Below are 57,671 nucleotides of genomic sequence, written 5' to 3' on the forward strand. Positions count from 1 at the left end.
AACCGGGAGTGTATTCAGGAACCATCGATTTCACGATGGGAGGCGATTGGTTCCTACTCGTCACAGCATTAGTCGGCGACCGGACGTTGGTTGAGCAAACCATTGACGTCCCCGGAGTGAGCGTCGAGTGAACTCGCAAATGAGTGATCAACGATCAACAAACTCGTTGTCGCCGGCTTTGTCGGTATCGAATGCGCGATCCGGTCGCCGCCGACAGGGGTTCGATCTCCTTTCGCTACCGCTGTTGGGCCGATTTTTGCGATGGCATCGATCGCGGTTGGTGCTGCAGATTCCCGTCCTGTTGATCAGTCTGCTGATGATCGCTCATGCGTTTTTCGGGCCCCAGCTGGCCCCCAAAAATCTTGCCGCCCTGTTGACGTGGGTGCACTTTCGTGGACTGGTGGTCCTGGTGATTCTGTTCGCGGGCAATTTCTTTTGCATGGCCTGTCCATTCATGCTGCCCCGCGAATTGGCTCGCAAGCTGCACGCCCCGCGTCTCCGTTGGCCGAAAGCGATGAGCAGTAAGTGGCCGGCGATCGCGCTGTTTGTTTTGGTCCTATTTCTTTACGAATGGTGCGATTTGTTTTCCAGCCCTTGGTGGACCGGCGTCTTGATCGTGATGTACATGATCAGCGCGTTGGTCATTGATGCTTTGTTTCAACGCGCGTCGTTTTGCAAGTTTGTTTGTCCGATCGGGCAATTCAATTTCTTGAGCTCGACGCTTTCACCCCTCGAAGTCACGGTCCGCGACCGAGGTGTGTGTGATCGATGCGAAACCAAGGACTGCATCCGCGGTCGATCAAGTGCGACGTCGTCGAACGCCGATTCGGCGGCGTTTGAACCGAGCACGTTGTCTAGTTCGCTTCCTGTCGTTCAACGGGGCTGCGAGTTAGCGTTGTTCCAGCCGCGAAAGGTTGGCAACCTGGACTGCACCTTTTGCCTGGACTGTGTGTACGCCTGCCCGGAAGACAACGTCGGCATCTTCTCCCGGATGCCGGGTGAAGAGTTGTGCATGACCGGACCTCGATCGGGACTCGGCATGCCGGAACGTCGCGGTGATTTTTCGGCGCTGGCGATCGTGTTTACTTTCGGTGCTCTGCTGAACGCTTTTGCGATGATCAGTCCGGTTTATGCGTTGGAAGCGTCGATCGCGAAGGCGACCGGTTTGACGGTGGAGTGGCCGATCTTGGGGACGATCTTTGTGCTGTTCTTGGTGGTCGAACCGGCGGTTTTGCTGCTCGGTGCGGCGGCAGTCACGCGTCGAATGGCGAACACGGCCGAATCCCTGCCGACGATTGTACAACGCTACGCGCCCTCGTTGCTGCCGATCGGATTCGGCGTCTGGCTAGCGCACTATGCGTTTCATTTCTTGACGGGCGTGCTGACGGTGATCCCTGTGACGCAGCATGCCGTTCGACAAGCGACGGGAGCCGATTGGTTGGGCCACCCGCAGTGGCAGCTCGGTGGGCTTCCCGAGTCAGTCGTCTACGCGATCGAAATCGGGTTCCTTGCGTTGGGGCTGCTCGGGTCGCTAATCGTCGCATCGGCGATCGGGCGTCGAGCGCCGAACACGGGGACTGAAACCCGGACGAGTTGGATCACGGCTCCGTGGGCCGTCTTGCATGTTGCGTTGTTTCTGTCGGCCGTCTGGATCATGAATCAGCCGATGGACATGCGTGGCACATTTTTGGGAGGTTAAGATGCACCACCACCTACGTTTCGCGTTGCTCGCCACGATGCTCTGGGGCTTGTCCTCGGTTGGCATTGAGGGCGCGGCGTGGGCGCACGAAGGACCGCCATTCCCGGTTTTGGTCGACGAGCCCGTTGCGAATCAAAAGGTATCGGTTTGGGCCGATCCCGATATCGGCGAGGCACGATTCTTTATTGTTGTCGAAACCCGCGACGGCAGACGTCCCTTGAGGATTCCCGACGTTGCGTTGTGGACGGAGCCGACGAGCGGACGGCTGGATCGGGCATCCTACCCGGCTGCCGAGCAGTCGTTGCGCCACAGCATGCAATTTTTTTCGGAGCCGTACTTTGATCAGCGCGATTTCTGGAATGTCGGTATCCAAATCACCGGTCCGGGCGGCTCGATCGAAGAAATCGTGGTGCAAGTGGAGTCCACTCCGCCTGGCTTTGGAGCCTGGGATTTAGCCATCTATCTGTTTCCCTTCGTGCTGATTGGCGGTGTCTGGACCTATGCGATGGCGAGGCGGATTCGCCAATACCGAGAGTTTCAGAGCGGACAACCCGATGGTCGCGTCGAGGCCGGCGAGGGTTCACACCACGATCATCATCAAGAATTTGCGGTGATGGAAGCACAACAATGACCAGAATTGAACCGAGACACAAAAACATTTGGATCTGGAGCCTGGCGATCTTGGCAATCGCCGTGGCTGCGTTTTTCGTCGTCAGGCGGAGGCCTTCGGATCCCGATCAAGCCGACGAACCGATCGTCGCCGATGCACAAACGGCGACCGGTTTCTATGTCAGTCTTGCAGCACTCGACGTCGAAGAAAATGAACGCGCCGCCGGCGTTCTTGATCGGCTGGTCAAGGAACAGCCGAACGAGCCTGCGTTGTGGGCCAATCTTGCCGTTGCAAAGCTCCGCCTGAACGATCTCGGGGCCGCCGAGCAAGCACTGAATGCTGCGCTGGCCCAATTGCCCCGATCACGTGAGTTGTTGCTGCTGAAAGCCCAGCTACTCAAATCTACGGGGCAAATCCCTGAAGCGATTGAAACACTGCGCACCGTTCATGCTGACTGGCCAGAGAACATTCAAGTTGCATTCGAGCTGAGCACATTGCTCGATCAGCCCAACACCGACGCTGCCGACCAAGAGCGGCTCGAATTGCTTTCGAAGATCCTTCGTCAGAATCCGGAAAACCTGCGAGTCCGATGTGAATGCGCCCGTTTGGCGGCAACCGTCTCGGATAAGGAACGGCTGGATCGTGTGATCGGCAGCTTTGACTCATTGGGCCAAGAATGGACTCCGCTGCAGCGTTCTCAATTGGATCAAGCGTCAAAGGCGGCAAGCGATGGAGACTACCGCCAAGCCGCGGTCGCACTGACCTTTTTCGAGAACGTGGTCAAGCCCTTGCCGCTTTACCAGCAAAGCCTTGACGAGTTGGGCATTCTTTCGGTCACCGCCGTGGGAACTCCGGTCCGATCGTTGCTCGCGTTGTCGATGCCGCCGTCTGGAGCATCGCCATCGGATCGAGCACTTCGTTTCACTTCAACAGAAATTTTTGGAAAAGCAGCGCGGCACGATTTCACATGGGCTGTGAAGCAGCCGGGTGAGCGATGCTCAACCCTTTTGTCGCTTACCGGCGATACGCTTCACATCCAGGAGTCGGCCGCGCTGCCCTTTCCAGGATACACCCCTGACAACGCTCGGGCGTCGCTCGCCTGGGCCGATCTGAACTATGACTTTCAAAACGATGTCATTCTTGTCGGTCAACAGGGCTGTCGGATTTTCCTGTCGCAACCGACCGGAGAGTACACCGCATTGGAAACCGACCTGGAGCTTTTTGAACGACCTTGGACGGGGGTGTGGTGCACCGACATCGAAGCCGACGGAGACTTGGATTTACTGCTCAGTGACGGCGACGCCGAAGTTCGGTGTGCGATCAACAACGGTGAGAATCAATTCCAACCGTTCGACACCATTCCGTCGGTTCAAGGCGTGATCGCGGTCAAGGAAATCGACGCTGATCTCGATGGCGACGTTGATCTGATACATCTTGATCGTCAAGGCCACGTGGCGGTGTGGATGAATGCTCGGGGAGGAAAGTTTGATCTGGAAGCGCTTGATTCGATCGGCGCGTGCATCGCGATTGCCGTTACCGATCTGAACGCCAACGGCCGATACGAGATCTTGTGTTTCACTCGCGAGGGGGAGATCGTCTCGTGCGAGTTTGACGGCCAAGAATGGGGCATCGAACGCAACCTACAGTCAGACCTCAGTCTTGAAACGGAACGCGACGCCGCGGTATCCCGCTCGGCCGGCTTTCTCGCAGCAGCAGACTTGGACAACAACGGCGCGATCGATGTCGTCGCAAGCGCCGCCGGTCAGACCCAAGTTTGGCTACACGATATCGGCGGCGACTGGTTTCCACTCCCAGCTGCCCCGAAAACCCAGGTGACGTCGGTTATCGACATAAATTGTGATGGGTTGCTTGATTTGGTCGGACAGACCGATGCCGGCACGATGATCTGGAAAAATGAAAGCCGCGCGGGTTATCGATGGCACAGCATACAACCGAAAGCGACACGGGCCGACGGCGATAAACGAATCAATCCGTTCGGCATCGGCGGTAGGATTGAAATCCGTGCCGGAAACACAGTCCAATCGCAGATGATCGATTCGACTCGCATCCACTTCGGACTCGGCAAGCACTCGCAAATTGATGTCGCTCGGATTGTTTGGCCCAACGGCACCAACCAAGCAGAATTCGAGTTGTCTGAAAACTCGTCTTCCGTCGCCGTGCAACGATTAAAGGGATCATGCCCCTGGGTATTCACTTACGACGGCAGTGGGTTTCGTTTCATCAAAGACTTTCTCTGGCGGTCCCCACTGGGGCTGAAAATCAATGCCCAAGACACCGCCGGTATCACGCAGACCGAAGACCGCATCAAAATCGGGGGCGACGCGCTTGCCGAGCGCAACGGCGAATACGAAATTCGCATCACCGCGGAATTGTGGGAAACTCACTTCTTTGACCATGTGTCCTTGCTGGCCATCGACCACCAACGCGACACCGAAATCTATGTGGACGAAAGTTTTGTTCCTCAAAAGGCGCCTCGTGACCAGATCCTGGTCGGTTCGGCACCACAGAGATTGCTGCAACTGACCGACTCCAATGGAGACCGCGTCGATGAAGTGCTACGTGAAAACGACGGCAATTATGCCGACCACTTTCCGCTCGGCCCCTATCAAGGACTGACGACGGAACATTGGATCGAATTCAGTTTTCCTCGCGATGCACTCAACGGCGGCGAAATCCTGTTGGTCGGGCACGGATGGATCTATCCCACCGACAGTTCCCTGAACGTTGCCATTTCGCAAAACGCATCGTTAAGGCCGCATGGTTTGGTTTTGGAGCAGTTGATGGCCGACGGAAGCTGGAAACGTCTTCGCGACGACCTCGGTTTTCCGGCGGGAAAGCACAAGGACATGATCATCGTGCTCGACAGTCGATCATTGTCATCGGAAAGCCGTTATCGTTTAAGGACGAACATGGAAGTCTACTGGGATTCCTTGCGTTGGTCGTCCCGGTTGACTGATCAAGACGTCACGCAGTCCCAACTTGCCCTGACGGATTCGCAATTGCTCGGCCGCGGATTTTCGAAGCTGGAACCGTTCGATCGCCGCCGCCCGGACACGCCGATCTATGAAGTCGGATCTCGTGCACCGCAGTGGTTGGATCTGGAAGGCTACTACACACGGTATGGCGACGTGGCGGAATTGCTGCAGCACGTCGATGACCGCTACGTCATCATGAACGCCGGTGATGAGCTCGTGCTCCGCTTTTCGGCCGCGTCTTCGTCGCCGCTCGCCACGGCCGACAGGGCGGATGGCAAGCGAGACTTCGTGTTGGTCGGGGACGGTTGGGTCAAGGATGGAGACTTCAACACGAGCTATTCTCGAACCGTGCGTCCCCTGCCGAGCCACTCGTCCATCGCGGACGTCGCTCCGGAATACAGCCGTCCTTTGCCACCGCTGACGGCTGACCCGGTCTATCTCAAGCACGAAGCCGACTGGCAGGTGTTTCATACCCGCTACGTCACGCCAGACGCGTTTCAACGAAAGCTGATGCCACATCATCAAAGATTTTCCCCATCCTCTGTTCCGTAACCGCCCATGATTCGTTCAATCATTGCAATTTGCTTTGCCGGTCTGTTGTTTGGTCCGGCCGCGTACTTTCGTTGGTCGTCGGGCAACTTGAAAACCGGAGGTCGTGAATTGATTTCGACCGACACACGGCTGCAACGATATGGATTCTCTCTCCACGAGGTCGCCCAAGACGTCGGCGTCGATTTTGTCCATCAACCTCCGAAAGTCGACCGGCGGCTCAGCCACATTGAATCTCAGATCTCAGCGATGGGGGCGAGCGTCTCGGTCGTCGATGTCGATCAAGATGGCTGGCAAGATTTCTACCTCACGTCCAGCGCTCCGGGGGCACAGAATCATTTTTACCGCAACCGAGGCGATGGCAGCTTCGAAGAGATCGCAGAACAACTCGGACTGGCAAATTTGAATGGAGAGGGTGTGGGCGCCTGCATGGGATCCGTCTGGGCAGACTTTGACAATGACGGATTTGACGACGTGCTGGTCTATCGCTGGGGGCGCCAAGAGTTGCTCAAGAACCACGAGGGAAAACGGTTCGAATCGCTCGGAGATTCTGCCGGGCTGCCCGCCTGGGCCAACGTCGGCACCGCGACGTGGCTGGACTTTGACCGCGACGGACGCGTCGACCTGTTCCTGGCCGGCTATTGGCCGGACGACGTCAGGCTGAACGAGTTGGTTGACACGCGGATCATGCCCGAGAGTTTCGAATATGCCGACAATGGTGGCCACAACTGGATGCTGCGAAATGCCGGCGGCGGGCAATTCGTGGACGTCACCGAAGAAGTCGGCGTCGACAGCACTCGTTGGACGCTGGCGGTCGTGGCAGCTGACTTCGACGACGACTCCTTTGTCGATCTTTTCCTGGCCAACGACTACGGCGTGTCAGAGCTTTTTCGGAACGAAGACGGAAAACGCTTTGTCGAGGTCGGCAAGGAGTCTGGAATCGGGTTCGCGCCCAAGAGCGGGATGAACGCATCTGTCGGTGACGTCCTCAATCAAGGCCGGCTTTCGATCTATGAATCGAATATCTCCGAAGAAGGTGTGCTGCTGCAGGGCAATAACTTGTGGTTCCCATCGGACGACCAGTCGATTCGTTTCCAGAACCTGGCCTCGGTGATGGGAGTGGAACTAGGGGGCTGGAGTTTTGGAGCGCAATTCGGGGATCTAAACAACGACGGTTTCACTGACCTTTACGTGACCAACGGCTACGTGTCGGGCGAACAAGGGACGAGCTACTGGTATGACTTTTCTCAAATCACCGGCGGGCATCAGCAAATCATTTCCGATGCGACCAATTGGCCGGACATGCGGCAGCGGAGTCTGGCCGGCTACCAATCGACGCGTCTCTGGGTCAACGACGGTTCGGGCAGCTTCCGAGACGTCGCGCAGTGGGTGGGCGTGACCGACCGGTACGACGGCCGCGCGATCGCATTGGCGGATTTCCGCAATCGCGGCGTCCTGGACGTCGTCGTTGCGAACCAGCGGGGGCCAGCGTTGGTGTACCAAAACACGGTCGATCCGTCACGACATTGGATTGCGTTCGACCTGGAAGGAACCGAGAGCAATCGCAGTGCGATCGGTGCGCGTGTCCGCGTGTTTTGGAACGGGCAGCAGCAGCTGCAAGAAATAGTCGCTGCGAGTGGCTATTCCTCGCAAAACCAGGGCCGGCTGCATTTCGGACTCGGAGCCGCGTCCGACGTTGAGCGCGTCGTCATTCGATGGCCCAGTGGAAAGGAACAAGAGATCATTGCCCCTGCGGTTGATCAACTCCATACGATTCGAGAGGTACAATGAGTGATTCTCAATCACTGCAATCGTCATCCAATGTTGCCTCGATCGGTGACGCCGTTGGAGCTGACTCCGCATCCGATGGGGCGCAGATTCCGTCGGGCGGCACATGGCGTAGGTGGCTGACCCTGGAAAATCGGTTTCTGGCACCGTTATTGATCACCAGCATCCTGCTGGTGGGGCAGTTGACTTTTGGTATTCTTGAGAGCTGGTCGAGAACCTTGATCGCCATCGGGATTGCGATCGCCAGTGAGCTTGTGTTGGGAAAACTTGTGGTCGGGAAGTTTCCGCACTTGGCAAGCGCTTACATCTCTGGGATCAGCGTCGGTATTTTGATCCGATCGCCATTCATTTGGCCCTACGCCATGTGCTCGGGACTGTCGATCATGTCGAAATACGTCTTGCGGATTCACGACCGACACCTTTGGAACCCGTCCAATTTCGGTGTCAGCGCGATGCTGTTCTTGTATCCGACGGCGGTGGCCAGTCTTAGCATCCAATGGGGCAACACCTTGTGGCCGATGCTGGTGGTCTGGGTCCTTGGGTCGATGATCATCAGCCGTCTGAAACGGTTTCACATCTGTCTGACGTATGTCATCTCATTCATCGCGTTTGCAGGGGCGCGGAGTTGGCTGACGGGAAGTCCGTTCTTGGCAAACGTGTCACCACTGACCGGACCGATGTACCAGCTGTTTGTCTTCTTTATGATCACCGACCCGAAAACGACGGTTCGTCCCAAATGGGGGCAGTGCGTCGTCGCATGCTTGATCGCAGCGGTCGAGATGTTTCTGCGGTTGGCAGAATTCATTCATGCACCGTATTACGCGTTGTTCCTGGTCGGTCCCTTGGCGTTGGCCATCGAAATGCGTTGGACACGCCACCGTTGCGGACAGGCGAAAGACGCCGAGCCGTTGTTAAACTATGACAAAAATGCAGTCGATTCCTCCCTGGCAAGGGAAATTGGGCCAGCAGAAACGACTTGAGTTTGCGCCGAGCGGTCGACTGTGACGACATGTACCGACAAGGGTTGAGCAAAACGTTGTTCAGAAACAAGTTTTGCACATTGAGGCGTACCGATGCATTTCGCTCGAGCCGGAGGCCATGGATTGGCTCTCCTGGTGGCGTTTGCCGCTATTTCTAACACGGCGGCCTATGACGGCAGTGCCGTTTCCACTCTCCAACAGGCGGTCGTTGTCGACGCGACACCGCCCGAATTTGATGGGCTGCCCCGGCACGCCGCGACGGAGCCGGCCCCCGTCGCTCCGGCGTCTTGTCGATGCCAACACAACGTCACGGGGACATGCCTGGATTGGTCCAAGTATCCCGAAACCGTTCGTCCGATGCCTCGGCCGGGAATCTTTTCAATTCCGCCGAGTGGTTGCGGCTACTATTCCGCATTTGATGCGTTGACCGGTCGATGCCGTTCGGGCAAACCGCCGTCGGGGTATGCACCGTTCGCCATCAATGCGTGGCCCTTCTTCGACGCCGACTGGAGGTATGTCGAGAAAGTCCCCGACGCCCAACGCTCAATCGTCGAGCGGATGAAGCGAATCCATTTGACCGACAGGCTGTTGCTCAGCACGGGAGGCGAGTTTTGGCTCCGTTACTCCAATGAGACCAACAGTCGTCTGTCGGGAATGAAGAACGATTACTTGCTCAGCCATGTCCGGCAATACCTGGATGTTTGGTACGGTGACATGCTTCGTGTGTACGGCGAATACGTCTGGGCGGACAGTTTTGGAGAAGAACTGGCGCCTGTCCCGCCGGACGTTGATCGCGGCGACCTTTTGGATCTATTCGTTGATATTCGCCTCGGAGATCTGGCAGGCAAACCGGTCTACTTGCGCGGGGGCCGTCAGGAATTACTGTTCGGTTCACAGCGACTGGTCACTCCCCTGCCGTGGGCGAACAAGCGTCACTCCTTCGACGGTTTTCGGGTGTTCCGCCAAGGGGAATCATTCGATGTCGACGCGTTTTGGACCCACTACGTGCCACCGCAAGCGAGTGAGTTTGATTCGGCCGATGACAATCAGACGTTTGCCGGGCTATGGCTGACTCACCGGCCACAGAAAGGTGAGTCGCGCGACCTGTACTACCTGTTCTACGACAATGAAAACGCGGCAATGCCGTTGGGCATCCGCAGAGCCCCTTTCCAAACCCACACGTTTGGCACACGTTGGGCAGGGAGTCGCGATGGATTCTTATGGGATGCAGAAGCGGCGTTGCAAACTGGACAACAAGGCGATCGAGACTTGATGGCCGGGATGGGAACGCTCGGCTTGGGAAAACATTGGGGCAAGGCATTTTGGTCACCCTCGTTTTGGCTTTATTACGACTACGCCAGCGGAGACAACGATCCGGCATCGGGGACGTCAAACACGTTCAACCAGCAGTTTCCGTTTGGGCACTACTATCTGGGCTGGATGGATCTGGTCGGCCGTCAAAACATCCACGATATCAACGCACACCTTTACCTCTATCCGTCAAAATGGACGACGGTCTGGCTCCAGTATCATCACTTCTACTTGGCCGAAGACCGCGACGCGCTGTACAACGCCGGTGGTGTCCCGTATCGCCGTGACCCGACCGGATCGGCCGGCAACAACGTCGGTGATGAAATCGATCTGGTTATCAATTTCCACCTCACCAGATACTCCGATCTTCTCGTCAGCTATAACAAGCTGTTTGGCGGACGCTTCCTAGAGGAAACTGCCGGGCCCAACCAAGCCTCGGACGCCGAAAGTCTGTATCTGATTTTTCAGCAAAGGTGGTAAGCGACTGCTGCAGCAACCCACCGTTCCACTTTGACTGCCGCGGGCGCATCGCTTAAGAGGCGCCCGCTGATCGCGGGTGTAACTCAGTTGGTAGAGTGACAGCTTCCCAAGCTGTTTGTCGCCGGTTCGAATCCGGTCACCCGCTTTGGTGCGGCTTGTCCTCTCGGGCATGCTAGATCACAAAGTGACTGCGTTCGGCGTCGGCCGCGCGAAGCAGTTCTTGGAGTTTTCGCATGTCGAGCGTGTAGTTGCTGATGCGGTCAAGAATCTCCAACTTTTCGGTGTTGTGGCAAACTTCGGCAGCTTCTCTACAGGGCTCCATGGAATTAACCGGATCGGTTCCGGGAGCGATGTAAACACCGCACCAGCCGGCGAGATCGCGGCATAGATCGTCACGTTGATCTTTTAGTTCCAAATACCTCTGTTCCAACTTCTCGCGAGTATCGCCCGCGATTTGGGAATCGGGTGACATGGCTCTGCTCCTCGAATGCCTGTCGAGAGTGGATCTTCTCGCGTTCAATGAAGGGGCAATTTTCGTGCCAAAGGCGGCAACGCCGTGATCAGGCTGTCCGGCTTCAGGAAAAGCAGGCAACGGCGAATTCTTTTGGCGAGTGCCGTGCATCGACGCACAGTTTTCCGCACCCGCCACGGTCTCGGTGTGCAACCGAACGCCGCTGCTGGTGGTTTGATTTCTTCATCGTGTGATCCCAACATCGCGATCGAGATGGCCGAAAAAGAGCGGGCGGAAAAATGGGAGAGCCGGGAAACGACGGCGACAAGAAGATGCAACGCTCGAAGCAACGTGAGCGGGGTCACTGCGTCGGCCGAAGCCGCATTGAAAATCCTGTTCCCCCTTAAGACCGCCTTTTCGTTGGTCGAACTTAGTGGAGGCTGTAATAGTTGAAATTGTCCTTGCCGACGGCATGGTAACCGGTTCGCCGTTGAATCCTGCCCGCGACCAAATTTCCGTCGATGGTATTGAGACGCGGTGTGAAGGCGCTGTTCGGATCCACTTGCTCGATTAAAAAATGGTGCTGCTGCGTGGCCACGGTGCCGATATCAGCAAGCTGAATGTTCTGCACGAACTGTGGACTCCAGCTGTTCAAAGCAATGGGGCCTCGCGGGGCACCAACGCCCAAATCCCAGCGGATCGACCGCAGACCCGCTTGGTGGTAGCAATAGACGCAGAATATACCGCACCAGCTCTTCTTCTTGCCAGAAAGGTAGGGTTGAGGGCTCCACGCTTTGCTGATCGGATCTTTGAAATCATCATCGGTAAGCGCCACATCTGCCGCGTCTTTGAACATTTTCTGGACCAGATCAAGTCCTTTCGGCCGGCCATCGATCGTTTGCAAAAAGTCGACTTTGCCGACAAGCTTGCCCGCTTCCTCAATGACACGTTTGCGGAAAGCTGCTTTGTCGAGTGTTGTGACCGGAGGAATGCCCAGGATATTTCCCAGCTGCGCGAGCAACTCCGCCCATGTCTGGGGGCCAACAATGCCGTCGATCCCCAAGTGGTGTTGGCCTTGAAACTCTCGGGTTCTGGACTCTGATTTTGCGCCAAAGATTCCATCGGTTACCAATGGCGGCAATGCGGAACGTGCCTGATTCAACATCTGCTGGATCTGTACCACGTCCTCTCCTCGACTTCCGAAGCGAACGATTCGGGCCAATGTCTCATTCATGGTTTCGTTACGTCCAACGAGTGAATTGGGAGACGGATACCGTCAATGCTCTGCCACGCAATTATAAGGCCAAACGAGATTGCCACGCGGAACCGTGTCCACTTGGCACAAAGCCACCTGCTTTGGCGGCAAGCGGGGTGTCTTTCGTTAGCGGAACGGCGCGAGCGGGCTGTCGGTTTTGTGAGCCGCGACGCGTAAGCGGCCGGGCACGGCGACGTTGCCCGAGGCCTGACGGCCAGCCGCTCACCATTCACTCAGCAGAACCCGACTCAATCGACAGCCCGCGTGCCGTCCGGTCTCACCCTAACTTTGCACGCAGGCGAGGGTTTGTTCGGCGATTTCGAATTCTTCGTCGGTGCTGACGACCAGGACTTTCACACGGCTGTCGGATGTTTGGATTTCGCAAATCGGTGGCTCGACCGCGGTGTTCAGAACGGGGTCGATGGCGATGCCGAGCGTTTCCAAGTCGCTGCAGCTGCGGGCCCGGATCTGGGGTGAATGCTCGCCGATACCGGCGGTGAAGGCGACGGCGTCCAATCGCCCCAGCACCGCATGGTACGCCCCCAAATACTTTTTGATTCGATAGACGAACATCTCCACCGCCAAGGCCGCGGCCTGATCACCGTTCGATTCCATCGACAACACTTCTCGCATGTCGTTGGCCCCGCACAGTCCCTTGAGACCGCTCTGCATGTTCAACACTCCGTCCATCTGATCCACACTCATCCCGGATTCCTTCCCCATGTGAATCAGAATCGCGGGATCAAGATCGCCGCAGCGGGTCCCCATCACCAAGCCTTCCAACGGGGTCAAGCCCATCGAGGTGTCCACGCTGACGCCGCCCCGAATCGCCGTCGCGCTCGCCCCGTTCCCCAGATGGAACACGATCGTGTTCAGTTCGGCCAAGGGACGCCCGAGATGGCGAGCGACCTGCTTGGCAACGTAGGCGTGGGAGGTACCGTGAAAGCCATAGCGGCGCATGCCATATCGCTGGTACCAAGTTTGTGGGACGGCATAGCGATACGCATGAGGCGGCAACGTCTGGTGGTAGGCGGTGTCAAACACGGCGACTTGGGGGACCTCCGGAAATGCCGATCGCGCGACCTCCATTCCGATCAGGTTGGCGGGATGGTGCAGCGGCGCGAGCGGCACCAGTTCTTCCATCGTCCGAATCAAGTGGTCGTCGATCAACGTCGGACCGGAGAACGTTTCTCCGCCGTGCACGGCTCGATGACCGATACCGACCAGGTACTGACCGCCGGCAAAGCTTGCGTTTTCTGACAGCGCACGTCGAATCAGGTCCATGCCCTGGCGGTGATCGGGAACCGAAACTTCGATTGAGCGAGACTGGGACGGGGACTTTGGCGTCGACGCCGGTAACGTTTGTTTCAGGCGGCTCTCGCCTTCGCCGATCCGTTCGACGAGCCCGGATTCGAGCGCGCCAGCGGCATCCATGTCAAATAGCTCGTACTTGATCGACGAGCTGCCGGAATTGAGGACCAGGATTTGTTTCACGATTCCGCTCCGTTGCGCTGTGCCTGGATCGCCGTGATCGCGACGGTGTTGACGATGTCGGTGACGGTGCAGCCGCGGCTCAGGTCATTGACGGGTTTTTTCAGCCCTTGCATTACCGGGCCGATCGCCACGGCGTCGGCGGATCGTTGCACGGCTTTGTAGGTGTTGTTGCCTGTGTTCAGATCGGGAAAGATGAAGACCGTCGCGCGGCCGGCGATTTGGCTGTCGGGAAGTTTGGTTTTGGCAACGCCGGGATCGATCGCCGCGTCGTACTGAATGGGACCTTCGATCAATAAATCTGGTCGGGCCTGGCGGACCAGCGCGGTCGCCTGTTTGACCCGCTCGACCTCTTCGCCGCTGCCCGATTGGCCGGTCGAATAGGACAGCATGGCGATGATCGGATCAATACCGAATGCTTTTGCGGTGCCGGCGGAACTGATCGCGATGTCTGCCAGTTGTGCGGGATTCGGTCTCGGGTTGATCGCGCAGTCGCCGTAGACGAGGACGCGATCCTTCAAGCACATTAGAAACACGCTCGAGACGATCGAGCATCCCGGTTTGGTTCGAATCACTTGTAGAGCCGGACGTATGGTGTGGGCGGTCGTGTGTGCCGCACCGGAAACCATTCCGTCGGCGATGCCCTCGTACACCATCATGGTGCCAAAATAGCTGACATCCTGGACCGTATCGTGGGCCTGATCCTCGGTGACTCCCTTGTGTTGACGCAGTTGGAAGAATCGTTGTGCGAACGATTCCCGGTAGGGATTGTCAGTGGGATCGATGATCTCGACGCCGGCCAGGTCGATTCCCGATTCGTCCGCCAGCGTGCGGATCTTGAGCGGATCGCCGAGCAAGACGATCTCAGCGACGTCACGTCGACGCAAAATCTCGGTGGCCCTCAGAATTCGCTCGTCTTCTCCCTCGGGCAACACAATCCGTTGGCGGCGGCGTTTCGCCTGTTCGATCAATTCGTATTCGAACATCGCCGGTGTGACGACGGTCGAGCGTGCGACGTCGATCCGCTCGACCAAGGCTTCGGGATCGATCGATGATTCGAAGACACCCAAGGCGGCTTGGATTTTTCGTTCGTTGTCGGGGGTGATGGCTCCGTCGACGGACATCACGTTTCTGACCGTTTCGTAGGTATCGGTCTCGACGGCAAAGGTCGGAATCAATGGGCGGCGAATGCCCTCGATCAATCGGGTCACGCTTTCGGGAGGACGCATGCCACCGGTCAGCACAATCCCGGAGATTTTGGGGTAGTTGTCCGACGCGACCGTGGCCAGACATCCCAGCAGAATGTCACTGCGATCACCGGGAGTGATCACCAGCTTGCTTTCCTGGACCCGCTCCAGAAAATTGGGCAACTGCATGGCCGCAACCGAGATCGTCAGGATCTCCCGATTCAGATCCATTTCGCCGTCACGAATCGGGACCGCCCCGAGCGCCTCGGCGACCGCGCCGACCGTGGGCGCTTCCAACGTCGGTTCGTCGGCGACAAAAAAGACCGGGTCGTCATAGAGCCAACTCTTTTGCACCTCGCGTCGTACCGCTTCGATGTTGTCGGTTGCGACGCGATTGACGAAATTTGCTGTGACCGTGCAGCCTTCGTCGACCATCGCAATTCTGGTCGAATGCACGGCGCTGCGAACGCTTTCGGGTGACTTGTTTCGTCCCGACAGCACGTTGACGACGGGGGTCCCGAGATGCGTGGCGATCTGCGCGCTCAGGTCGAACTCGAACGCCGATGCGACATCTTCAAAATCGGTGCCCTCACAGAGAACAAAGTCGGACCTCGCTTCAATCGCCTTGTACCTCTCCAAGATGATTCGTAGCAGCACCGACAGTCCTTTCTCGGTCGCGATCGCTTGTGCGTCATCCGAGGTGAACGCATAACTTTCTTCGTAGTCTTGCTTCAGAGAGTACCGGTTGAGCAGCAGCTCGGTATCGTTGTCGCGTTTACCGTTGCCGCGAATGATCGGGCGAAAGAAGCCCAGACGCTCGACGCGTCGTGACAGCACTTCCATGATGCCGAGCACCACGAGGGACTTGCCGCTGTCGGGTTCACCTGCGGCAATGTAAAGGTTTTTGGCCATTGAACTCGATCCGGATGCGTCGATTACGGTCGCTGATGCAATGGTTTTACAGCGTCACCGTCGACAGCAACATCGGGTGTGACCGATTCTTGTTCAGTCACACCCCGGGATGATCTCCAGGACGATCTCCGCAGCGCGGCCGGCGACCACCTTCGGACGCGCGAAGGTGGCGGCGTGGATTCCCGCGTCGGCGTCGCCAAAGAGGACTAGAGATCGACCCAGGTCGAACCGTTGGCCGAACTGTTGACCGCGGCTTGAACAAAGTTCATCCCGTTGAGCCCGTCTTGCACGTTGGCGTACTTGCTGCCGTCACAGCTGAAGGGCTGGCCATCGTTGTAGGCTCGCACATCTTGTTCGAAGCAACGATGCAGGCGTGCATAGGCATCGTGGAAGGCTTCCGGGTGACCGGCCGGGATGTTGGGCTCGGCCATCAGCTCCTCCGGCAAATCGCCGAGGAATCCGTCGTTGGCGGAAACCGCACCGCGGAAATACGTGCGGTCCGGCTGATCGGGCAACAAAATTTTCAGCTGTTCGGGGAACTCCTGGTCCCAGATCAACGTGCCCTTGGTGCCGTTGACTTCGATGCCCAGGTCGTTCTTGTGGCCGATGGCGATCTGCGACGCGCGGACGAGCGCCTTGCCGCCGTTGGACAGTTCGCAGTAGGTCGTGAAGTGATCGTCCAGTAGACGCCCACCGACGAAGGTGACCAGGTTGGCCTGGACCTTGGTGACATCAAGTCCGGTGACGTACCGCAGTTGCATCAGTGCGTGCGTTCCGATGTCGCCGCCACAGCAGCTGATCCCGGACTTTTTCGGATCGACGCGCCACTCGGCCTGGGCGACGCCCGCATCTTCGGTTCGCCCGGCCAGCCAGCCCTGCAAGTAACGTGAATCGGCCCAACGGACCTCGCCCAGTAAACCGCTGGTGACGATGAAGCGGGCGAACCGGCTGGTCCAGTGACCGAGATAGGTGTGTGCGACGCCGAAGGGGATTTTGGCTTCTTCCACCGCATCGACCAACTGCCGAGCTTCGTCGAGATTGAGCGTCAGCGGTTTCTCGCAAAACACGGGAATCCCCGCGCGGACGCATTTGATCGACGGGTCGAAGTGAACATGGTTGGGTGTGACCACGACCACATAATCGACGCGTTCGCCGATCGGTTTTTTGGATTCCACCTCGATCATTTCGTCATAGTTGGTGTATCCCGTGATCGGGTAGTCCCAGTTGGCCGCTTCCTCCAAGGCCACTTTGGGGTCGGGATGCAGTGCCGCGGCGACCACGCGCCGGGTGCCGTCAAAATGAATCGCGCGTTGATGCGGTTGGACGATGAATGCACCACCGCCACCGCCGATCAAACCAACATTGAGGGGTCGTTGACTCATAAGATTCGCTGCCGTGTTTCGATTAGAAAGGAGTCTTGTTCGTTGCCCACCGATCTTGGGGGATGCTAAGTATAGGGCGTGGCGCCAACGGTCAACAAGCCACCGAAGCGGTCACTATTTTTCACCCGCGAGCGCTTCGGCGATATTGACCAGGTGGTCGCGGACGCGTCGGTAGGCAGCCACCATGCGGTTGTACGAGACCAATGAGCGGACTTCGAGCTGTTCTTCCGGCGGTTTGGAAATCACCCCCTTGTACAGCGACTTGGCATGCTTGGTGATCGACTCGCCGTGCGGAAGTGCTTCCACGGCCCCGCCGGCGTGGCCGAGTTGCTCGTAATAGTTGCTGACAAGACTCAGGTAGTCGGACACCATCGTGTGCAACTCCATCAGTTCCTGTTGCTGAGCGTCGGGCAATCGCAATTCGTGTCGTTCGAGGTGGCGATGCGCTTTGACCACCGTTGCGATGCAGTCGCTGATCGATTCGTACTCGTCGACCAGTCGCAGCTGCCGACGGGATTCGGCGACCACATCATGGGGAACATTGCCGACCAACAAGTTGGACATGAAGGTGACGATTTCGTTCTGCATGACATCGAGTTCTTCCTCCATGTCTAGGATTTGTTTTCGTAATTGCTTGCCCGGGCCGTCGGTCTCATGCAGTTCCTTCAACCACGCCATCATCTGCTTGCAGGCGTTGACCATGCGGAGGACTTCGACACGGGATTGCTCGACAGCGACGACCGGGGATTCGAGCATGCGAATGTCGAGATTGGTCAGATGCTCTTCCTCGTCCGACGGCCTCCTGCGATCGGGAATGACCCGTTTCAGTGCCGTCGCGATGTATCCGGCCAGCGGTAGAAACACAATCGTGTTGGTCACGTTAAAGCCGGTGTGTGCCATCGCAATCGCGGCTGTGATTTCAGCGCTTGAGATCACCCCCAGCGTCATGTCCGCGTTGGTGTCGCCCGCGACGACATAGCGAACCAGCATCAGGTAAAAGTGGAACACGGCGGTGATCCAGGCGACGCCCAACACGTTGAAAACGATATGGAAATAGGCCGCCCGTTTGGCGTTGGTGTTGGATCCGAAAGACGCCAACCATGCGGTGATGGTCGTGCCGATGTTCTCACCCAGCACCAGCGCCGCCGCGGTATCAAAATCGATCACGCCGATCTGAGCCAGGCCGATCGTGATACCCAACGTGGCCGAAGACGATTGCACGATGAAGGTCAGCACACAGCCGACCAGGGCGCACTTCAATACGCCCAGGTAGGTGCCGGCATCAAAGGCCTTGAACCAAGCCTCGAACTCGGGCAATTCTTTGACGATCGCGAAACCGTCTTTCATCAGCTCCAGTCCCAGGAACACGAGCCCCAGGCCCATCACGGCCAAGGCACAGTATCGCAGCCGATCTCGCTTGGAAAACAGGTAGAAGAACGCCGCGGCGCCGGCCAACGGAAGGCCGTATTTTCCGATTTTTAAAACCAGGATCCAGCCGGTGATCGTGGTCCCGATGTTGGCCCCCATGATCACGCCGACCGCTTGGGTCAGCGTCATGAAACCACTGTTGACGAACCCCACGACCATCACCGTCGTGATCGAACTGGATTGCACCAGCATCGTGACCAAAACCCCGACCCCGGTCGCCATCAGGCGATTGTCCGTGACGATGCTGATCATCCGCCGCAGCCCGTTGCCCGCGATCGCCTGCAGCCCCTCGGAGAGGTTTTTCATCCCCAACAGAAACAGCCCCAGGCCACCGAGCACCGTGAGAATCAACTTCCAGTAATCGGGTTCCCACAGCTCGACGTAGAACTTGGTGTCGACGGTTTTTCCCGAAGCACTCGTCGCCCGCAACAGGACCTCGCGCTTCTTGGCCGTTTTTCGTTGCCAATTCAATTGAAGCCGGTGTCCGTCGACCACCGCCTCCGCGACATCTTTTTTGCTCCGCAGCACTTCGATTTCGAACGGCTCGTCGCCGATCTCGGTTTCGGCAAAAATTTTTGATAAATCGATCAGCGTGGCGGGGGATCCGAGAAACGCTTTCTGGTCCGGAATCAGCTTGATCGTCAATCCGTTTGAGTCCCCCGGAATCCCAGTCGCCGGGGCGTCCGAGACGTTCTCCGATGGAGTGTCCGTCTGCGGGGCGGCGACAACTGTGCCGGCGAATTGGCCGAACAGGAGTGTGGAAACGAGCAACGCAAGACCAAGGCCCCCCCTCCAACCACGGTAAACCGATCGCAAGCGGGCTGTCGATTTAGTCGATGTTCCGAAATCAATGCCATGATGACAGCCCGACGCGTGAGCGAGGGGCGCCGCGTGGCCCCTTGCTAACGCGTGCGGGCTTAAATCGACAGCCCGCAAGCGTCCCGGACGGCATTGACGCACCGAATCAAGAGGCAGGGGCCGACCGAAGCTATTTCTGGGGTTGCGCGTCACTGTCATGCTTTGTTGTGGTCGAAGGCCGATGAACCGGTGTGGTGTCGACGAGGTGGTGCCGATCAGCCCGTGCGTATTCGCCCATCCGTCTGCCGGCGCGAGTGTCCGAACTGTCCAGTGGCCAAATTGGGGCGAAGCTTGTGTTAAGCTTTGGGGAAATTCACGTGAATCTTAATCTCTTATCGGACCGCCGTGTTGTTGGCTGAAGTCACATCCGACTCGTTGCAGATCGGGCCTCTTTTGATGGGATTGCTCGGCGGATTGGCATTGTTCCTGTTCGGGCTGGAGCAGATGTCCGAATCGCTGAAGTTGATCGCCGGGGACGACTTGAAGAAGCTTTTGGCGAAGCTGACGACCAATCGTTTCACCGCGGCGTTGGCCGGTTCGATCGTGACGGCCATCGTGCAGTCGTCTTCGGTGACAACCGTGCTGGTCGTCGGCTTCATCTCGGCCGGTCTGATGAACTTGACGCAATCGATCGGCATCATCATGGGAGCCAACATCGGTACCACGTTCACCGCCCAGTTGATCGCGTTCAAGATCACCCACTACTCCCTGCTGTTGGTTGCGATCGGTTTTTTTACGTTATTCGGCACGAAGAACGACACCGTCCGTCACTACGGCCACTTGATCATGGGGTTTGGGCTGATTTTCTTCGGGATGCAGCTGATGAATGACGGCACCGCACCGCTGCGTTCCTACACCCCGTTCGTCGACATGATGCACCGGATGGACAATCCGCTCTGGGCGATCCTGCTGGCCGCGGTCTTCACGGCACTGGTGCAAAGTTCGGCGGCGACGACAGGATTGGTGATCACGTTGGCCGAGCAAGGATTTATCTCGTTGGAAGCCGGCATCGCGCTGATTTTCGGCGCCAATATCGGCACGTGCGTCACGGCGGGACTGGCCTCGATCGGAAAACCGCGTGAAGCGGTGCGTGCCGCCGCCGTCCATGTGCTCTTTAACGTCGCCGGCGTCGCGATCTGGTTCGCGTTTATCCCCCAACTGTCCCAGATCGTCACGTGGATCTCACCGGCAAGCCCAGAACTGACCGGTCTGGCACGCGTCGCCGCCGAGACGCCGCGTCAGATCGCGAATGCGCATACGGTGTTCAATGTCGCCAACACGGTCCTGTTGATCGGGTTGACGACTCCGCTGGCGTGGCTTGTCACGCGTCTGGTGCCCGAGAGCCTGGTCTCCAAAGTCGAGCCGGATCACCCCAAATACCTGGACCCGATTTTGTTGCAGACGCCGTCCCTGGCGATGGACCTTGTTCGCATGGAACTGGGCCGATTGGGTGCCGCGGCGTTGCACATGATGCGTGGCGCATTGGAAACCGTCATCCATGGGTCACGCCAAGAAATCGATGCACTTGAGGAACTCGACGATCACGTCGATGCGCTGCACGGAGCCATCGTGACTTATTTGGGGCGACTTTCACAGGAGCAATTGACGGACCGCCAATCGGAGCAGTTGCACGACTACCTGGCGGTGGCGAATTACCTGGAAAGCATCGGCGACATGATCGAATCGAACCTGATCCAGGCGGGGCGCGAACGAATCGCGAACCATTTGACCATCAGCGAAGAGACCGAAGCGGTGCTGAAGGCGTTGAACATCGAGGTGATCCGGGCAACCGAACGGGCGATCCGATCGGTCGTCTCCGGCGACGTCGAGATCGCGCGAGAAGTCTCCGCTGCGAAACCGACCATCAACGCTCTCTCCGACCAGGCCGAGCGCCATCTTTCGTCCCGTCTGGTGGCCAAGGCTCCGAATCGACTGGCCATTTATCGACTCGAATCGGAGATCATGGAATACGTCAAACGGATGTATTACTTTGCCAAACGGATCGCCAAAATCACCATGGCCGACCAGGCGGAAGTCGTTGTCCAGGAACAGCCGGAAGCTGATCAACGGGACGACGTGGCAGTTCGTGATCAGGACCGTGTGGTGTAACCGCTGCGTCACTGTCCGACCGGGTCCGACAAACCGATGTCGATCGGTTCGGCCTGGTTTTCGAAGGCCTGGTCCCACGGGATTTCGAAGCATTCACAGGCGTTGGTCGAGCTTTGTAACTGCCGTACGTGGTCTGGTTTCTGGTGTTTGAAATGATCGATCTGTTTGGCGCGCGCGTCCAGTTCGGCTCGCAAGGGTTCGATCCCAAAGGGAACCGGGTCCGTCGGCGTTTGATTGATTTGTCTTTGTAGGATTTGATTGACGCAGTGCTCGCGAGCGGTTCCGATGCTTTGGTCGAGGATGATTTGTGGCGTGATGAAGACCAGCAATTCGCTTTCACGCGTGGTGGCCGAACGGTGCCGAAATAGTTTTCCGATGTAGGGGATCTTGCCAAATCCGGGGATGGAGCTGCGTTCTGCAATCCGGGTGCGTTGCCGCAGACCGCCCAACACGATCGTTTGATTGTTGGCCACTCGAACGGTGGTTGTCGTCTCGCGTCGGTCGATGATCGGTGCGTTGTCCGGTTCGCTGAATCCGGTCAACAAGCTGAAACGCGGATTGACGACCAATGCGATCGTGTCATCGTCGGCAATGTGCGGGACCACGTTCAACGTCACGCCGGCCTCGCGGAATTCCGTCGTGCCGATGGTGCCTCCCTCCAGCCCTTGCGTCAATTGTTGATAGGGCACCTCGGTGACAATTTGAATTTCCGCCTTCTCGTGATTCATCACGACGACGTTCGGATCGGCCAGCAACCGAGAATCGCCGGCGGTGTCGAGCGCTTGAATGATCGATTGGATGTTCATGTAGCGATTGAGGCTGGTCAGGGTGACCACGCCGTTTGCGCCCGTGGCCAGCGGCGACGTGACGGCATTGACCGCAATCGATTGCGCTGCGGTGCCGGTCGCGGCGGAGATGGACGCACTGTTGACGCCGGAATTCCAGTTCACCCCCAGCCGCTCCAGGTCATCGGTGCTGCAGTCATAGATCAAAGCCCAGATCCTGACCTGTGGGCGCGGCTGATCCAACTCGGCCAGCGCCAACGCGATCCGCTGGACATTGGCAGCCTTGTCGGCGACCACGACTTTGTTTTCAAGCACGACCGCCGTCGCTTGTCCACTCTCGCTCAACAGCGGTGTGATCGCTTCGGTCAAAATATCCGACGAAACGTATTGAGTTTGAAAGACGCGGACGATGTCGCTGTCCGGGGAAGTCGATTTACCATCGATCACCCGCTGCTGAGCGTTCGCCGAACGCTGCTCCTGGCGATATCTCGCGGCCGCGGTCTCCAACGATTCCAGGTGCCTTCGCACGGTGTCGATGCGTTCGGGATAGTCGATCACGACGACCGAGTTGCTCGATTCGACACCATGGGCTCGGCCCTCGGGCGAAAGCATCGATTCGATGGACGACAAGACGTCGCCGGGAGTGCAGTGCACCAAGCCGATGACCTGGGTTTGAAAAAGGGGCAATTGGTCGCCAAGACTCGCCAGCGGTACGATCGCCAGACTGCCGCCGACGACGCGGTAGCCATACCCTCGCGTGATCAGCAGAGAATCCAAGATGTCATAAACGGCCGTGTCAGCGAACGACGCATTGACCGTTCCGGTGACCTCATTGCCAACGACAATGTTCAGCCCACTGACATCGCGAACGGCAAACAGGGCTTCCAGCAACGTGGCGTCGCGGAGGTCCAAACTGAAACGCTTGGACAGCTTGTTCTGGATCTCTGCCGAGACCTCCTTCTTGACCGACAGATCGGTCTGTGCGGAAGCCCCACCGATCAAGCACAGCGTTAGCGCAAAGACAACCGTCGACGCCAATGGCCATCGCGATGCCTTGATCCGCCTTCGTTTGACTTGAACACGCGTGGTGTGGGGATCCAAAATACCTCTCCGTGGAATGGGCCGGTCTGGCGCGAAAACACCGATCGGCGCGTCTGAGCATCCGTGCCCACCTGCTCAATCGAACGTCTCGGCAAGGTTGAACAAAGAAATCTCAACGTCCAAGATCAAATGTCCGTCATTGCCCTCACGCTGCAAGGTCATGTTTGACGGTACGGCAAAACGGTCCAGTCGGGTCAGCGCGATTGTGAGCTTTGTAAGCTCTGCGAGACTTCCTCCGACGGACAACGTCAGTGTCCGCGTCTCCAGCATAAAGTTCGTTTCTTCGGCGTCACGTGAGCCGTCTTCATCGAAGGGATTGTCGTTGACATGCCAGGGGCGAATCACGGGGTGGCTCATCGTCAAACGCCTCACGCGACAGCCCATCTGTTGGGCCAGTTTCGTCACTCGCTCGCGGACTTGTGCGGCCGCGTCGCCGTCCATCATCTGGTTGCTAGCATTCGGCTTCGATTCGACTTCTTTGAGTTTGGCACGCAGCAGATCCAGGTTGGACAACGAGTATGAGATCTCGCGGAGTTCGGTGTTGTACCGCGCCACCTCGGTTCGGCTTCCGGTGTAGTAATCCCATGCGGGAATCACCAACAGCAAGCCTAGCACGACGGCGGTCGCCCACACGATGGTGCCGCGGCGCGGATGATCGAGAAACGCTTGGACGAATGGGTTACCCACGATCAAGTCCTCCGGCGGTGGTCGATGCAACTCGGCTGGACGATTTCGGTTGCTGCTTCGGCTGGACGATCGCCGAGACTTGGAATCGATATTGGGCGCCCACGCTATTTCGAGTCGCGCTGGTGGACTCGAGCGCCACGTGCAAAAACATCCCGGTCTGTTTCAGTCGATCGATATAGGTATAGACGGCTTCACCGGAGTAGCTGGCGCCGCTGATTCGGACCGTCTCATCATTTTCGATCCGTACGGATTCCAACCACGATCCCTGGGGAAGGCTTCGTCCGGCTGTCAGGAACACATCGGCCCAATCGCGAGTCGGAATCCCGGCGGCCAGGGCGTCGACCTGTTCGGCTCGCTGCATCCGCCGCTGCAGGGTCAAGCGAATCCGGTTTCCCTGAGCGTTTTGCAGCGTCAGCGTTTCGATTTGCGCCTCGGTGCGGTGCGCCAAGCGGCGGGTGTGTTGGCCGATCAGAAACAGCGCCAGGGCGATCGATGCGGCCAGCGTGATCGGCCAGGTGTACTGGATCAGTGGAACCCATTGCACCCGACGTCCGGTGCGTAAAGTGGACACCAAATCGTTGGTTTCTTCGGCAAACCTTGCGTCATTGTTCAGCCGTGCCAGTCCGATCGCCGCGATCGTGCCGGAGTCTTCCGAGAGTTCGCCTTGCACCTGAAACCCTTCGCACAACTCTTCCATCGGAAAACGTTGGCGCCCCAGGATCGAAGGTTCATCGAGACTTTGATCCAGTGATTCGTGGTCGGAATGTGTTTGGGTAACAAACAATGTCGACAAGTCGGCCGACGCGGTGGGCAATTGAGCATGGATATAACGCCGCAAACACTTCAAGTGTCGCTGGACGATCGATCCATGGGTCACCGACGCCTCTGGAATCGCCGGACGGTAATCCAACAACAGCCGGCCTTGGTAGGAGATGCCAAGGTCAACGCGGCCCAACTCTTCGACCATAAACAAGACCGGCACTTGGCTGTCTTTTTCATAGGCGTGCAGGATTCGGCACAGGACCAACATGCTGTGTTCCAGATGGGCCAAACGCATCCCGGCCGACTGAACCGCCGCGGCGATCGCGTCGACCATTTGCCGAATCGCGATGGTGACGCAGACACGTTTCCGTTTGGCGTCGATGCGATGGGTGCTCTGGCAGCTGACCTTGCTGCCCAAACCCATCCCGATATAGCGCTGAGTCCGGTGCGTCAGTTCGCGAATTTCGTTGTCGACTTCTTCGTTGTCCCCGGCGACCACGCGGGTCACGCAGGGGTTGCCGCCCAGTCCGACCGTGACGGCTTGTCCGCCGAGGTTGTATTTGGACGCCAGTTCGTTGAGTGCATCGGTGAGTGTGCTGTCACTCCAATCACCCTGTCGCGGTCCACTGTCCGCGGGAAACGCGATTCGCTCGACGATCAGCTTCGATTCGCCGCCCGACTTTTCGACGACTGCGATCGCGATGCCCGACGGTGAGACATCCATGCCGACGGTTCGGCTGACACCTTTTCGCCGATCGCGACGGACACGCCGTCGCGGGGACTGGCGCCGTTCAAGCGTCGCGGGTTCGCGATCGGCGGCCTTCAATAAATCGGTTTGCAGTGTGCTTGCCATGGTCGCGTGTTTATCCTCCCTGTTTGACGGTGACGTGAAGTGTTCGCGTGAAGTTCCCCACGGTCCCGGTGGACAACAGATCGACGGTACCGTCCGCACCATCGGCGACGGTCACCCGATAGGTCCATCCGCTTCCGGCCGGAAACTCGGTACCCGGAATCCCGCCCCGCCACGAGATGTCTTTTTCCAGCTGCGCGAATGCGTCATTCAGTCCCGCCTCGGCCAGGTAGCGAGCTTCATCCCACTGGCGTGTGTTCCGCAGTGCCATGTAACGCATCATTTCGGCATCCAGTGTCGCCACCGCCAACGTGCTGACCAGCGTCATCACAAAGATCGCCAGCAACAACGCGGCACCGCGTCGAACGGGAATCGGTCGTGGGAAGGTCGTTGCGTTCATTGACTGACCCGTTGTCGGTTTACCATGATCGGATCCACACCTTGCAACGCGTGGTCCGTTGTGCCACGGCAGATCTGGGCAAGGTCACTGTCGCAGAAACCTGTATGACATGAATAGCGTCGGGGTCATTGGTCGCGGTCACACCATCGGCGTCGAAGCCCGAAAAACTCAGGTCGTCAATTTGTTGAGCGAGCATCGACTCCGACGGATTCGAAAAATCGCGAAACGTCACCACGCCCACCTGTCCGCTGCGATTGGGGTACCACTGCCAGGTCGCGGTCCGGTCGTCCGGCATTTTCAACGTGATGGCGTTGCCGTCGGGCGAGATCGATTCGACACCGACGGCTTCACGTGCCGCGCGAACAAAGTGCCGTGAGGTGGCGTGCATCTGCTGCAACACCGCATACTCGCTATCGATGGTTTCCCAGGATTGGCGGGCGGTACGCATCACCAGCGACAACCCGGTCATCACCCCGGCCAACATGCTGCCGGCAATGACCAGTTCCAACATGCTGACACCGCAGCGTCGCCGGTGAGCAATCGATAAGAACGGTTTTCTACGGATCACTGAACTCGCTCTGGTAGGCGACAAGTTTTGCAATTTTGGTTGCCAGTCTGACGCGCTGCTCGTCTGCGTCGAGCGTGGCGTCGGCATCTTGGTCGTGCCAGACCGTGACATCGATCGTCGCCAGCTCGCCGGGCCGTCCGCCGGCCGCGATCGCATCGGATTTCGAGACTTGGAACCACACGCCGGCCTGTCCGATGCTGCCGAAATTGCCGCGATGGGAATTCAGTTCCCAGTTCGCAGCCGTGTACGCCAACTCCTCTTCCAACTTGCTGGTGCACAAGGCCAGACGCGTTTCGGCCCGCTCCAGGTCTTCCGTGTTGGCGATCCGTGTGCGCGTCAACTTTAGCGCCGGAACCAACGCAATCGTGATGACGATCGTTGCGGCAATCAGCTCGAGCATGGTTTGTCCAGACCGCGGGTTGCTTCTGTTCATGGCGAACCCTCTTGCGTTCGGATCATCCGCGTCAACGGTTCCACTTGGACGGCGAACGAACGATTGGGACCCCGCAGTTGGGCCACAAACGGTTGCGAGCCGACGCCCTCAAAGTCGAACCAAATTTCGCTTGCAGTGGCGGACACGCGGACCCGTTCGGCGACGGGGTGGGGCCCTTCGACGGTCACCCGAGAACCGTCTTGACGCCGCCCGATGACCGCCCAACTGGTCGCGGCCGCCGCGGGGCCTTGCATCACAACGCCGTGCGGATCTCCCGTGCGAATCGCCGCGCGCTGTGCGTGTAGCATTGCCAAGGACAGCAACCTTGCTTCCGATCTCGCTCCCGTGTCGCCGAAGGTGTCACGCCCGAATCGCATCAATGCCGCGGTCGCGAACACTCCCAGCAGTGTGACGACAACCAGCAACTCGATCAGGCTGAGGCCACTTCGTAGACGTCGATGTGTCAACACGGAATCATTCTTGCGCTCGAATGCTACTTGATCACACGGTGCGTTGTTGCATCGAGCTGATACGATGAATTGTCCACCGGGTTTTGCGGGATTCCCTCGGGGAAATACTGAATGTCCGCGGCAATGTCCGACAGGTTCAACTGCGGGTAGCTTCCTTTTTCAAAGTACCAGCGTTCAACCGCAGCATTGATCTCGGCGATGTTTTGCTTATTCACTTCTTGTTGTGCGGCAAGTTTAGAGCTGGAGATACGTGGCACAACGACGGCAGCGATCACCGCGAGGATTGTGACGACGGCCAACAGTTCCAGAAGCGAAAAACCGGATCGTTTGACGTTTCTTGCTCGTTGCATGATGTGCCCTACTTTCGAGGCTATCGGGGGGATCAAATGGCGAATTGAATCGATCGAGTCAATTTCGGCGGGTGTGAAGTTCATCGCTTTGACGGAACTTCGTTGCTCAAAGGTAGGTCAAGGCATCCCGTCGGTTCCCTCCTTTGGCTCAGTGATGATGCCCGTTTACCCTCCCGGTTGATTCATCGATCGTGTATCGCGTTGAGTCCACCGGACATCGCGGCAGACCATCTGGGAAATAGCGGACATTCGAGCCGATGTCCGCAAGGTCCCCCATCGGCCAGCGACCGGTTTCCCGATGCCACAGCGAGACTTGCACCTCGATGACCGCCTTGCGCAGCTGACAGCTACTGTCATTCGCCTGGCGCGCACCGCCGCTGATCCGCGGCACAATCGCGATTGCGATCACGCCCATGACCGCGAGCGCGGCGAGTAATTCGAGCAGCGAAAGCCCGCTGCGTTTGGACCGCCATGATCCCGGTGATGTGATCACTGATTCACCTTTCCGATCAAGTCAAACATGGGCAGGTAGACGGCCAGCAAGATGCCACCGACGGCGACCGCCAAAACGATGGTCAAAATGGGCTCAATCGCACCGACGATCGCATCGGTGCTGTCTTCGACGTCGCGTCGAAGGTGTTTTCGGATTTGATGCGTGACCGGAACCAGGCGCCCCGTCCGTTCACCGACGATCACCAATTGATTCACGACCGCGGGAAACAGATCGCCCTCGCGCTCCAGGGACTGGCTGAACCGTTCGCCGCGGCGAATGGCGGTGTAGAGCCCGAGGATTTTTTCCCGGACATGGCGGTTGCCGATCGCACGCCCGGCCGGCGGCAACGCTTCGGCCAACGTAAATCCGCTTTCCATCAGGTTGCCCAGCACATCGGCGAACTGCAGAATCGCCAGGTTGCGGAACCATTCACCGACGATCGGAATGCGTATCAGATTGCGATCGATCCAGCGTCTCGATTGGGCATTCTTGAATAGCGTGATGATTGCGATCGCCACGACGATCGATAACCCCAGCAGATGGAAGCCATAGACCTGAACGATTTTGCTGACGTCGATCAGCAGTTGGGTGATCGCCGGAAGCGTGGCGCCGGCGTCTTCATACATCTCTTGAAAGGTCGGAATCACGCACAACAGCATGAAGATCACACTGCCAGTTCCCGCGACGACCAGGATCGCCGGATAGGCGAGCTTTTTGAGGATCATCTTGCGGTGCCCCGATGATCGCTCCAGTTGCTCGGTCACCCGAACCAACGCCTGATCGAGTTTGCCAGAACGTTCTCCGACCTCGACCTGGCTGATCAACGTCGGGTTGAACGCGCTGGGAAACGTCTTCATCGCCGCCGACAACGACTCGCCGCCTTTGAGCGCCCGTGAGATCGAGGCCAAAATATGATGGTACTTCTTCAGCGACCGATCGCGCGACACGGTTTCCAAGGCGTGTGTCAATGACACGCCGTTTTGAACCAACGTCGTCAAGTTTCTTAAGAACAGAATCAGGTCTTTGCGTTTGAAGCGGCGCTCGGGATCGTTGCCGAACTTGATCTCGTGCAGTGTCTTCAGCAACGCAAACGATTCGCTCTGGTCGCCACCATTGACGGCACCTGCACCACCGCGGCTCGATGCGGTACTCATTGTGATTAACCTGACAGTTTGAAGTAAACTTCTTCGATGGACGTGACGCCCTGTTGGGCGAGATCCAGTCCCATCGTGGCCAGATCCACCATCCCTTCGGAGCAGGCGATACTGCGGAGGGTGCTGCCGGGCATGCCGGATTCGATGGCATGCTCCAATTGAGGCGTCACGACCATGATTTCAAAGATCGGAGCACGGCCGGAGTATCCGGTGCCGCCACACTGTTCACAGCCGACCGCTTCAAAGAATTTGCCATTCAGATCCAGCCCCGTCGGGATGTCACGGCCTTGATAGATCAGCTCCACCAGTGACCGGTTGAGCTGACACTCGCGTTTGCAATGCTCACACAGTCGTCGCAACAGACGCTGTGCGATCGAGGCGACCAATGCCCCCGCGATTTTGAAGTTGTCGAGTCCCAAATCGCTCAGACGGGCAACCGTTCCGACCGCGTCATTGGTGTGCAGCGTGCTGATCAGCAAGTGCCCCGTCAGCGAAGCTTGGACGGCCGTCGTGGCGGTCTCGTGGTCGCGAATCTCGCCGACCAGAATCACATCCGGATCCTGTCTCATCAAGTACTTCAGTCCGTTGGCGAATCCCATACCGAATTCGTTGTTGGCATGAACTTGATTGATTCCCGGCAGTCGAAACTCGACGGGGTCTTCGATCGTGGAGATGTTTTTCGACGCCGAGTCCATGCTGCACAACATGGAATACATCGTCGTCGTTTTTCCGGACCCCGTCGGCCCGGTCATCACGATCATTCCGTGGGGCCGGTCGAGCAACTGTTTGACGGTTGCCAGTTGACGCTCTTGCATTCCGAGCAGCGAGAAATCGAAGGTCTTGCTCGATTCGTCGAGCACCCGCATGACGACTTTTTCGCCACGGACACAGGGGATGCAGCTGACTCGAAAACTGGCGCGGGTCTCTCCATCCTGGATGGTCAAGTTTCCGTCTTGGGGACGTCGTTTTTCCGCGGTGTCCAGATCCGCCAGCACTTTCACCCGTCCGACCAAGGCGTCTTCGGAGTCTCCCGGCACGGTCATGATCTGATGCAACTGACCGTCGATGCGATAGCGGACACGCATCTGCGGCGAGTCCGGTTCCAGGTGAATGTCGCTCGCTTCGGCTCGAACCGCCCCCATCAAAATCGCGTCGAGCAGACGTACCACCGGTGCGTCGCTGTCCTCCAAGTTCTCATCGCATTGAACCGTCTCGGAGCCGCGTTCGTCCAGCTCTTGAATGCGGATGTCGACTGCGGTTTGTTTCGCTTTGATCTTGTCGTCGAACGCCGATTCGAGCATCCGATCGATGTCCGCTTCCAGGCAGATCGCGGGTTCGACTTGATAGCCGGTCATCAACTCGATTTCACTGATCGCCTCCATGTCGCTTGGATTGACCATCCCGAGTCGCAACACTTTGTTTTGAAGCTGGACCGGAGCGACCTTGCGTCGACGTGCAAAGGACTCGGGCAGCAATCGAACCAATTGCCCGTGCGTGACGTGTTCGTCAAACCCGCAAAACGGCAATTCGTATTGTTCGGCGAGCGCCTTGCCCAACTGTTCCCGCGTGACCAAGCCGCGTCTGAGCAGAAAGACGCCCAGTTGCAATCGAGTTTGGCGTTGGTCGACCAACGCGGTCTGCAACTGTTGTTCGGTGATGACACCGTGTTCCAGCAAGATGTCTCCGATGCGACGAATTTTCACGCTGCTCATGTTCGTTCTGCTGGATCTCGGTGGGTCGCGATCGGTTCAGAAACAAGGTTCAGCAACGCCACCAATTTCGACTCCAGAACGACCGGATCGTAAGGCGAGATCACAAAGCTCTTCGCGCCGGCTTTGTAGGCATTTTCGACCTCGACCAGGTCGCCGCGGCTGGAGATGCAAATGATCGGAATATGGCTGGTGCATTCGTCCGATGCGATTTTCTCGACCCAGCGAATCCCTTCGCCCGTCTCCAGATCGAGATCGATCAAAACGGCATCTGGCAAGCCTTCGGCGAGCGCCTCGGTCATCTCGTCGCTACTGCTCACTCCCGTCGTCCGCATCCCGAGCAACTCGAGACGAAACACCGTGACCTCCAACACCGTTGGATGGGCGATGTAGACCAGGATTTTCTTTGCTTCTGAATTCATTGCAGGCAGGGAAGGACGCACTGACAGGGTGACACTGTCAAAACGCTAGGTTGCCGAAACCTTCGGTCAAACGCGGACCTGACAGTTGGCAAAGATCGCATAGAAGCCACTTGAGATCGCCCTCAAGCGAGGGAAAACCGTCAATTCGAAATCCCAGTCGGCCGCCGCATGCGGGCGTGTCACAGAGTGCGACAGAGAGAATCGTTTTGATCCATCGTCACGTCCCGTGCTGTGCTACCTATGCAACCCATCGCATCGCCCATCCCCCAGCGTCACATCACGTCAGCCATCGTTGTGGCTCTGATCTGCGTCTCAGGTTGCGGACCGGAGCGGCCTGCGGTGACGGCACAACCTGAAGCCGCTCTTCCGCTGACCGATGTCGAGTACCGCGTGTCGGTTTGGCCGGCGAACTCGGATGCCGATGCGCCGGCATCCACAAAAGAAGGTGTGACGGTGCAGCGAGGGGTGGATGAACCACCGGCGGAAATGGACCTTGACGAACGCGACGTCTCACCGATTCCCGATCACCTCAATTTCTTCCTGCCGCCGAAGACGGCGACCGTCAAAGTCGAGGTTGATACGCCGGAGCCGGAGATCGAGCAGTCGACGGTGCGGTTGATCGGATTTGTGACTTCGGATTCAGAGGATGAGCATGCCACGCTGGCGCTGCTGCGGGTCGGCGGAAAACTGATTCCGATTCAAGCGGGTGAGGAGTTTGACGGCATTTCATTGCTTTCGGCAGATATGAAAAACAGGTCCGTCGAAATCCGGCACCTGGATGAGTGCATGACGTTGGCGATGATGGACCAACCCATCGAAAACCCCGCGGTGCAAGGTCTCGCGGTCCAACCCGTTCGACGCCGCGCGGCACATCCCAAACCAACGACGCGTCACTCAGCGGCGCCCGACGAATTCCAAATATCGGATCCAGGATTTGCGACTCCGCCGGAGCCGGACCTGGGACTGGGGGCAATTCCCGATGGCATGGACCTCGAGCTTCCCGAGGAACTGCGGTTACCCGAGATGCCTGAATTGCCCGAGTTGGAGGGTTTGCCGGGCTTGCCCTGAGTCGACTGAGTCGCCAGCGAAATCAACCACACCACTCCACCGGCCAATTCCCGTGACGCACTGCATTCCACGTTGTCGACCACTGATCCTGATCGGGGCCCTCGCGCTGTTGCCGATCACGACGGCCCAGGCGACCAACTATTACGTCCGCACGACCGGCAACGACAGCAACCCGGGAACCCATCGCAACCAAGCGTTTCGCACCATCACCAAAGCGACTTCTGTCGCCGGACAGGGTGACGTTCTGTTCGTCGGTGCGGGAACCTATGAAGAAAACGTCGTGATCAAGGGTGGCGGAGGCGCGACATCCAAGGCCTGGTTGGTGCTGTACGCGGACCAGACGGGGACGTACACGGGCGACAAAGGATCGGTCGTCATCCGCCCCCAGGCCAAGACTTGGACGATTCGTGTCTTCAACACCGGAAACGTCTTGTTCTATGGGTTCGCCTTCGCACGCAATGCCGCGATCGAGGGCAGGAGCTACGGCAGTCTGGTCACCAATACGACCGGGCACGCGTACTATCTGAACTGCAGTTTCAACGATCTGACCTATGCGTTGCGTGATCTGGGCACGCATCAATTGCATGTCAGTGGATGCACGTTCGCCGGGGTGACGTACGGCGTCTACGCGACGGGGATTGAATCCGCCAACGTCAGCAACTGCCAATTCGCGGCGACGCAGTACGGATGCATCGGATACGACGGGAACTCACTGTCAGTGACCGGCACGCGTTTTTCGGATCGGATCAACGCCAGCGATGCACCGACGAAAACACGTGGCGTCTATGCGGTCCGCACGGGACTGTCGGTATCCCGTTGTGAGTTCAACGGCTGCACGGTCGGTGTTTATGGTACGGCACTAAAATCAGGCACCATCACCCGTAGCAACTTTCTGGACACGACGTCTTATGCCGCGCGTTGCGACGGCGAGTCGCTTTCGATGAGCCGCTGCACGATCAGGGGTGGCAACTATGGCGTCACGCTGGGCGACACGACCGGGAAATCAGCCGAGCTTTCTGATTTGCAAATCGAATCGACGCGTGTCGGCATCACCGCGCACCAAGGTGATTATGATTTCCGAAACGTCACGTTGCGCGGGAACCGATACGGCCTGTACCAACGGTCGGGAAACAAACGTTTGACGTTGTCGAAGAAGGATCGCATCGATTTCGTTGACAACGATTACGCCATCTATTCCAACCACGCCAAGGGAGAGGACGCCGAACTGATCCTGTCGGATGTGGACTTGAGCGGCAACAACCGTGGGCTGGTCAGCTATCGAACGCGTGTTTCGGTCGACAAATGCACGTTCGGCGGCGACAAGATGGGCGCCTACCTGTCGGACAACAAGTCGGCCACCATTTCCGACAGCACGTTCAACGGAAACCCCGCCGATGCGAACGCATGTACTTATGGGCTGTACGTCCGTTCGGACGACATCGAGGTCGAGAAGTGTCGTTTCGCAAACTCGCGATACGGTGTGATGGTCCACAACACCTCCGCAGCGGCTCCCGTTCTGAAGAAACTGACCTCGGAAGATCATACGGCCGCGGCGCTGTACATCCGTGGCGGCACTTGGACGTACGACGGGGCCGACAAGCACTCGTTTCGCAATTGTCCCCGCGGCGTGATTGCCAACACCGTCACGTGGTCGATTAATCAGGTGACCACGAGCGATTCCTGCAAGTACCCGATCACGGATTACTACGGGGATTGCACGGTCACCGACACGACCGCACAAGGAACGACCACCGGCTTCTATGCTTATCAGTCGCAAGCGGTCAACATCGACGGTTTGGCGGTGACGGCCTGCGGTTCCTACGGCGTGGTGCTGAACGATTGCGTGAACGTGCAAATCAACCGTTGTGTTGCCAATGGCAACGGTCACGGGATGTACGTCTACAGCAAACGAAACCTCCGCCCGGCAATCCGTAACTGCGAACTGTCCGGCAACACCGGATACGGGCTGCTGATGACGGGAGCAACGCTTGATCCGTCGTCCACCGCTAATCTCGAGCTCAACAACAACCGTTATGGCCTGCGGGTCAACAATCAACCGTTGACGCTGCTGCCGGCGATGAACGTCGCAATCACCGGAAACCAGTATGGCGTGCTGTGCCAGAAAGAGAAGCTGACCATGAAGGGCATCGAGCTTGCCGGCAACGAAATCGGCGCGTATTGCTCCCGCGGCAGCCTGTCGATCGCGGAATGTTCATTGACCGCGACGCGTTACGGTGTACTGGCTTACCTGGATGGTGGGTGCGATATCAGTGACTCCCGTTTCAACGACGCGGCCTACGGCATTTATCTGCGAGCCGTCGGAACGACGAATCTGCCGGTCCAGATCTCCAAAGCCGTCGTGACGGGGGCAACCGGCGCCGGGGTTTATGTCCGCGGCGATCCGGCGAACCCGTTGCCCGTGTCGATCCGCAACAGCAGCATTCGCAGCGGCCGACAGGGACTTGTGTTGAATCACACCCGTGCGACGGTGGACACGTTGTTTTTCGCCGACTTGTCCAGCACCGGCATTTACCAAGCAAGCGGATCGGGGACGATCCATGGCTGCTCGTTCGCGCGGCTGACGGGCAGTTGGGCGATCCTGGCCAGGGGCGACCGTTGTGATGTCTCTCAATCCACTATCCGTACGGGGCGATACGGAATCGCGTTGCAGACCGATCGGGGCGCGGTCACCAATACGGTTGTCGCGGGAACGGACTATGGGATCTACCTGCGGGCGACGGATGCGGACTATTCGATTGTGCACACGACCGTCGCCGCTGTGAAGTATTACGGATTGATTCGCTACGAAGGTTCGACCACGATCCGCAATTCGATTTTTGACGCGACGTACTTTGGCCTCTACAACGCCCGGCCCGGCGGCACGTTCGACCACCAGTACAATCTGGTTCATGGGTTGCGTCGCCCTTACGTCAACAGCTCCGTGGGAATCGGCGAGACCAACGACCCGCCGCTCTTTGCCGATCCAGCCACGGGCGATTTCCATCTCTCGATGGGCTCGCCGGCAATCAATTCCGGCACCGACTTGTCGGGCTTGGTTTCGATTGACCTGGATGGCAACGCCCGCCCGAGCTTTCAGGGTTTTGAGATGGGGGCGTATGAGTTCATGGAACCGAGCGGATCGATTCGCGTGTTGAAATGGGATGAAGTGGCGCGTTGAGGTTGCGTTGGGGACCGCGGGGCGTTGGGCGACCTATTTCAACACACCGATCGCCGCGAAAGTTGCCTTTCGCGGCGATCGGTAAATCGTTGTCGATCTGGTTGCGGAGGGTCTAGTTGTTCCGCAACAGTTCCTGAATCCCGTAGGTGAAGAACGTTCCCAGACCGAAGTTCAGCAGTTCTTCTTCGGGCTTGTACTGCAGGATCAGCGTGTCGCCGGCCTGGATGAGCGGTCGTGATTTGGGATCGTTGATGGCCTTGGTCAAGTCGATCTCGATCGCAACCTGTCCGTTGCAGTCGGTTTTTCGAAGGATGAACAGTCGGCCCGGTGGAATCGTCGCGATCTGTCCGCCGATGCCTCCGATTCCTCCTCCTCCTCCGCCGCGACCTACCGAGCCATAGACGCCTTGTCCGGCCAGAGCCATCGCTCCGAGTACGTCCAGGTCGTAGTCACGCGGCAAGGGGAATTGGCCTCCGGGTAGCAATCCGCCGGTGTAGAAGATTTCCGTTGCTCGCGATTCGATGTAAACGATGTCGCCGTCTTTCAGAGTGATTTGCTCTGGAGTCAAATTAGGCGATTCGCCCGGCGGAAGCCGCAACGGAATCTTTAAGATGTTCGGATCCTCGGGCAACTTCGGCAGGCAGGCACAGGGGTCAAGCAAGGCAGCCTGACGCTGGGCGCGAAATTTCTTCAAGAACGCTTCACGTGCCGCCTTATTCTCCTCGTTTGCACGAAGCACCTTGACTTGGTTTTTTGCGCTGAGGCCCGGCAATCCTCCGGTCTCAACCAAGGCGTGCAGGATGTCGTTCTGGTAGGCTCGCAGTTTGACGAGTCCGCCGGTCGCGCTGCGGTCGCTTCCGCCCAAGACGAACTGGGCTCCGACGCTCTGGTTCGTCAATCCTCCACTGCTTCCACCATCTTCGCGAACGACGATGACATCGATCGTCCGCTCTTTGATGACGGTCACGATGGGACGTGCTTTCTCGGGTCGCAGGATATCGTTATCGATGTAAGCATCGCGAATCGCGTCGCGGACCTGGTCGAGGGTTAAGCCATCGACGTTCAACGGTTCGATCAAGGGCAACGCGAGTGACCCGTCTTCTTGCACGGCGATCGGATATCCGATCGACGGCGGCAAGGTGCTTTCGGCGTCGGGGAAGTTGACCGGCGGCGGTTCCGGTGGAGCGTTGGGCGGATTGAAGGGCAGCACACCTTCGATGTAAACACCGAGGATGTCGTCTGGACCGATCAAGTATTCACGCGGCGGTTCGAGCGACAGCGCCGAGATGTCCACCGGTACAAGATCGTTCTTGGGTTCGGCGAAGTACTGTTGCGGCAGCCGAGCGGCGGGCACACCATCGATCGGCTGTGTCAACGCAGAGCATCCAGTCAGCGAGCCCGCCATCAGCACGGCCGCAGCCGCCTTGGCACTGAGACACCGAAGGCCAGTGCGAAGGGATCCGAGCAGACCGCCGCGGCAGACTCGGCGGTCGCCGAAGTCACGCCCGTCGGTCCGTGACTGAACTGGCCCCAAGTTAGTAATACTATTATTCATCCCTGCACTCGTCACTGTAGGTTTTCAGCGTGGATTGAAGCGACCACTGGCTGCTGCTATTCAAACTTAAATGGAATCTCGTCCGAGTCGGCATTGGCCGTCTCGACGATCGCGTCAGCTTGGTGGGACGGCCCTGATTGAGTTTGTGAAGCATTTGTTTCCAAAGCGGCGTCACTTGAAGGGGTGGGCATTTCGATCGAACCGAAAATCCCTTCGATCGCATCTTCACCCAGGGAACCGGTCGGCCGACCGACGTCTTCCAGGGTGTAGGTGGGTGCCGATTGACGCGGCACCAGGGTCGCCGCATCGACGAGGCTGTCCACCTCGCCGTCGGGGCCCGGCCGATCGGAATTCGATTTCAACGCCGCGTCATCTCCGATCGCTGGGACACGGAACGTGTCCGTATCGAGATCCGGTTCGCCGAGCTCGATTGCCGGTGGTGCCAGCAATTCGGCCGGCAACGACTCGATGGGCGTTGTCGTCTCAATGATACGCGTCGATCCCGGGACAACGATCTCCGGAGGGACCGGTTTTCCATCAGGGCCGAGCACGGGCGCGGCCTCCTCGGGCATCGTGTTGGCATCAGCCGCTGGCGGCTGATGGGCCACCATCGGGGCTCGGCCCCAATACCCAACGCCGTCCTGTTCGGCCGCCTTGACTCCCATCGGATACCCGGCGAACCAGGCGTCGATCGCGGCCTGTCCACCGGGGGACTGGTATTTCCACCCCCAGTATTGGCTCGGCGCGACACAGGGGAGGCAGCCGTCGGAACCACTGGCCACGTCGGCGTAGCCTTCCAGGAAACCTGCTTTGAACTCATTCAGGTGTGGGCGGTTTCTGTAGAGGTGTTTCTCTCGCAACCAGGCCTTTGTGGCAAAGACCTTGTTGCGATGGGCGAGCATGAACTCGTCCAGGTACTCCGCTTTGCGTACCTGTCGATACGCGTTGGAGACCAACGAACATCCCGAGGCGCCGGCGAGCATGAAAGCTGCGGTCCCGGCAATGACAAACGATCGCAGCCGGCGCCGGGCCGTCCTGCGACGCTTCGGTCGTGCGCCGCGATCGCAGGTCGATTGCGGTGGTGTTTCGGAGTTGTGTCCCGACGGAATCGGGTGGTGTTCGGGTGCGCTGGCCGCACGTGTTGAACGAATCGCCATTTGGCCCCCCTTGGCTGCTGGCGGAATTCGAAATTGGGTCAAGCATTTCGGGCAGCTCACCGGTTCATGGCGTACCGTCCTAGGGGTGTTTATCGCCGTAACGGTCGAAAGGATTTAGCCAAAACTGACGGAAACGTCAGCTGTAGGGGTTCTATCGCCTTTGTGGACCGTTCTTTTAGTGATGAATCCACCGCCCGGGAGGGGATATCCGGGCGGGCTTTCCCTCCGATCGTTGCAAAGAACACCCAAAATGAAGATTCAACGCATTCTCCAAAGCGGGTTCCGTTTTACACTGAGGGCTTCTGTAATCGTCGGGTAAACTGTGATGACCAACACGTTTTCCTCTCGGGGGGAACGAGTCAGACGGTCAGTTTCGACGTTTCGACTTTTTTAGCCGCATGATAAGACACCAATGATTTGGTTGACCCTGGTTTCGCTCCTTTGTTCCATCCTTGCTGCGACAGTACTGGTCCCGGTCGTTCGTTTGATGGCCCGCCGCGTCGGAATGGTGGATGCGCCCGACGACGAGCGCAAGCTCCACCGAGAGCCCATCGCGCTGTGTGGCGGAGTGGCGGTGTTTGGCTCCCTGTTGGTGGGATTCGTCAGCACGATCCTTTATGACCGGTCCTTCGGCGACTTTGACTTGGGATACGTTTCGGCGCGTTGGTACGGGTTGGTGTTCGCCGCCTTCGCGATCCTGGTGGTGGGATTGATCGACGATGCCTGGGTGATGCGCGGACGCCAAAAGCTGCTGCTGCAGATACTGATCATTTCCGCACTCGTAGGCAGCGGCACGGTGGTCGACAAGATCGGCCTGATGGGCTTTGAAATCTACCTGGGCTCGCTCGCCTTTCCCGTCACCGTGCTGTGGTTGCTGGTTGCCGTCAATGCGCTCAACCTGATTGATGGTGCCGACGGAGTGGCGACCACCGCCGGATGTTTCATCAGTCTGGGACTGGCGGTACTCAGCTGGGAACACGGCACGCCGCTGGGATGCATTTTTTCCTTTTGCTTGGCGGGCAGTTTGATCGGGTTCCTGTTTTTCAACAAACCTCCGGCGACCATCTTTCTTGGCGACGCCGGCAGCATGGTCATCGGCTTGCTAGTCGGGGTCCTTTCGGTGTGGGGCAGCGTCAAGGGTTCCACGTTGTTGGCATCGGCGCCGGTCGCCATCCTGGCTGTACCGCTGTTTGACTCCGCCGCCGCCATTGCCCGCCGCTGGCTGACCGGTAGAAGTATTTACGCGACCGATCGCGCCCACCTGCACCACCTGCTGCAGAAGAAATACGGGCATTTCGGCATGCTGTTCATCGTCGCCGGCCTCTGCACCTTGACCACGGTGCTGGCGATCGCATCGGCCCACTATGCCATGCCTTGGTTGGCGTTGCTCGGGATGATCCTTGCCGGCACGTTCCTCGTGGTGACGCGTTCTTTCGGGCACGCGGAATGTCAGCTGTTGATGATGAAAGCTTCTCACATGACGCGATCGTTTTTTATCACGCCGCGGCAATCTTCGCTCGAAAAGAATCACCGTTGTTTGCCGCTGCAAGGTAGCGGCGATTGGAACCTGATCTGGGAGCCGCTTGTCGATTTTGCCCAGATCCACAGCCTTGCAAAGATCAGCATTGATCTCAATTTGTCGTGGCTGCACGAAGGTTATCACGCCAGTTGGTCAGACGTTCGGATGCCCGATCGAGACAAGCAGGTGCAAGTCCGATGGCCGATCGTGATCACGGCCGGACGCAACCAAAACACCGTGAATATCGGCACGCTTCACGTCGTCGCCTCCGCCACGTCGCCGAGAATTCACGAACGAATCGCGGATTTGAGTTTGAGGTTGATGGACCTTGAGCCGCAGATTCAGTTGATCATCGCCGAACTGGAACGGCAACACGCCGCACCCGCCGACGTTCGAGTGGCCGGAATCGTGCCGGCACCTCGATATGTAGGCATCGAGCGCAGGGCGGAACCAACGCCGCTTGTGCCCAGCCGTCACTGATCTCTCGCCATCGTCGAACCGGCCATCGTTGAACCGGCCATCGTCGAACCGGATCGTGGACTCGATCGTCACACCAGAGCGTCGACGAAAACCGCGTAGGGTATCTCTGCCCCCGTCCTTCTCCATTTCCCCGGTGTCTGGGACAATCGCGAAGAAGGGGACGGCCGAATCTCTCACCTCAGTTGGGGGGCGTTCCCGCACGATCGGCACAGCAATCAAAAGCGTTTCGCTACACATCGAAGGCGGGATTGAATGGGTTCGGCGGTCGGGTTGCTCATTGAAGTCTGGCTGTTACGCCGACACAATTTGTAGCCGATAGGCAAAACAAGCCGACTAAGCAAACGTGTCGTTGTGGATCGGCCCAAAACGTGATTGAACAAAGGTCGGGGAATCACACGCTACCCCCATCCAAGGGCTGCGTGCCACCCACGTGGACGAAGTCCGCGCTAATCGCAGTGCCCCTTCACTTAACAATCTCCGCCACCTCGTTCAAACTACGTCCCTCGCATTTCCAATCCACCCGCCCTACACATCACCGGGGGTGATCTCAATGCCAATCCTTGCGAAAGAACCCGATCGATTTCCAAACGATCTGCTCGCGTCCGAACAAGCGAAACTCTCTCGCTGGTGGTTGCTTTACACCAAGTCGCGTCAAGAAAAGCAATTGATGCGTCAGCTCCGCGAGTTGCAGGTTCCGCACTACGGTCCCCAGATCGAGCAACGGAGACGCTCTCCCAACGGCCGCATCCGAACGAGCTACGTGCCGCTGTTCAACAACTATGTATTTCTCTGTGGCGGTGATGAATCACGCTATCAGTCGATTTGTACCGGTTGTGTCCAAAAGGCGACCGAGATCACGGATGTGGAGCCGCTGATCTACGATTTGACTCAGATCAGCGAACTGGTCGACATCGGCGTCCCGCTTTCGGTCGAAGGTCGGTTGCAGCCGGGGCAGCAGGTTCGCGTCAAGAACGGTTCCTTCGCTGGGTTCGAAGGAGTGGTGATCCGCCGCGATCAAGAGACTCGACTGTTGGTTTCGGTCCGCTTCATGGACCAAGGCGTCAGTGTCAAACTGGACGACTGCCAATTGGAACCACTCGGTAGTGCCCCCGAACCCCAAGGCAGCGACGCGTGAACTCTGCTTTTGGTCACTGACTCTCCTTTCGCGATGGACAAACGATGACAACAACGATCGATCCCGTTTCTAAGATTTGCTGCATCGGAGCCGGATATGTGGGCGGCCCCACGATGGCAATGATTGCGCACAAGTGCCCTCACATTGACGTCAAAGTCGTCGACATCAACGCCGATCGGATCGCGCAGTGGAATTCAGACCGTCTGCCGATCTACGAACCGGGCTTGGACGAAATCGTTCAATCCAGCCGCGGCAAGAACCTGACGTTTACGACCGAGATCGATCAGGCGATTCGCGCCGCCGACATGGTGTTCATTTCGGTCAACACACCGACCAAGACGTTTGGTGTCGGTGCCGGGCGAGCGGCGAATCTGGAGTTTGTCGAGAAATGCGCGCGACGTATCGCCGAGGTTTCCGAGGGCCACAAGATCGTGGTCGAAAAATCGACGTTGCCGGTGCGTACCGCCGAAGCGGTCAAACGGATCCTGTCCAACACGGCCAACAACGCGACCTTCGACGTTTTGAGCAATCCAGAATTTCTGGCCGAGGGGACGGCCATCGAAGACTTGCTGGAACCCGATCGAGTGCTCATCGGGGGGGAACGTCCCGAATCGATCGAAGCACTTGTCGACATCTACGCCAACTGGGTTCCACGCGCCCGCTTGCTGACGACGAACTTGTGGAGCAGCGAACTTTCGAAGCTGACGGCCAATGCGTTTCTCGCCCAACGCGTCTCGTCCATCAACGCCATCAGCGCCCTGTGCGAAGCCACCGGGGCGGACGTCGATGAAGTGGCCGCCGCGATCGGAACCGATTCTCGCATCGGACCCAAGTTTCTCAAAGCCTCGGTCGGGTTCGGGGGCAGCTGTTTTCAGAAGGACATCCTGAATCTGGTCTACCTGTGCGAGTACTTCGGTCTTCCCGAAGTCGCAGCCTACTGGGAACAAGTCGTTCGGATGAACGATTACCAAAAACAACGCTTCGTCACGCGAATGGTTCGGACGATGTTCAACACCGTCTCGGACAAGAAGATCGGCATTTGGGGATTCGCCTTCAAGAAAGACACCAACGACACACGTGAATCGGCATCCATCTATGTCTGCCGCGATCTGTTGTTGGAAAAGGCCCGTCTTTGCATCTACGACCCGCAAGTCAGCGAGCATCAAATCCTGAACGATTTGGAATACGTGTTTACCGAGGGCGACAACAAAATCAGTGAAGCCAAACGCGAACTGATCGAAAAGCACGTGACATTCGCCTCGAGCGCTCAAGAAGCCTCCAGCGACGCCCACGCGATCGCCATCTTGACCGAATGGGACGAATTCGCGGATGCCGATTTCGACGCGATCTATTCAACCATGAAAAAGCCGGCGTTCGTGTTCGACGGCCGCAACCGACTGAAAGACCTGGCGCTCAAGGCCAAGGGATTCGAGTACCACGGGATCGGATTCTAAACATTTCGATCCGATCAGTACCTCTGCCGCGAAAGTCACCCCGGCTTTCGTTTTCGACTTGATGACCTTTCGCACACCGAAGTCGTAGCGGCTTCGCGAATTGACCTAACGCAATCGTTTCAGCCAATGACTTCGGAACAACTCCCCAAGGGACGAATCTATGTCGCCGGTCATCGTGGGATGGTGGGCGCCGCCGTCGTTCGTCATTTGCAACAACTTGGCATCGGTGACGATGACCTGATCACCCGCGACCGGAGCGAATTGGATCTGATCCGGCAAGCGGATGTCGAGTCATTCTTCGACGCCGAGCGACCCGACGTGGTTGTGTTTGCGGCGGCCAAGGTTGGAGGCATTCACGCCAACAACACGTATCCGGCCGAATTCATCTATGACAACTTGATGATGGCGGCCAACGCGATTCACGCCGCGTATCGGTTTGGCACCGGCAGATTTCTGTTCCTCGGCAGCACATGCATTTACCCTCGCATGGCTCCCCAGCCGATGCCGGAAGACTGCCTGCTGACGGGGCCCTTGGAATCGACCAACGAAGCGTATGCGTTGGCGAAGATCAGCGGATTGAAACTGTGCGAGCACTACCGAACGCAGTACGGTGTCAAGTTTCATTCCGCGATGCCGACAAATCTTTACGGCCCCGGCGACAATTATCATCCCGAAAACTCACACGTGATGCCGGCGATGATTCGTCGTTTTCACGAAGCGGTGCGCGACGGTTTGGATGAGGTGGTGGTCTGGGGGACTGGCACGCCAAGACGCGAATTTCTGCACGTCGATGATCTGGCCCGCGGGCTGATTCATCTGGTCAATCTGGAGCAACCGCCAAATCTGGTCAATGTCGGCACCGGAACCGACATTTCGATCCGGGAATTGGCCGAATTGATTGCCGAAACAACCGGATTCGACGGTAAAATCTCTCAGGATACCTCCAAGCCCGACGGCACGCCGGTCAAACGCACCAACATCGATTTGATCAAATCAACGGGTTGGCAGCCACGCATTGGTCTGGAAACCGGCGTCCGAAAAACCTACGAAGACTTTTTACGTGCGAGCCAATCCGGCGCGCTGCGGGCAGTCTGAGCTGTCCGGCGGCACTAGCGTGACGCGCCCCGCCGTACCCAAAACCCACACATTCTTGCTATCAATTCGACGGCGAAACGAACCATGAGCAACGCATCAGGCAATTCAAAGACCGCACTGATCACAGGAATCACCGGCCAAGACGGCTCGTACTTGGCCGAGTTGTTGTTGGAGGAAGGCTATGTGGTCCATGGCATCGTCCGCCGCAGCAGCACGTTCAATACCGATCGGATCGAGCACATTTACACCGATCCACACAACGCCGACGCGCGGTTGTTTCTGCACTATGGTGATCTGACCGACGGACAGAATCTGACCAATCTCGTTCTCAACATTGAGCCCGACGAGATTTACAACCTGGGTGCCCAGTCACACGTCCGCGTCTCGTTCGACAGCCCGGTCTATACCGTCCAGACGACGGCCGTCGGCGCGTTGAACGTGCTCGAAGCTGCCCGCCAGCTGAACCGCAAAAAGCCGACTCGGGTGTACCAGGCATCCAGCAGCGAAATGTTCGGCGATGTGTTGGAGACGCCGCAGACGGAAAAGACTCCGTTTCAACCGCAAAGCCCTTACGCCTGTGCCAAGGTTTACGCGTTCCACCAGACGGTCAACTACCGCCACGCTTACGACCTGTTTGCCTGCAACGGGATTCTATTCAACCACGAGTCGCCTCGTCGTGGAGAAACGTTTGTGACGCGGAAGATCACGCGTGCGGCGACGCGGATCAAGCTGGGGCTGCAAGACAAACTGTACTTGGGCAACTTGGACGCCAAGCGGGATTGGGGCTATGCCAAGGATTATGTGCGTGGGATGTGGCTGATGCTGCAGCACGACACACCCGACGACTATGTGTTGGCGACGGGCGAAACGTACACGATCCGTCAGTTCCTCGATTACACCTTCGAACACCTCGAGCTGGACTGGAAAGACTACGTCGAGACCGACCCGCGTTATTTCCGTCCAACCGAAGTGGACCTACTGCTCGGCGACTACAGCAAAGCCAAAAACGTGCTCGGTTGGGAACCCGAAACCAGCTGCAAAGAACTCGCCAAACTGATGGTCGACCACGATTTGGAATTGGCGAGAAACGAAGCGGTGCGTCGCGCCACTTCGTGAACTCGTCTCCGAACCATCCTTGGAACGATGCGGCCTTTCGGTTGGTCAGCGACCGCATTGGCGGCGTCACCTTGCAACGTGGGTGAACGTGGGATGCTGAGCGTCCTTGCAGTGCTGCTCGCATTGATCCCTGTCGTGGTCAGTTTTGACTTCGGCGGGCACCTTGCGTGGACACAGTATTGCTCGGCCCTCGCGATTGTGACACTCACGGTCGCGTTTCTGGCTCTCTTGGCGGCCGGTAGATTGATCGGGGCCCGATGTCCAGGTGGTAAAGAGAGTTCCAGCGTTCGTCAACGCCCGTCGTACGCTCTGCTTTATCTTGCCTCCGTGTGGGTTGCACTGCTTTATTGCCAAACCGTTCCGCTGTCTGACAATACAGTGGCTTGGGCCAGCGGTGGTTCCTACGATGCCTACACCCACTGGCTAGACGCTCCGCTATCGATCACTGGACCGGCGGACCGAACCAACGCTCCGATCTCCATCATTGTGTCTCAGACCCGGCATGCGGTTGCATTTTTGGTGATGCTGTTGCCGCTGATGTGGATGGCGATTGAATTGGTCCGAACTCGACGACTCGCGCAATTAATTCTGGTCGTCATCGCCATCGGCACGTCGCTGCACGCCGTCTATGGAATGGCGTGTATTCTATTTCCTGCGATCACAGGTCTTACCGCTGGCCACGGTTTTGGAGGTTTCATCAATCGAAACAATGCTGCTTTGTTCATGAACCTTGGACTCGCGGCCAGTTTGGGACTGGCCCTTGAACATCATGCGGAACGATGCCGAGGGAATTTTGGGCCGACCTCGCTGACGGCGATCGACTGGGCGACGGATCCTAAAAGCTGGATGGTTTTTGGCTGCGTGACGCTGAACTTGGTCGGTATCATGGCGAGTGGATCTCGTGGGGGCGTTCTGGCGATGGCACTCGCACTCGCGATCGCGATCGGGTTTCGCGCGCGTTTGCGAAGTTTCGCTGTCACCCTGGCGATGATGGTGATTCCGATGACGATTGTGGTCATCGTCGTTCTCACTCCCGACGTCGGCTTCAATGCAATCCGCCGTGCTACCGATGCGTCTTCGGGCAATTCCATTGAGCACGCGCTTAGTAATGCACGTGTCAGCCATTGGTGGGATGGATTGCGAGCGTCACTGGAGTATCTGCCAATGGGGAGCGGATTGGGAACCTACGGGTTCGCCTACTTGCCGTTTCAGTCTTCCGGTGGCGACCTGTGGTTTCAACACGCCGATAACCTTTGGCTTGAAGTCTTCGTCGAGCAGGGCGTCATCGGCCTGTTGTTCGTCGTTGCCATCATGCTGATGGTTTCAAACGCTTGTCGTCGGCTGCAATCGTCCCAGGATGAGTCTGATCAAGCGATTGGTACGATGGGGCTGTACGTCCTGGTCGCAACGGCGATCAGTCAATGCCTCGATTTTGGTTTGATCCTGTCGGCCAATGCCTATCTGTTTGCGATCCTTGCATCCATCGTCGTGACTCGATCCGTACTGGTGTCGATTCGAAATGCTCAAAGCGGCATTGGACGCACCAATACGACTCGCAAACCCGTCACCGACCGTAAGGTTGTCTGGGGGCTTGTACTGGCAGTGCTCAGTCTGCTCTCACTGCCCGTGTTGCACAGCGACGCGGCGTCGGAGTCGGTAGCGCAGCGGTCGCAGATCGAATTTGATTTGATCAAGCTGGAGATTGACCAACTCCGTTCATCCGATGATCGTATTGCGGCCCAAGTCGAAGAGAACCCCACCGCTGCATTGTTGTACCAGCAATGCCGAACGCGATTTCAGATCGCCCGTCTGCGAGAAATAGAGAGTCTCGCTCCGGAATCGGAACTTGAGTTTGCTGAAGCCTACGCGGCGACACGACGCGGAAAGCGAACCGTGCCCTCGCTCGCGCCTGACATTCGCGATGACTATCTGGCCGCTGTCGATAGTGCGGTCCAACTCGCATCACTGAACCCGCTGTCGATCAACGCCAGGGCGGAATTGATTTATCTTCATTTCGCCCACGGTGATGAAGCTGCGACGCGTCAGATGATTGGTCAACTTGGCAGGCTGCAAAACCGTAATCCGAGACAATTGATTCGGCTCGCTGAAATCGCTGCCGACCACCAAGATGCACCTTTCGTCGAGTTCGCTTGTCGGACGGCATCGAATCTCCGCATTCAGACCGCTCCGCAAGCCATCGACATTGCATTGCGATGCAAGGACGCCTCCTTGGACCAAGCCGTTGCATCGTCAGCGGCGGCACGACGGAGGGCTATCGCACATGCTTTGTCTCTCTATGACAGTTTGAGCGACGCGCAAACACGTGATGGATCGCAACAAGGTACCAGGGACCGACTGGCCGATTTTATGAAGCAATCGTTGCCCTTGCTGCAATGCGATGAGGGCCAGGTGCGAGTGGAAAAGGCATCATGCCTGCGGTTGACCGGACTTGTCGCGATTTCATTAGGCGATACCGACATCGGCTTGGATCGGCTACAGCAATCGACACGTGTTGCACCGGAAAACAAAGCGTTCTTACTCGATTACATTTCGCAATTGCGTCAGGTCGGACGGTCGGCTGATGCCAAGCTGGAAGCAAGCCGAGGTCGTGAACTGTTTCCAGAGGACTCCCGTTTCCAGCGATTATTTGAGCTCATTCGCTCCATCGAATCCGAACGATTGGTGCCGCAATCCAGGACTGAACACGGCGTTTGAGATGGCCGACGATCAATGACATTGCCCGAATGCAGCCGTATCACCGGGGGGCCCACCGACGTGGCTTATCAAGCCAAGGTCCTCGACAAGTACGAGATTCAATACTTCAGATGTCGAGAAACCGGGTTCATCCAAACGGAAACTCCTTACTGGCTTGACGAAGCGTACCAAGACGCGATTACAGCCCAAGACAGCGGGTTGCTGCAACGATGCATCACGTACGCCGACATCATGACCTTGCTGATCAAAGCCAATTTTCAGTCGCAGGATCGCTATCTCGATTTCGGCGGAGGATACGGGGTGTTCACACGGTTGATGCGAGACCGCGGATTGAACTACTTTCACTGTGATCCCCATTGCCAAAACCTCTTTGCGAAGGAGTTTGAGGTTCAAGTCGAAGAACCGGGAAAGTACAGGCTCGTGACGGCCTTCGAAGTGTTTGAGCACTTGGTTGACCCAGCCAAACAATTGAAGCAGCTTCTGGAGCTTGCCGACACCGTCGTTTTCTCGACACTGATTGTTCCCGAGCCACCGCCCAAAGATGTCGATGAATGGTGGTATTTCCTTCCCCAAAGTGGGCAGCATGTCTCGCTCTACACGGTCAAATCGCTAGATCATCTGGCCGGTAGCCACGGGGCCACGCTTTACACGAATGGAAAGAACCTGCATTGCATCTCCAGGCGACCGATCGACTTTTCGATCGCCGGCGACAATTTGTGGGCGAAACTGCGTCGTCGTCTACATCGCGTTTTTAGCCACCGCTAGCCCAACTTGCTTGGCGCGACCCCTCGCCGTCTAGCGACGATATTCGCCGACGCAAATCCTCTTCCACCACGGCACATTGAAGCGACTACTCGTTACCGGAAGCGTTTTTTCGACCCAGCAATTCGGGGGCGTCTCACGTTATTTGGTCGAACTGGCACGCGGTGTCGAAGCCTCGTCGGACTGGAACGCGCGCGTCGCGGCACCGCTATACGTCAACCACTACTTGCGCGAATACCGATCGCCGCTGCATCATCGCGGGATCTACTTTCGCCATCGCAAACGTGGACTTTCTCGTCTAAACGATTTCATCGTCAAGACGCTGATGCCGTCGTCGTTGAACAATGCGGACGTGGTTCACGAAGGTTTTTTTGACGCTTCGACACTGCGTCAGGCTCGAGGCGCGCGAATCGCAACCGTTTACGACATGATCAGCGAGCGTTTCTTCCCCAGCGAATCGTCGCTGAGAAAAAAACAGCAAACCGCAGATGCCGCGGACCAACTGGTCGCCATCTCGGAAGCGACGAAGAACGATGTTTGCCACTATTTGGATGTTGCGCCAGAAAAAGTGCGAGTGATTCATCTTGCGGCGAACATGAGACCGAACACCGCCAAATCGAAACTCCTCCCCGACCGTCCGTACTTTTTGTGGGTGGGCACTCGGGAGGGTTACAAGAATTTTGGGTCGTTGATTAAATCACTAGGGAAATCGAAGCGATTCCGTTCTGACTTCGTTTTGGTTTGCGCCGGAGGACCGCCGCTGTCCCAGCAAGAGCGGCAAACCTGGCATGATGCGGGGCTGGACGAGCGTTCCGTGTTGCATTGCAGACCACAAGAGCACGAACTGGCCTCTCTGTATTGTCACGCAGAATCGCTGGTCTATGTTTCGCAATTCGAAGGGTTTGGCATTCCACCATTAGAAGCAATGCAATGCGACTGCCCGGTCATCGCGTCGAATCGCAGTTCAATCCCTGAAGTCGTCGGTCAAGCAGCTGAACTAGTGAACCCCGACGACACCGAGTGTATTGCTGATGCAATCGATCGAGTGATTGAGCAACCCAGCTTGGTCGAGCAGCTCAAAGACAAAGGGCGTCTGCAAGCATCGCGTTTTACCTGGGAAAAGTGCGTGGCACAGCATCTCGGGCTCTATCAAGAAGCAATGCAGCAGCGTGGAGGACTCTGAGGGTGCAGTTCACAAAAGTCATCGGCCATCTTCTGGCGTTCGCCGTCGGTCTGACCCTGGAAACCGAGTACGAATTCATCGGGACGCTGCGGATCTCCGAGATCATGCTGTTGGTCTATTTGATCATCATGTTACCATTTGGCAAAGTAAAGGAACTCTTTGCGACGCCTTTTGCGGTTCCCGTCGCGTCGCTGGGTTTGCTTTGGCTGGGCTCGCAGTTCATCAGCGACATGGCAAATCACACGTCCAGGGTCAATTTGCTCAAAGGCCACGCCAACATCGGAATGATCCTCGTTTCCGTGGCAGCGTTCGTTGTCCTGTTCAAGCCGGATCCCAATCGATTCGCTTCGTATCTGTTGGGTTTGTTCTTCTGTCGTATCATCAACCGCCTCCGCGGCGTCGTTGACGAAACAGCGACTACGGAATACTGGGACCGATTCATCGCCAGTTGGGCCTCCTGTGGGCTGATCCTGTTGATGCTGTTTCTTCTTCATCGAAAGTATCGTGGAAGTTACGTTGCATTGCTGACCATCCCCTACGGCTGCGCGTCGATTATCTTCGGAGGTCGATCCCACGGGCTGGCGTACCTGTTGACCGGCGTGGGGCTTTGGTACGGAACACGCGGCGGCCCGAAAGATTTCTTGAATTACACACGGCGGCAATTCATGTGGGGAGGCGTCGCGCTGTTTGTTGCGGCGTTTCTGGTTTTCCAGGTGTATGTCTTTTTCGGTCTCAGCGGCGTGCTGGGCGACAAAGCGCGGATGCAACTCAGGGCGTCCAGCAATCCCTACAATCCGATTGCGGTGGTCAGCGCGGGCAGAGGCGGATTGCAAGTCGCGTTTGAAGCGATTGCCGATAGGCCCATCCTGGGCCATGGATCCAAGGCATACAATCGCAAGTACATCACACGCGCCATGCGTGAAACGACGTCCGAAGAGTACTTGCGCTCCATTCCGGTCCACTCCTGTATCTTCGGTGCCTGGGTGTTTTCCGGTATCCTCGGTGTGCCGTTTTGGATCGCAATCCTCTGGATTCATGTGCTGTTTTTTCGATCTGCGATCAACTCCGACCATCCCCAATTCGTACTGCTTTCCGCATTCCTGCTCGTCGAGGGTGTTTGGAACATTTTCTTCTCGCCCCACGGATACGCTCGATACGCGTGGCCGCCGTTCTTCGTTGTCAACATTCTGCTGTACCAAGCGGCCGAACAAAAACGTCTCGCGTGGGAACGCGAGACGGTACAGCCCGAACGGGCGACGCCATCGACGCCGCAGTGGGTTGCGACTGAGGTCTGATGCGGGACCCCGCTCAGCGTCAATTCGAACAGATGGTTTCGAGAAGAACACACCGTGAAGATCCTGATCACCGCTGACTACTTTTATCCGTCGATCCGCGCCAGCGGACCGATTCGGTCCTTGGTGAACTTTGTTCAGAAGTTTTCATCAATACACGAATTGTTTGTGGTCACCCGCGATCGTGATCCCAACGCATCGGAGGCCTACCCCGACATCATTGCGAAACAGTGGAACGAGGTGCTGGGTATTCAAGCGCGCTACGTGTCGCCAAGTGAGAACCTGGGACAAATCATCAGGGAAACCATCCGCAGCGTCGGCCCCGATACGATCTACATGAACAGTCTGATGTCGCCGCTGACACGGTCGGTATTGCGATTCGCATGTCGGCAAGGCACAGGAAATCCAGACCTGTTGTTGGCGGTACGGGGTGAACTCAGTCCCGGTGCACTGGCCATCAAACCGATTCGAAAACGTGTCTTTTTGCAATTCGGAAAGGCCTTGGGGCTGTTCAAGGGCGTTCGTTTCCAAGCCTCATCCGCCGACGAGGCACGGTTCATCGAGCGTTGGTTTCCCGACAACACGATTCACACCGCGATGGACATTCCATCCGAGGTCGTCGGTCAGCCGAAAGCACGCCCATCTGGCGATTGCCGGTTTGTCTTCAACTCAAGAATTGCGCCGATCAAAAACCTGGAAATCGCAATCTCGGCCTTCGAATCGTTGAGCGACTCTGGTCGTGGATTCGAGGGCGTCTTGGAGATCCATGGATCACCGATCAATCAGGAGTACTTGGGGAAAATCTTGGGGTTACTTGGGCGATGTGGCAATCATGGCCGACATTGTGGTCCGTACCGACACGATCAGATTTGGGACATCCTGGGCAACGCCAGTTTTTCGATCTTGCCGAGCCGTGGCGAAAATTTCGCGCATGCGATCTATGAATCTGCGGCAGCGGGCGTTCCATTTTTAATCAGTGACCGGACGCCGTGGACCGCCGCGGCGCACAACGGATGTGGCTGGGTGATTGACCCCGACGACTTGGACGGTTGGAAAGACGCGATCATCAACGCCGTCAACATGCCACAAGACGACTATCTGCGTGCGTCCGAGAAGTGCATTGAAGCTGCCTGCGAGATGCAATCGCGGGCCCATCACCAGCACGAAGCTTTATTCCTGAGTTGAAATGTCAACCGCGCCCTTGTTTTCTATCGTTACCATTTCCTTCAACCAGCGGAAATACCTGCAACAAGCGATCGACTCGGTTCTATCACAGGACTCCGATCTGTTTGAGTACCTGATCATGGACGGTGGTTCGACTGATGGAAGCGTTGAGCTGATCGAGCAGATCCAGGATCGATTGGCATTTTGGCGATCGTGCCCCGACGGTGGACCTTCCAATGCGCTCCGATCGGCCGTCGATCACTGCAAGGGTCGCTATCTGGTTTACATCAATTCCGATGATCTACTGTTGCCCGGCGCGATGAGGACGCTTGCAAACTACATCGGGAAATACCCCGACGCCGACGTGATTTACGGTCACGGCGTGACGTTCAATGAAACCGACGGCTCGATCACAATGGTTTACAGTGATCGTTGGGGAACGCGTGCGTTCGCGAAAGGATTGGTGTCGATCTTTCAGCAATCCTGCGCGCACAAATTGTCCGCGGTCCGCGAGGCGGGGAATTTCAACCCGGAAAACCGGACTTGCTGGGATGGCGAATTGCTGTTTCAGATGGGACGCAATGGCGCAACATTCAAACGCATCGATGAGGTCATCGGGATGTTTCGCATCCACGAAGATTCGATCACCGGCAGCCAGCAAACCTCTGATCGCTATCTGCAAGATCGCAAGGAAATGGCCGCGCGGGTTGGCGTTCGAACCCCGTTGCGGGGCGGCCTGCAATCCTCGATCCTCAAAATGCTCCGCGATCCGAAGTTGATGGTTCGTAAGTGCCGAAGTCGATGGGTGGGGCCGAAAGAACTGGTGGTTCGTGGCATCGACGTCCGCGACGTCGCGGGAATTTCGCGATGAAGAAGCGACGAGTCCTGTTCCTGTGGTCACGCTACTCTGGCTACATGGCGGCGTGCTGGAAACAGCTTTCATCCAACGAGACGATGGATGTCGAAGTCGTCGCAATCGAGTCGAATCCGTCCGACCGCAGCGATCCAACCTTCGCACCCGAGATGCTCGATGGAGTGACCACACGCCTGATCCCGCACGCCGATGCCGATGATTACTCGAGTCTGAAACGGCATCTTCCCGATCAAACCCCTGACGTGTTGGTTGTTTCGGGATGGCAACATCCCGGCTATGTCCATGCCATACGCCAGAATCATTTCGGATCCTCAGCATTGATCGTATGCTCCGACAATCCGATCCGACACACTTGGCGACAGCGATTAGGCATTTTCAAGATCCGTTGGCTGCTGGACCGGGCGAGCCGCATCTTCGTGCCCGGGGATCGTGGATATCAATTGATGAAATCGTGGAAGCTGCCGGACGAAAAGATTGCCAAGGGCCTTTACGGCGTTGACGAATTGTCGCTCAGGCCTTGCATCGCGGATCGGGAATCCAACGGTTGGCCAAAAAACTTTATTTTCACGGGGCGATACTGCCAGCGCAAAGGCGTCGACATCATGTTGGATGCCTATGCTGACTATCGGGCACGCCATGACCATCCATGGGACTTGATCTGTTGCGGACGCGGCGAGCTTGCCACGATGCTGCAGTCGCAACCAGGCGTGATTGACCGAGGATTCGTGCAGCCTGAAGGTCTGACTGCCGCACTCGCAAATGCGAGTGCATTTGTGCTGGCAAGCCGGTCCGATGCATGGCCACTGAGTCTGGTCGAAGCCGCGATGGCGGGCCTGCCGATTGTCTGCACCGCGGCGTGCGGGAGCAGCACGGAATTGGTGCGGGACAGGTTCAACGGCCGCGTGGTGCCGACGGCGAACCGCTCGGCATTGAGTGACGCGATGTCCTGGATCCACGTAAACGAAGCGGAGCTTCCAGAACTTGGGCGAAGATCAAGTGAACTGGCAAACGCTTTTTCGGCGAACCAATGGGCGGAACGGTGGGCTGACGAAATCGAAGACATTTGTAGGAGCCGAGAGTGAACGAGAAGCCCTTTCCCGTCCGATTTTCGGCCCTGAAGCGATGGGTGGCATTCATTCTGTGCAGCAACACGGTCGGCTGGTTACTGGGCGTCGTCTATCGCAACCGAATCCCGTTTCGTGGCGTCTCAATCGATCTGCGTACTGCGATGATCCGAAACAGTACGAAGGCGCGGCTGTTCTTTGGGATGTATGAATCAGCGGAATATCGATTCGTCAATCAGTATCTGCAAGAAGAGCTCCCGACGGTCGAACTCGGCGCAAGTATTGGAGCGATAAGCAGCCAAATTGGAAAACGACTGCGACCGGGAACCGATCTCACGTGCGTGGAAGCCAATCCGAATCTGATCAACACGTTGAGCACCAATCTTGCAAACAACGCCGGGCATTTGAAAACGCGAATCCTGCCCGCGGCCATTGCTTACGACAGCGAGTCGATTGAGTTTGCCGTTTCCGCAGATAATCGCGTCTCCTCGCTGCAATCGGACGAGAACTCCATGCTGACGCCGGTGGACGCCATTCGTCTTCGAAGTGTCATCCCCGAGGGTGACTTTCAACTCGTCTGCGATATCGAGGGCGCCGAGGCGGGGATTCTAGCCGCTGACACGGAATCCCTGTCCCGATGCCGTGTCGCGATCGTCGAACTGCACGACACGACCGTCCATGGCAAACAGGTATCCGTGCAGGAGTTGGCATCTCAATTCCAGGCGACGGGATTGGAACCGATCGATCGCTACGGCAGCGTCTATGTTTTTTGCCGGTCATCATGACCCACTCATGGTGCCGATACGTCTTGCTCTTTCAACCTGATGTGAACATTCGAATCGATGTTCCGCAATCGTTAACGTGAAACAAATTCTGCAAAACCTCGGCAATGGGGAGACATTGTTAGCGGACATCCCGTGTCCGCGTCGGGCCTCGGGGAACGTCTTGATTGACAGCTCGCGTTCCTTGGTATCGCTCGGCACCGAGAAAATGCTGATCGATTTCGGAAAAGGCGGTTATTTGGCGAAAGCGAAATCCCAGCCGGACAAGGTCAAGCAAGTTCTCCAGAAGATCAAGACCGATGGTCTTTGGACGACGGTCGATGCGGTCAAAGCGAAACTCGATGCCCCGATCCCACTCGGGTACAGCAACGTCGGGGTGGTGATCGAGTCGTCGCCGAACTCCGTTTTCGCGGTCGGTGATCGTGTTGTCAGCAACGGACCGCACGCGGAAATTGTCAGCGTTCCAGAAAACCTGGTCGCGAAAATCCCCGACGATGTGAGCGACGAATCCGCGGCGTACACCGTGGTTTCGGCGATCGGGCTACAGGGCATTCGACTCATGAACCCGACACTGGGCGAACGTATCGTGGTCAGTGGACTGGGATTGATCGGCTTGCTGAGTGTGCAGATGCTGAGGGCGCACGGATGTGAAGTGATGGGCATCGATTTCGATCCGAAAAAACTGGAGTTGGCCCGAGCATTCGGTGCCACGACCGTCGATCTGTCCGCCGACGAAGACCCCGTTCGCGCGGCCGAACACTGGTGCGGCGGGAACGGCGTTGACGGTGTGCTGATCACGGCTTCGACCAATAGCGACGCACTGGTCCATCAAGCCGCAACGATGTGCCGAAAACGAGGGCGGATCGTTCTGGTCGGGGTGATCGGCCTGAATCTTCGACGCGCCGACTTCTACGAAAAAGAACTGACCTTTCAAGTTTCATGTTCTTACGGACCGGGCCGATATGATCCCCAATATGAACAGCGCGGTTTGGACTATCCGTTCGGGTTGGTTCGCTGGACAGAGAAACGTAATTTCGAAGCCGTGTTGCAACTGCTCTCGACAAAACGAATCGACACGACGCCATTGACCACGCATCGCTATTCGTTTGACGAGGCGTTGAGAGGTTATCAAGCGATTCATGAACAGGGAGCGATGGGAATTGTCCTTGAGTACACCGGTGAAAGAGAACAGGATCGGCGGCAGAACCTGATTCGGACGGGGCAGGCGTCCGGCGACGATTTAAACCTCGTATCCGACGTCGGCCGGAAGGTCGACGGCGGATCCCCCGTCCTTGCGTTCATCGGGGCCGGAGCGTTTACGACCCGCATGCTGTTGCCGCTGCTGCCGAAAGAGGACGTGGTGCGTCATTCGATCATCAGCGGTACCGGAGTCTCGGCGGCGCATGCGGCCAAGAAGTTTGGTTTTGCAATGTGCGGGACGGAGATGGAGAGCGTTCTGGTCGATCCCGCGGTTGATGCGGTCGTGATCACGACGCCCCATCAGACGCACGCTGATTTTGTGATTCGAGCTTTGGAACACGGAAAACACGTGTTTGTCGAAAAGCCTCTGGCAATGGATCACAAGGAATTAGATGCCGTGCAAACGTGCTTGCAGTCGCGTCCCACACAGCGCCTATTTGTCGGCTACAACCGGCGGTTCTCGCCTCATACCGATGCCGTCAAGAATTGGCTTCGATCGGCACCGTGTTCCAAGGCCCTGATTTTGACGGTCAATGCCGGCATGATTCCGGCCGACCATTGGACGCAAGACTTGGAACTCGGTGGCGGGCGGATTCTCGGCGAAGCCTGTCACTTTATCGATCTTGCCCGTCATCTCGTCGACCACCCCATCACCGAGGTGAAAGCCAGGGCGATGACGGGTGGCGATGGTGCGTTGGGAGATTGCGTTGCCATTCACTTGTCGTTTGCGGATGGATCCATCGCAACGATCCACTACCTGGCCAACGGCAGCAAAGCGTTTCCCAAAGAACGAATCGAAGTCTTCGCCGGAGGAAAGGTTGCCGTGATCGATAATTTCCGGCGATCGTCTCTGATCGGCGAAAAACGTTCCCTCAAAACACGTCGTCAAGACAAGGGGCATGCGTCCGAACTGCGGGCATTTCTTCAAAAGGCTTGTCTCGAAGGCAGTTGGCCGATCCCTGCGGAGCAATTGTTCGAAGTCAGTCGTGCGACCATCGATGCGCACCTGCAGATTCGCGATCAACTGGCTCGATCCGGTTAACCGAAAACAAAGCACAAATTGATCCGTTTTCAACAATGGCGCGTGCGTGGATCGGCATGGGTCACCCCACACCGAAAGAAGCTGGCGGAAAACCTGTTTTGGCTGACGGCCGACAAGGGAGTGCGGATCTTTCATGGGATTTTCATCGCCGCGGTCGTCGCGCGTT

At 57.5% G+C, this 57,671-nt stretch carries 46 protein-coding genes and 1 tRNA gene (2 of these 47 cut by a window edge); 27 read left to right on the forward strand and 20 right to left on the reverse strand.

What is annotated here, in order from left to right; all coding sequences use genetic code 11:
* The 8 genes from NZK35_RS01955 to NZK35_RS01990 all read left to right on the forward strand — a co-directional run.
* Positions 1 to 131, forward strand: the end of a protein-coding gene (locus NZK35_RS01955; protein ID WP_259630918.1) for a FixH family protein. Its footprint begins 325 nt before the window's first position; only the last 131 of its 456 coding nucleotides appear in the window; its start codon lies beyond the left edge, outside the window; its stop codon occupies positions 129 to 131.
* Positions 132 to 139: 8 nt separating this feature from the next.
* Positions 140 to 1,699 carry a 4Fe-4S binding protein gene (locus NZK35_RS01960; protein ID WP_259630919.1) on the forward strand — a complete coding sequence of 520 codons (1,560 nt, stop codon included), beginning with the start codon at positions 140 to 142 and terminating at the stop codon, positions 1,697 to 1,699.
* 1 nt (position 1,700) lies between these two features.
* Positions 1,701 to 2,330, forward strand: coding sequence for a hypothetical protein (locus NZK35_RS01965; RefSeq protein WP_259630920.1), 630 nt, complete (start codon positions 1,701 to 1,703; stop codon positions 2,328 to 2,330).
* Positions 2,327 to 5,857 (forward strand): ASPIC/UnbV domain-containing protein, encoded by a 3,531-nt coding sequence (locus tag NZK35_RS01970; RefSeq protein WP_259630921.1) that lies wholly within the window; start codon positions 2,327 to 2,329, stop codon positions 5,855 to 5,857. Before NZK35_RS01965 ends, NZK35_RS01970 begins: the two co-directional genes overlap by 4 nt.
* A gap of 6 nt (positions 5,858 to 5,863) precedes the next feature.
* Positions 5,864 to 7,645 carry a CRTAC1 family protein gene (locus tag NZK35_RS01975; protein ID WP_259630922.1) on the forward strand — a complete coding sequence of 594 codons (1,782 nt, stop codon included), beginning with the start codon at positions 5,864 to 5,866 and terminating at the stop codon, positions 7,643 to 7,645.
* A complete protein-coding gene (locus NZK35_RS01980) occupies positions 7,642 to 8,622 on the forward strand; it encodes an RnfABCDGE type electron transport complex subunit D (protein WP_259630923.1) in 981 nt (326 codons plus the stop codon). The genes NZK35_RS01975 and NZK35_RS01980 overlap by 4 nt, the downstream gene beginning before the upstream one ends.
* A gap of 93 nt (positions 8,623 to 8,715) precedes the next feature.
* Positions 8,716 to 10,413, forward strand: coding sequence for an alginate export family protein (locus NZK35_RS01985; RefSeq protein WP_259630924.1), 1,698 nt, complete (start codon positions 8,716 to 8,718; stop codon positions 10,411 to 10,413).
* Between the two features lie 72 nt (positions 10,414 to 10,485).
* Positions 10,486 to 10,558: transfer RNA gene (locus NZK35_RS01990), tRNA-Gly, on the forward strand.
* Between the two features lie 27 nt (positions 10,559 to 10,585).
* Here NZK35_RS01990 and NZK35_RS01995 read toward each other — a convergent pair.
* Positions 10,586 to 10,885: a hypothetical protein gene (locus NZK35_RS01995; RefSeq protein ID WP_259630925.1), complete on the reverse strand. Its 300-nt coding sequence runs from the start codon at positions 10,883 to 10,885 to the stop codon at positions 10,586 to 10,588.
* An 84-nt stretch (positions 10,886 to 10,969) separates the two neighbouring features.
* On the opposite strand from NZK35_RS01995, the gene NZK35_RS02000 reads away from it, so the two are divergent.
* On the forward strand, positions 10,970 to 11,317 hold the full coding sequence (locus NZK35_RS02000) for a hypothetical protein (RefSeq protein ID WP_259630926.1): 348 nt from the start codon (positions 10,970 to 10,972) through the stop codon (positions 11,315 to 11,317).
* Here NZK35_RS02000 and NZK35_RS02005 read toward each other — a convergent pair.
* The 5 genes from NZK35_RS02005 to NZK35_RS02025 all read right to left on the reverse strand — a co-directional run bounded on the left by NZK35_RS02005 (position 11,295) and on the right by NZK35_RS02025 (position 19,290).
* Positions 11,295 to 12,098 (reverse strand): peptidoglycan-binding domain-containing protein, encoded by an 804-nt coding sequence (locus tag NZK35_RS02005; protein ID WP_259630927.1) that lies wholly within the window; start codon positions 12,096 to 12,098, stop codon positions 11,295 to 11,297. The genes NZK35_RS02000 and NZK35_RS02005 overlap by 23 nt on opposite strands.
* A 303-nt stretch (positions 12,099 to 12,401) precedes the next feature.
* Complete coding sequence (locus tag NZK35_RS02010) at positions 12,402 to 13,613, reverse strand: acetate/propionate family kinase (RefSeq protein WP_259630928.1); 1,212 nt, start codon at positions 13,611 to 13,613, stop codon at positions 12,402 to 12,404.
* Positions 13,610 to 15,709 carry a phosphate acetyltransferase gene (gene pta / locus NZK35_RS02015; RefSeq protein WP_259630929.1) on the reverse strand — a complete coding sequence of 700 codons (2,100 nt, stop codon included), beginning with the start codon at positions 15,707 to 15,709 and terminating at the stop codon, positions 13,610 to 13,612. The genes NZK35_RS02010 and pta overlap by 4 nt, the downstream gene beginning before the upstream one ends.
* A gap of 206 nt (positions 15,710 to 15,915) precedes the next feature.
* The gene (locus NZK35_RS02020) at positions 15,916 to 17,091 is read right to left on the reverse strand and encodes a Gfo/Idh/MocA family protein (protein WP_259630930.1); all 1,176 of its coding nucleotides are present in this window, start codon (positions 17,089 to 17,091) and stop codon (positions 15,916 to 15,918) included.
* Between the two features lie 114 nt (positions 17,092 to 17,205).
* Positions 17,206 to 19,290 carry a Na/Pi cotransporter family protein gene (locus tag NZK35_RS02025; RefSeq protein WP_259630931.1) on the reverse strand — a complete coding sequence of 695 codons (2,085 nt, stop codon included), beginning with the start codon at positions 19,288 to 19,290 and terminating at the stop codon, positions 17,206 to 17,208.
* Positions 19,291 to 19,722: 432 nt separating this feature from the next.
* Here NZK35_RS02025 and NZK35_RS02030 point away from each other — a divergent pair, with 432 nt between their 5' ends.
* A complete protein-coding gene (locus NZK35_RS02030; protein ID WP_259630932.1) occupies positions 19,723 to 21,486 on the forward strand; it encodes a Na/Pi cotransporter family protein in 1,764 nt (587 codons plus the stop codon).
* Positions 21,487 to 21,494: 8 nt separating this feature from the next.
* Here NZK35_RS02030 and NZK35_RS02035 read toward each other — a convergent pair whose 3' ends face one another.
* The 12 genes from NZK35_RS02035 to NZK35_RS02090 all read right to left on the reverse strand — a co-directional run bounded on the left by NZK35_RS02035 (position 21,495) and on the right by NZK35_RS02090 (position 31,670).
* Positions 21,495 to 23,372 carry a hypothetical protein gene (locus tag NZK35_RS02035; RefSeq protein WP_259630933.1) on the reverse strand — a complete coding sequence of 626 codons (1,878 nt, stop codon included), beginning with the start codon at positions 23,370 to 23,372 and terminating at the stop codon, positions 21,495 to 21,497.
* Positions 23,373 to 23,447: 75 nt separating this feature from the next.
* Positions 23,448 to 24,059: a hypothetical protein gene (locus tag NZK35_RS02040; RefSeq protein WP_259630934.1), complete on the reverse strand. Its 612-nt coding sequence runs from the start codon at positions 24,057 to 24,059 to the stop codon at positions 23,448 to 23,450.
* The gene (locus NZK35_RS02045) at positions 24,052 to 25,674 is read right to left on the reverse strand and encodes a PilN domain-containing protein (RefSeq protein WP_259630935.1); all 1,623 of its coding nucleotides are present in this window, start codon (positions 25,672 to 25,674) and stop codon (positions 24,052 to 24,054) included. Before NZK35_RS02045 ends, NZK35_RS02040 begins: the two co-directional genes overlap by 8 nt.
* Positions 25,675 to 25,684: 10 nt before the next feature.
* Positions 25,685 to 26,071, reverse strand: a complete 387-nt coding sequence (locus NZK35_RS02050) for a hypothetical protein (RefSeq protein ID WP_259630936.1) — start codon at positions 26,069 to 26,071, stop codon at positions 25,685 to 25,687.
* A 19-nt stretch (positions 26,072 to 26,090) separates the two neighbouring features.
* Positions 26,091 to 26,639, reverse strand: a complete 549-nt coding sequence (locus NZK35_RS02055) for a hypothetical protein (RefSeq protein ID WP_259630937.1) — start codon at positions 26,637 to 26,639, stop codon at positions 26,091 to 26,093.
* On the reverse strand, positions 26,629 to 27,072 hold the full coding sequence (locus tag NZK35_RS02060; RefSeq protein WP_259630938.1) for a hypothetical protein: 444 nt from the start codon (positions 27,070 to 27,072) through the stop codon (positions 26,629 to 26,631). Before NZK35_RS02060 ends, NZK35_RS02055 begins: the two co-directional genes overlap by 11 nt.
* Positions 27,069 to 27,542: a prepilin-type N-terminal cleavage/methylation domain-containing protein gene (locus tag NZK35_RS02065; RefSeq protein ID WP_259630939.1), complete on the reverse strand. Its 474-nt coding sequence runs from the start codon at positions 27,540 to 27,542 to the stop codon at positions 27,069 to 27,071. The genes NZK35_RS02060 and NZK35_RS02065 overlap by 4 nt, the downstream gene beginning before the upstream one ends.
* A gap of 23 nt (positions 27,543 to 27,565) precedes the next feature.
* Positions 27,566 to 27,892 carry a type IV pilin protein gene (locus NZK35_RS02070; protein ID WP_145207256.1) on the reverse strand — a complete coding sequence of 109 codons (327 nt, stop codon included), beginning with the start codon at positions 27,890 to 27,892 and terminating at the stop codon, positions 27,566 to 27,568.
* Positions 27,893 to 28,040: 148 nt separating this feature from the next.
* Entirely contained in the window at positions 28,041 to 28,385 is a 345-nt protein-coding gene (locus tag NZK35_RS02075; protein ID WP_259630940.1) for a prepilin-type N-terminal cleavage/methylation domain-containing protein, read from the reverse strand.
* Positions 28,382 to 29,539, reverse strand: a complete 1,158-nt coding sequence (locus NZK35_RS02080) for a type II secretion system F family protein (RefSeq protein WP_259630941.1) — start codon at positions 29,537 to 29,539, stop codon at positions 28,382 to 28,384. Before NZK35_RS02080 ends, NZK35_RS02075 begins: the two co-directional genes overlap by 4 nt.
* 5 nt (positions 29,540 to 29,544) lie before the next feature.
* Positions 29,545 to 31,251 carry a GspE/PulE family protein gene (locus NZK35_RS02085; protein WP_259630942.1) on the reverse strand — a complete coding sequence of 569 codons (1,707 nt, stop codon included), beginning with the start codon at positions 31,249 to 31,251 and terminating at the stop codon, positions 29,545 to 29,547.
* Positions 31,248 to 31,670, reverse strand: coding sequence for a response regulator (locus NZK35_RS02090; protein ID WP_259630943.1), 423 nt, complete (start codon positions 31,668 to 31,670; stop codon positions 31,248 to 31,250). Before NZK35_RS02090 ends, NZK35_RS02085 begins: the two co-directional genes overlap by 4 nt.
* Before the next feature lie 339 nt (positions 31,671 to 32,009).
* Here NZK35_RS02090 and NZK35_RS02095 point away from each other — a divergent pair, with 339 nt between their 5' ends.
* Positions 32,010 to 32,738, forward strand: coding sequence for a hypothetical protein (locus NZK35_RS02095; RefSeq protein WP_259630944.1), 729 nt, complete (start codon positions 32,010 to 32,012; stop codon positions 32,736 to 32,738).
* Between the two features lie 52 nt (positions 32,739 to 32,790).
* Positions 32,791 to 35,916: a right-handed parallel beta-helix repeat-containing protein gene (locus NZK35_RS02100; RefSeq protein WP_259630945.1), complete on the forward strand. Its 3,126-nt coding sequence runs from the start codon at positions 32,791 to 32,793 to the stop codon at positions 35,914 to 35,916.
* Between the two features lie 112 nt (positions 35,917 to 36,028).
* Here NZK35_RS02100 and NZK35_RS02105 read toward each other — a convergent pair whose 3' ends face one another.
* Both NZK35_RS02105 and NZK35_RS02110 read right to left on the reverse strand, forming a co-directional pair.
* A complete protein-coding gene (locus NZK35_RS02105) occupies positions 36,029 to 37,471 on the reverse strand; it encodes a polysaccharide biosynthesis/export family protein (protein ID WP_407699757.1) in 1,443 nt (480 codons plus the stop codon).
* A gap of 56 nt (positions 37,472 to 37,527) precedes the next feature.
* Positions 37,528 to 38,628 carry a hypothetical protein gene (locus NZK35_RS02110; RefSeq protein ID WP_259630946.1) on the reverse strand — a complete coding sequence of 367 codons (1,101 nt, stop codon included), beginning with the start codon at positions 38,626 to 38,628 and terminating at the stop codon, positions 37,528 to 37,530.
* A gap of 412 nt (positions 38,629 to 39,040) precedes the next feature.
* Here NZK35_RS02110 and NZK35_RS02115 point away from each other — a divergent pair, with 412 nt between their 5' ends.
* From NZK35_RS02115 to NZK35_RS02185, 15 genes are all read left to right on the forward strand, one after another.
* On the forward strand, positions 39,041 to 40,627 hold the full coding sequence (locus tag NZK35_RS02115) for an MraY family glycosyltransferase (protein ID WP_259630947.1): 1,587 nt from the start codon (positions 39,041 to 39,043) through the stop codon (positions 40,625 to 40,627).
* A gap of 550 nt (positions 40,628 to 41,177) precedes the next feature.
* Positions 41,178 to 41,762: a transcription termination/antitermination protein NusG gene (gene nusG / locus NZK35_RS02120; RefSeq protein WP_259630948.1), complete on the forward strand. Its 585-nt coding sequence runs from the start codon at positions 41,178 to 41,180 to the stop codon at positions 41,760 to 41,762.
* Positions 41,763 to 41,806: 44 nt separating this feature from the next.
* Positions 41,807 to 43,216 carry a UDP-glucose 6-dehydrogenase gene (locus NZK35_RS02125; RefSeq protein ID WP_259630949.1) on the forward strand — a complete coding sequence of 470 codons (1,410 nt, stop codon included), beginning with the start codon at positions 41,807 to 41,809 and terminating at the stop codon, positions 43,214 to 43,216.
* 126 nt (positions 43,217 to 43,342) lie between these two features.
* Positions 43,343 to 44,311 carry a GDP-L-fucose synthase family protein gene (locus NZK35_RS02130; RefSeq protein ID WP_259630950.1) on the forward strand — a complete coding sequence of 323 codons (969 nt, stop codon included), beginning with the start codon at positions 43,343 to 43,345 and terminating at the stop codon, positions 44,309 to 44,311.
* An 84-nt stretch (positions 44,312 to 44,395) separates the two neighbouring features.
* The gene (gene gmd / locus NZK35_RS02135) at positions 44,396 to 45,427 is read left to right on the forward strand and encodes a GDP-mannose 4,6-dehydratase (RefSeq protein WP_259630951.1); all 1,032 of its coding nucleotides are present in this window, start codon (positions 44,396 to 44,398) and stop codon (positions 45,425 to 45,427) included.
* Between the two features lie 93 nt (positions 45,428 to 45,520).
* On the forward strand, positions 45,521 to 48,142 hold the full coding sequence (locus NZK35_RS02140) for an O-antigen ligase family protein (RefSeq protein ID WP_259630952.1): 2,622 nt from the start codon (positions 45,521 to 45,523) through the stop codon (positions 48,140 to 48,142).
* 15 nt (positions 48,143 to 48,157) lie between these two features.
* Positions 48,158 to 48,907 carry a class I SAM-dependent methyltransferase gene (locus NZK35_RS02145; RefSeq protein WP_259630953.1) on the forward strand — a complete coding sequence of 250 codons (750 nt, stop codon included), beginning with the start codon at positions 48,158 to 48,160 and terminating at the stop codon, positions 48,905 to 48,907.
* Positions 48,908 to 48,983: 76 nt separating this feature from the next.
* A complete protein-coding gene (locus NZK35_RS02150; protein ID WP_259630954.1) occupies positions 48,984 to 50,087 on the forward strand; it encodes a glycosyltransferase family 4 protein in 1,104 nt (367 codons plus the stop codon).
* Positions 50,088 to 50,089: 2 nt separating this feature from the next.
* Entirely contained in the window at positions 50,090 to 51,382 is a 1,293-nt protein-coding gene (locus tag NZK35_RS02155) for a hypothetical protein (RefSeq protein ID WP_259630955.1), read from the forward strand.
* 54 nt (positions 51,383 to 51,436) lie between these two features.
* Entirely contained in the window at positions 51,437 to 52,564 is a 1,128-nt protein-coding gene (locus NZK35_RS02160; protein WP_259630956.1) for a glycosyltransferase, read from the forward strand.
* Between the two features lies 1 nt (position 52,565).
* Entirely contained in the window at positions 52,566 to 53,414 is an 849-nt protein-coding gene (locus NZK35_RS02165; RefSeq protein ID WP_259630957.1) for a glycosyltransferase family 2 protein, read from the forward strand.
* Positions 53,411 to 54,499 carry a glycosyltransferase family 4 protein gene (locus tag NZK35_RS02170; RefSeq protein WP_259630958.1) on the forward strand — a complete coding sequence of 363 codons (1,089 nt, stop codon included), beginning with the start codon at positions 53,411 to 53,413 and terminating at the stop codon, positions 54,497 to 54,499. The genes NZK35_RS02165 and NZK35_RS02170 overlap by 4 nt, the downstream gene beginning before the upstream one ends.
* A complete protein-coding gene (locus tag NZK35_RS02175; protein ID WP_259630959.1) occupies positions 54,496 to 55,266 on the forward strand; it encodes an FkbM family methyltransferase in 771 nt (256 codons plus the stop codon). Before NZK35_RS02170 ends, NZK35_RS02175 begins: the two co-directional genes overlap by 4 nt.
* Positions 55,267 to 55,342: 76 nt before the next feature.
* Positions 55,343 to 57,505: a bi-domain-containing oxidoreductase gene (locus tag NZK35_RS02180; RefSeq protein WP_259630960.1), complete on the forward strand. Its 2,163-nt coding sequence runs from the start codon at positions 55,343 to 55,345 to the stop codon at positions 57,503 to 57,505.
* A gap of 18 nt (positions 57,506 to 57,523) precedes the next feature.
* Positions 57,524 to 57,671: the 5' portion of a flippase gene (locus tag NZK35_RS02185; RefSeq protein ID WP_259630961.1), read on the forward strand. 1,196 nt of this gene lie beyond the right edge of the window; the window shows 148 of its 1,344 coding nt (coding positions 1-148); its start codon is at positions 57,524 to 57,526; its stop codon lies beyond the right edge, outside the window.

Source organism: Stieleria sedimenti (assembly GCF_025060895.1).
In the GTDB taxonomy this organism is placed as follows: Bacteria; Planctomycetota; Planctomycetia; order Pirellulales; family Pirellulaceae; genus Stieleria; species Stieleria sedimenti.

Bases quoted from the DNA above. Each gene is read 5' to 3' on its own strand.
- NZK35_RS01985 (WP_259630924.1), top strand. From the start codon at position 8,716: ATGCATTTCGCTCGAGCCGGAGGCCATGGATTGGCTCTCCTGGTGGCG.
- NZK35_RS02050 (WP_259630936.1), bottom strand. From the start codon at position 26,071: ATGAACGCAACGACCTTCCCACGACCGATTCCCGTTCGACGCGGTGCC.
- NZK35_RS02130 (WP_259630950.1), top strand. From the start codon at position 43,343: ATGACTTCGGAACAACTCCCCAAGGGACGAATCTATGTCGCCGGTCAT.
- NZK35_RS01970 (WP_259630921.1), top strand. From the start codon at position 2,327: ATGACCAGAATTGAACCGAGACACAAAAACATTTGGATCTGGAGCCTG.
- NZK35_RS02005 (WP_259630927.1), bottom strand. From the start codon at position 12,098: ATGAATGAGACATTGGCCCGAATCGTTCGCTTCGGAAGTCGAGGAGAG.
- NZK35_RS02110 (WP_259630946.1), bottom strand. From the start codon at position 38,628: ATGGCGATTCGTTCAACACGTGCGGCCAGCGCACCCGAACACCACCCG.
- NZK35_RS02125 (WP_259630949.1), top strand. From the start codon at position 41,807: ATGACAACAACGATCGATCCCGTTTCTAAGATTTGCTGCATCGGAGCC.
- NZK35_RS01995 (WP_259630925.1), bottom strand. From the start codon at position 10,885: ATGTCACCCGATTCCCAAATCGCGGGCGATACTCGCGAGAAGTTGGAA.
- NZK35_RS01960 (WP_259630919.1), top strand. From the start codon at position 140: ATGAGTGATCAACGATCAACAAACTCGTTGTCGCCGGCTTTGTCGGTA.
- NZK35_RS02105 (WP_407699757.1), bottom strand. From the start codon at position 37,471: ATGAATAATAGTATTACTAACTTGGGGCCAGTTCAGTCACGGACCGAC.
- NZK35_RS02045 (WP_259630935.1), bottom strand. From the start codon at position 25,674: ATGGCAAGCACACTGCAAACCGATTTATTGAAGGCCGCCGATCGCGAA.
- NZK35_RS02145 (WP_259630953.1), top strand. From the start codon at position 48,158: ATGACATTGCCCGAATGCAGCCGTATCACCGGGGGGCCCACCGACGTG.
- NZK35_RS02020 (WP_259630930.1), bottom strand. From the start codon at position 17,091: ATGAGTCAACGACCCCTCAATGTTGGTTTGATCGGCGGTGGCGGTGGT.
- NZK35_RS02080 (WP_259630941.1), bottom strand. From the start codon at position 29,539: ATGAGTACCGCATCGAGCCGCGGTGGTGCAGGTGCCGTCAATGGTGGC.
- NZK35_RS02140 (WP_259630952.1), top strand. From the start codon at position 45,521: ATGCTGAGCGTCCTTGCAGTGCTGCTCGCATTGATCCCTGTCGTGGTC.
- NZK35_RS02060 (WP_259630938.1), bottom strand. From the start codon at position 27,072: ATGAACAGAAGCAACCCGCGGTCTGGACAAACCATGCTCGAGCTGATT.
- nusG (WP_259630948.1), top strand. From the start codon at position 41,178: ATGCCAATCCTTGCGAAAGAACCCGATCGATTTCCAAACGATCTGCTC.
- NZK35_RS02070 (WP_145207256.1), bottom strand. From the start codon at position 27,892: ATGCAACGAGCAAGAAACGTCAAACGATCCGGTTTTTCGCTTCTGGAA.
- NZK35_RS02115 (WP_259630947.1), top strand. From the start codon at position 39,041: ATGATTTGGTTGACCCTGGTTTCGCTCCTTTGTTCCATCCTTGCTGCG.
- NZK35_RS02165 (WP_259630957.1), top strand. From the start codon at position 52,566: ATGTCAACCGCGCCCTTGTTTTCTATCGTTACCATTTCCTTCAACCAG.
- pta (WP_259630929.1), bottom strand. From the start codon at position 15,709: ATGGCCAAAAACCTTTACATTGCCGCAGGTGAACCCGACAGCGGCAAG.
- gmd (WP_259630951.1), top strand. From the start codon at position 44,396: ATGAGCAACGCATCAGGCAATTCAAAGACCGCACTGATCACAGGAATC.
- NZK35_RS02170 (WP_259630958.1), top strand. From the start codon at position 53,411: ATGAAGAAGCGACGAGTCCTGTTCCTGTGGTCACGCTACTCTGGCTAC.
- NZK35_RS02085 (WP_259630942.1), bottom strand. From the start codon at position 31,251: ATGAGCAGCGTGAAAATTCGTCGCATCGGAGACATCTTGCTGGAACAC.
- NZK35_RS02090 (WP_259630943.1), bottom strand. From the start codon at position 31,670: ATGAATTCAGAAGCAAAGAAAATCCTGGTCTACATCGCCCATCCAACG.
- NZK35_RS01980 (WP_259630923.1), top strand. From the start codon at position 7,642: ATGAGTGATTCTCAATCACTGCAATCGTCATCCAATGTTGCCTCGATC.
- NZK35_RS01965 (WP_259630920.1), top strand. From the start codon at position 1,701: ATGCACCACCACCTACGTTTCGCGTTGCTCGCCACGATGCTCTGGGGC.
- NZK35_RS01975 (WP_259630922.1), top strand. From the start codon at position 5,864: ATGATTCGTTCAATCATTGCAATTTGCTTTGCCGGTCTGTTGTTTGGT.